This window comes from Chryseobacterium sp. Leaf404 (assembly GCF_001424145.1).
In the GTDB taxonomy this organism is placed as follows: Bacteria; Bacteroidota; Bacteroidia; order Flavobacteriales; family Weeksellaceae; genus Chryseobacterium.
The window spans coordinates 230,687-274,975 of sequence record NZ_LMQM01000013.1 but is presented as its reverse complement, the minus strand read 5'-3'; the positions used below and the strand labels follow the sequence as shown (position 1 = coordinate 274,975).

Annotated in this window: 39 protein-coding genes and 1 tRNA gene (1 of these 40 running past the window's edge); 25 read left to right on the top strand and 15 right to left on the bottom strand. The window is 37.3% G+C overall.

Translation table 11 applies throughout. The annotated features are described in order from the left end of the window. Positions 1–144: 144 nt before the first annotated feature. On the bottom strand, positions 145–1,650 hold the full coding sequence (locus ASG31_RS15465; protein ID WP_056034723.1) for a DUF4394 domain-containing protein: 1,506 nt from the start codon (positions 1,648–1,650) through the stop codon (positions 145–147). Between the two features lie 245 nt (positions 1,651–1,895). On the opposite strand from ASG31_RS15465, the gene tuf reads away from it, so the two are divergent. The 5 genes from tuf to ASG31_RS15435 all read left to right on the top strand — a co-directional run bounded on the left by tuf (position 1,896) and on the right by ASG31_RS15435 (position 5,015). Then, on the top strand, positions 1,896–3,107 hold the full coding sequence (tuf, locus tag ASG31_RS15455) for an elongation factor Tu (protein WP_055983809.1): 1,212 nt from the start codon (positions 1,896–1,898) through the stop codon (positions 3,105–3,107). Positions 3,108–3,161: 54 nt separating this feature from the next. After that, positions 3,162–3,232: transfer RNA gene (locus ASG31_RS15450), tRNA-Trp, on the top strand. Between the two features lie 12 nt (positions 3,233–3,244). Next, complete coding sequence (gene secE / locus ASG31_RS15445) at positions 3,245–3,451, top strand: preprotein translocase subunit SecE (RefSeq protein WP_056034716.1); 207 nt, start codon at positions 3,245–3,247, stop codon at positions 3,449–3,451. 17 nt (positions 3,452–3,468) lie between these two features. Beyond that, positions 3,469–4,011: a transcription termination/antitermination protein NusG gene (gene nusG / locus ASG31_RS15440; RefSeq protein WP_056034714.1), complete on the top strand. Its 543-nt coding sequence runs from the start codon at positions 3,469–3,471 to the stop codon at positions 4,009–4,011. A 143-nt stretch (positions 4,012–4,154) separates the two neighbouring features. Continuing rightward, positions 4,155–5,015 (top strand): hypothetical protein, encoded by an 861-nt coding sequence (locus ASG31_RS15435; RefSeq protein WP_056034711.1) that lies wholly within the window; start codon positions 4,155–4,157, stop codon positions 5,013–5,015. 2 nt (positions 5,016–5,017) lie between these two features. Here the strand turns inward: ASG31_RS15435 and ASG31_RS15430 are convergent, their stop codons facing one another. Together ASG31_RS15430 and ASG31_RS15425 are read right to left on the bottom strand one after the other, a co-directional pair. After that, positions 5,018–5,749, bottom strand: coding sequence for an LVIVD repeat-containing protein (locus ASG31_RS15430; RefSeq protein ID WP_056034752.1), 732 nt, complete (start codon positions 5,747–5,749; stop codon positions 5,018–5,020). Positions 5,750–5,756: 7 nt separating this feature from the next. Further along, positions 5,757–6,257 carry a hypothetical protein gene (locus ASG31_RS15425; RefSeq protein WP_131725571.1) on the bottom strand — a complete coding sequence of 167 codons (501 nt, stop codon included), beginning with the start codon at positions 6,255–6,257 and terminating at the stop codon, positions 5,757–5,759. A gap of 220 nt (positions 6,258–6,477) precedes the next feature. Here ASG31_RS15425 and rplK point away from each other — a divergent pair, with 220 nt between their 5' ends. The 7 genes from rplK to ASG31_RS15390 all read left to right on the top strand — a co-directional run bounded on the left by rplK (position 6,478) and on the right by ASG31_RS15390 (position 13,143). Continuing rightward, the gene (gene rplK, locus ASG31_RS15420; RefSeq protein WP_034679146.1) at positions 6,478–6,924 is read left to right on the top strand and encodes a 50S ribosomal protein L11; all 447 of its coding nucleotides are present in this window, start codon (positions 6,478–6,480) and stop codon (positions 6,922–6,924) included. A gap of 11 nt (positions 6,925–6,935) precedes the next feature. After that, positions 6,936–7,628, top strand: coding sequence for a 50S ribosomal protein L1 (gene rplA, locus ASG31_RS15415; RefSeq protein WP_056034707.1), 693 nt, complete (start codon positions 6,936–6,938; stop codon positions 7,626–7,628). Positions 7,629–7,645: 17 nt separating this feature from the next. Further along, positions 7,646–8,230 (top strand): 50S ribosomal protein L10, encoded by a 585-nt coding sequence (gene rplJ, locus ASG31_RS15410; RefSeq protein ID WP_056034704.1) that lies wholly within the window; start codon positions 7,646–7,648, stop codon positions 8,228–8,230. Between the two features lie 48 nt (positions 8,231–8,278). Next, positions 8,279–8,647 (top strand): 50S ribosomal protein L7/L12, encoded by a 369-nt coding sequence (gene rplL / locus ASG31_RS15405; RefSeq protein WP_056034701.1) that lies wholly within the window; start codon positions 8,279–8,281, stop codon positions 8,645–8,647. 721 nt (positions 8,648–9,368) lie between these two features. After that, positions 9,369–9,983 (top strand): hypothetical protein, encoded by a 615-nt coding sequence (locus tag ASG31_RS15400; protein ID WP_131725570.1) that lies wholly within the window; start codon positions 9,369–9,371, stop codon positions 9,981–9,983. 61 nt (positions 9,984–10,044) lie between these two features. After that, positions 10,045–12,546, top strand: coding sequence for a hypothetical protein (locus tag ASG31_RS15395; protein WP_056034694.1), 2,502 nt, complete (start codon positions 10,045–10,047; stop codon positions 12,544–12,546). Between the two features lie 12 nt (positions 12,547–12,558). After that, a complete protein-coding gene (locus ASG31_RS15390; RefSeq protein WP_056034691.1) occupies positions 12,559–13,143 on the top strand; it encodes a hypothetical protein in 585 nt (194 codons plus the stop codon). A 274-nt stretch (positions 13,144–13,417) separates the two neighbouring features. On the opposite strand, the gene ASG31_RS15385 is transcribed toward ASG31_RS15390, so the two are convergent. From ASG31_RS15385 to ASG31_RS15335, 10 genes are all read right to left on the bottom strand, one after another. Further along, positions 13,418–15,370 (bottom strand): GEVED domain-containing protein, encoded by a 1,953-nt coding sequence (locus tag ASG31_RS15385; protein WP_056034689.1) that lies wholly within the window; start codon positions 15,368–15,370, stop codon positions 13,418–13,420. 552 nt (positions 15,371–15,922) lie between these two features. Beyond that, positions 15,923–16,183 carry a hypothetical protein gene (locus ASG31_RS15375; RefSeq protein ID WP_056034682.1) on the bottom strand — a complete coding sequence of 87 codons (261 nt, stop codon included), beginning with the start codon at positions 16,181–16,183 and terminating at the stop codon, positions 15,923–15,925. Positions 16,184–16,434: 251 nt separating this feature from the next. Then, positions 16,435–16,647: a hypothetical protein gene (locus tag ASG31_RS15370; RefSeq protein ID WP_131725569.1), complete on the bottom strand. Its 213-nt coding sequence runs from the start codon at positions 16,645–16,647 to the stop codon at positions 16,435–16,437. A gap of 271 nt (positions 16,648–16,918) precedes the next feature. Continuing rightward, entirely contained in the window at positions 16,919–17,485 is a 567-nt protein-coding gene (locus ASG31_RS15365; RefSeq protein WP_131725568.1) for a TlpA family protein disulfide reductase, read from the bottom strand. 165 nt (positions 17,486–17,650) lie between these two features. Beyond that, on the bottom strand, positions 17,651–18,259 hold the full coding sequence (locus ASG31_RS15360) for a hypothetical protein (RefSeq protein WP_082504608.1): 609 nt from the start codon (positions 18,257–18,259) through the stop codon (positions 17,651–17,653). A gap of 36 nt (positions 18,260–18,295) precedes the next feature. Further along, positions 18,296–22,069: a beta strand repeat-containing protein gene (locus tag ASG31_RS15355; protein WP_131725567.1), complete on the bottom strand. Its 3,774-nt coding sequence runs from the start codon at positions 22,067–22,069 to the stop codon at positions 18,296–18,298. Between the two features lie 53 nt (positions 22,070–22,122). Further along, positions 22,123–22,722, bottom strand: coding sequence for a hypothetical protein (locus ASG31_RS15350; RefSeq protein ID WP_056034667.1), 600 nt, complete (start codon positions 22,720–22,722; stop codon positions 22,123–22,125). Between the two features lie 242 nt (positions 22,723–22,964). Next, complete coding sequence (locus ASG31_RS15345) at positions 22,965–24,119, bottom strand: hypothetical protein (RefSeq protein ID WP_131725566.1); 1,155 nt, start codon at positions 24,117–24,119, stop codon at positions 22,965–22,967. A gap of 30 nt (positions 24,120–24,149) precedes the next feature. Next, entirely contained in the window at positions 24,150–24,965 is an 816-nt protein-coding gene (locus tag ASG31_RS15340) for a hypothetical protein (RefSeq protein ID WP_056034663.1), read from the bottom strand. Positions 24,966–25,038: 73 nt separating this feature from the next. Further along, positions 25,039–25,218 (bottom strand): hypothetical protein, encoded by a 180-nt coding sequence (locus ASG31_RS15335; RefSeq protein WP_056034661.1) that lies wholly within the window; start codon positions 25,216–25,218, stop codon positions 25,039–25,041. Positions 25,219–25,869: 651 nt separating this feature from the next. Between ASG31_RS15335 and rpoB the strand changes: the two genes are divergently transcribed. The 12 genes from rpoB (at position 25,870) to ASG31_RS15270 (ending at position 41,916) form a co-directional block, all read left to right on the top strand. Next, positions 25,870–29,688 (top strand): DNA-directed RNA polymerase subunit beta, encoded by a 3,819-nt coding sequence (gene rpoB, locus ASG31_RS15325; RefSeq protein WP_056034655.1) that lies wholly within the window; start codon positions 25,870–25,872, stop codon positions 29,686–29,688. Positions 29,689–29,784: 96 nt separating this feature from the next. After that, the gene (gene rpoC, locus ASG31_RS15320) at positions 29,785–34,050 is read left to right on the top strand and encodes a DNA-directed RNA polymerase subunit beta' (protein WP_056034652.1); all 4,266 of its coding nucleotides are present in this window, start codon (positions 29,785–29,787) and stop codon (positions 34,048–34,050) included. Between the two features lie 142 nt (positions 34,051–34,192). Further along, the gene (locus ASG31_RS15315; RefSeq protein ID WP_056034649.1) at positions 34,193–34,501 is read left to right on the top strand and encodes a DUF3467 domain-containing protein; all 309 of its coding nucleotides are present in this window, start codon (positions 34,193–34,195) and stop codon (positions 34,499–34,501) included. Between the two features lie 475 nt (positions 34,502–34,976). After that, positions 34,977–35,627 carry a Crp/Fnr family transcriptional regulator gene (locus tag ASG31_RS15310; protein ID WP_056034646.1) on the top strand — a complete coding sequence of 217 codons (651 nt, stop codon included), beginning with the start codon at positions 34,977–34,979 and terminating at the stop codon, positions 35,625–35,627. A gap of 123 nt (positions 35,628–35,750) precedes the next feature. Next, positions 35,751–36,596 (top strand): DUF5777 family beta-barrel protein, encoded by an 846-nt coding sequence (locus ASG31_RS15305; protein WP_056034643.1) that lies wholly within the window; start codon positions 35,751–35,753, stop codon positions 36,594–36,596. Between the two features lie 3 nt (positions 36,597–36,599). After that, a complete protein-coding gene (locus ASG31_RS15300) occupies positions 36,600–36,950 on the top strand; it encodes a c-type cytochrome (protein ID WP_231433770.1) in 351 nt (116 codons plus the stop codon). A 12-nt stretch (positions 36,951–36,962) separates the two neighbouring features. Further along, positions 36,963–37,505, top strand: a complete 543-nt coding sequence (locus tag ASG31_RS15295; protein ID WP_056034639.1) for a YceI family protein — start codon at positions 36,963–36,965, stop codon at positions 37,503–37,505. Further along, a complete protein-coding gene (locus ASG31_RS15290) occupies positions 37,505–38,032 on the top strand; it encodes an ankyrin repeat domain-containing protein (RefSeq protein ID WP_056034634.1) in 528 nt (175 codons plus the stop codon). The genes ASG31_RS15295 and ASG31_RS15290 overlap by 1 nt, the downstream gene beginning before the upstream one ends. A gap of 5 nt (positions 38,033–38,037) precedes the next feature. Beyond that, entirely contained in the window at positions 38,038–38,784 is a 747-nt protein-coding gene (locus ASG31_RS15285; protein WP_056034632.1) for a T9SS type A sorting domain-containing protein, read from the top strand. Between the two features lie 265 nt (positions 38,785–39,049). Further along, the gene (locus tag ASG31_RS15280) at positions 39,050–39,859 is read left to right on the top strand and encodes a helix-turn-helix domain-containing protein (RefSeq protein WP_231433769.1); all 810 of its coding nucleotides are present in this window, start codon (positions 39,050–39,052) and stop codon (positions 39,857–39,859) included. A gap of 104 nt (positions 39,860–39,963) precedes the next feature. Next, a complete protein-coding gene (locus ASG31_RS15275; RefSeq protein ID WP_056034626.1) occupies positions 39,964–40,470 on the top strand; it encodes a hypothetical protein in 507 nt (168 codons plus the stop codon). 168 nt (positions 40,471–40,638) lie between these two features. Continuing rightward, entirely contained in the window at positions 40,639–41,916 is a 1,278-nt protein-coding gene (locus ASG31_RS15270) for an ectonucleotide pyrophosphatase/phosphodiesterase (RefSeq protein WP_056034622.1), read from the top strand. Positions 41,917–42,071: 155 nt separating this feature from the next. On the opposite strand, the gene ASG31_RS15265 is transcribed toward ASG31_RS15270, so the two are convergent. Beyond that, positions 42,072–42,956, bottom strand: a complete 885-nt coding sequence (locus ASG31_RS15265; RefSeq protein ID WP_056034619.1) for an NAD(P)H-binding protein — start codon at positions 42,954–42,956, stop codon at positions 42,072–42,074. A gap of 96 nt (positions 42,957–43,052) precedes the next feature. Between ASG31_RS15265 and ASG31_RS15260 the strand changes: the two genes are divergently transcribed. Then, positions 43,053–43,424, top strand: a complete 372-nt coding sequence (locus ASG31_RS15260) for a winged helix-turn-helix transcriptional regulator (protein WP_056034616.1) — start codon at positions 43,053–43,055, stop codon at positions 43,422–43,424. 116 nt (positions 43,425–43,540) lie between these two features. On the opposite strand, the gene ASG31_RS15255 is transcribed toward ASG31_RS15260, so the two are convergent. Then, positions 43,541–44,289, bottom strand: the final stretch of a protein-coding gene (locus ASG31_RS15255) for a M1 family metallopeptidase (protein WP_056034613.1). 1,633 nt of this gene lie beyond the right edge of the window; only the last 749 of its 2,382 coding nucleotides appear in the window; the start codon falls outside the window, past its right edge — the gene reads right to left on this strand; it ends in the stop codon at positions 43,541–43,543.

Below are 44,289 nucleotides of genomic sequence, written 5' to 3'. Positions count from 1 at the left end.
AATCTAAGAAAGAAAGTTGCCTAAAGAGGACAACTTTTTCTATTTTTCAAAATAATATACATTTTACTGAAATAAAAAATCCGCCTCAAATTTTGTTGTGAGACGGATTCTTTTTTTTATGAAATGGATGTGAATATAAATGTTTTAGAATCCTAATCCTACTGTAAATCCTTTTACCATATTTGGATATGTAACCGAAGAGGTTGCTGCGCCGGTTGTAAGATTTACTACGTAAAGTTTTGTATCAGACCCTACGGTTGCCATCAGATAAGCTTTCTGAGACATTGCACCGATGTCGAAACCGTTTGAAGATGTGATGTTGACGCCTAATGCACCTTTTTCAACTAAAACACCTCCATTGGGTGGGTTCTGGAGATACAATTTATCTGTATTGTGGTCAATTACATAAAGCTCTGTAGCCGTTGCCCCTGCAAAATTGTTTGTATATGCTGCAGAACTGACAGCCGGAGTTCCTGGATTCAGTGCAGTGTCAGGTGCGGTAACGGCACCTGTAACAGGATCAAGTCTTAAGTTTTGTCCGGTATTGCTCACCACTCTAATTTTATCAACCGTGGGATTAAAATCAAATCCAAAATCAGTTCCTGTTAAAAGTGTTGTAAGTGTACCTGTACCCACCTGAGTTGCAGCACCTGTTCCAAGGTTAATAGTGTAAATTCTGCTTGTATTACCTAAAGCATAAAGCTGTCCGTTCACAGGTCTGAAATCAATACCTAAAATACTTTCACCGGTTTGCATACCAGTGATTGGCTTGCTTACCATTCCCTGTGCAGGATTTGTAGGATTGAAAATCTGTAAAGCGTTGGTATTATCAACCGCATACGCTACAGGATTTGTAGGAATAGCCAAATCAATAATTTTTTGAGAAAGCTTTCCGATATTTACTGAAGCTCCTGTAGAAAGATCTGTTTTATATAAAGTATTCACAGAACCGTCTGTAGCTGCGATGATAGCTGCACTGTTATCAGGATTAATGTCAAAAGCAACCTGGCCTGTAAAAGAAATTCCAAGGTCGCCTACTGCTACCAGTGTTCCGTTGTTAGGAGGATCCTGCTTGAATAATTTTTTTGCAGTTACATCAATATCATACAGCGTAGTGCTGGCTGCTCCGGATGTACTGTTAGTGTATGCAATTCCTGTGATTGAAGATGTTGTGGCGATTGAGCCATCTGTGAATGCGGCCACTCCTGTCTCAGGATGTAATCTTAGGTTTTGTCCTGTATTGGTTACCAAACGGATTCTGTCCACAGTAGGATTAAAGTCAATCGATGCAATCGCTCCTGAAATCGCAGGACTGAAAGCGGTAGTACTTACCACTCTTGCAGATGCGTTCATAGGATTAATAATATACAGTTTGCTTGCATTGGATAATGCATAAAGCTCACCGGTGGCAGGTCTGAAATCAATACTCATCAGTTTTTCACCAGCTGTAATCCCCGTTACTGCAGTCTTAGACATGAAAGTTCCGGGATTGTTGGCATTAAATGAAGTGATTTCGTTGCTTTCGGTAAGACCGTAAACCATAAGGTCAGGCCCTTGTACCATTGGTTCCATTCCGTTTTCGTCGTCGTTGCATGAAATTGCTGTTGCGACCATAACTCCAGAAAGGAGCAGAGAGAAAATTTTGTTCATAATGTTTAATATTTGATTTTAATAATACACCCATATACGAGACAAAATTGAATTTGGTTTTACATAGATTTTTTTTAATTCAATATTTTGTTTAAATTTGCAGTTCCATTGCGGAAAAACTTCCGGTTCGCGAGTATTTTGGTTTGTTTTTGAAAGTTTTTTTAATAAAAAGTTTTTGATATTCAAAAAATCGTTATATTTGCACACCGAAAATTTGAATAACAATAAAATAAATAATTTAAATCATGGCAAAGGAAACGTTTAATCGTAACAAACCACACTTGAACATTGGTACTATTGGTCACGTTGACCATGGTAAAACTACACTTACTGCAGCTATTTCTGCTGTATTGGCAAGCAAAGGTCTTGCTGAGAAAAAAGATTTCTCTGCTATTGACTCTGCTCCAGAAGAAAAAGAAAGAGGGATTACTATCAATACTGCTCACATCGAGTACGAAACTGAAAAAAGACACTACGCTCACGTTGACTGTCCGGGTCACGCAGATTACGTAAAGAACATGGTAACTGGTGCTGCTCAGATGGACGGTGCTATCGTTGTATGTGCTGCTACAGACGGACCAATGCCTCAAACTAGAGAGCATATCCTTCTTTGTCGTCAGGTAAACGTACCTAGAATTGTTGTTTTCATGAACAAAGTTGACATGGTAGACGATGCTGAGTTATTAGAGCTTGTTGAAATGGAACTTAGAGACTTATTGTCTACTTATGAATTCGACGGAGATAACTCTCCAGTGATTCAAGGTTCTGCATTAGGAGCTCTTACTGCTGCTACTGCTGCTACAGTTGACACTGAAGATAAGTGGTTCAAATCAGTTGAAGAATTGATGGATGCTGTTGATACTTGGATCGAGCAACCACCAAGAGATACTGATAAGCCATTCTTGATGCCAATCGAAGACGTATTCTCTATTACAGGTAGAGGTACTGTTGCAACTGGTAGAATCGAAGCTGGTATTATCAACACAGGAGATCCTGTAGATATCATCGGTATGGGTGAAGAAAAATTAACTTCTACTATTACTGGAGTTGAAATGTTCAGAAAAATCCTAGATAGAGGTGAAGCTGGAGATAACGTAGGTCTATTGTTGAGAGGTATTGAAAAAACTGACATCAAGAGAGGTATGGTAATCGCTAAGAAAGATTCTGTGAAGCCTCACAAGAAATTCAAAGCTTCTGTTTATATCCTTTCTAAGGAAGAAGGTGGACGTCACACTCCATTCCACAACAAATACCGTCCTCAGTTCTACGTAAGAACTACAGACGTTACAGGTGAGATCTTCTTACCAGAAGGTGTAGAAATGGTAATGCCTGGTGATAACTTGGAGATCACTGTAGAATTGTTACAGCCAATCGCTCTTAACGTAGGTCTTAGATTTGCGATCAGAGAAGGTGGTAGAACAGTTGGTTCAGGTCAGGTTACTGAAATCTTAGACTAATCATCTTAATATAATTAAAGTTCCGTAAGGAAACTTACGGAACTTTTTTAATCTACGGGCATCGTCCAATGGTAGGATACCGGTCTCCAACACCGTTGATCAGGGTTCGAATCCTTGTGCCCGTGCAAATATAATTTATGAGTTCATTTGTTGATTTTATAAAAGGTTCTTATATCGAATTCAGACATAAAGTTGAATGGCCAAAATGGTCAGATCTTCAGTCTTCTACAATTGTAGTGACTATAGCTACTGTTATTCTTGCATTGTTTACCTTTGGAGTTGATGAGCTTTTTTCTAAAGCAATCAGCAACATCATCGGAATGCTAATCAATACTTTCAACTAAAAAAGGATTTTCCCATAATGAGTGAATTGAAATGGTATGTGCTGAAAGCCATCAGCGGACAGGAAAATAAAGTGAAAAACTATATTGAGACAGAAATCAAACGTTTAGGATTTGAGCAGTATGTTACTCAGGTAGTGATTCCTATGGAAAAGGTTATCGTTCTCAGAAACGGTAAGAAAGTTCCAAAAGAAAAGCCATATTATCCTGGTTACCTAATGGTAGAAGCAGATTTGATGGGAGAGATTCCCCATGTCATCAAAAACATTCCGGGAGTAATTTCTTTCTTGAGTTTAACAAAAGGTGGTGACCCTGTTCCAATGAGGAAATCTGAAATTAACAGAATGCTCGGAAGGATGGATGAACTTTCAGAATTCGCTACTGATCTTGAAATTCCTTTCATCGTAGGAGAGAATGTAAAAGTAATCGATGGTCCTTTCAACGGATTCAACGGTACTGTAGAGAAAATTCTTGAAGACAAAAAGAAAATTGAAGTTTCAGTTTTAATCTTCGGAAGAAAGACACCAATGGAACTTAGCTTTATGCAGGTAGAAAAAGTGTAAATGCTTTTTAAAAATATAAATCAGACTGACCTTAGGGTTGGTCTTTTTTTTTGCTGTAGTTTTACATATAATCTATTCTGCTTTGATTTTTTCTAAAACAGTTTTTCTAATTTTGTGGAACACACCCATCAAAACTAAAAACTGTGAAAAAGTTTCAACTGCTGATATTCTTTTCAGCCCAAATTTGTCTTGCGCAAAATCTTATTCATCACACCACCAATTATTTTGGTCCTAATGCCAATCCTGTTCCCGAGTTTACAGATGCCCGTATTCCGGGATTCACACACTTGGGTTTTGCCGGTGATTATTATTTCGGTCACGGCGATGAAACGGTTTCAAATCTTTTTAAAGTTGAAGTTCCATTACTCGCAGAAAAAGTTTCGGTAAAGGTCTGGAAAACTCTTATTGAACATTACAAAGTTTCTGATGAAGTTTTTCTACGTAGACAAATGCAGAAAAGCGAAGGGTGGGCAACCGGTGATTTTTATGTTCAGACAAGAATCAAATTGCTTACGGAAGGAAAAATTAAACCTGATTTAGTTTTAAATTCTACTTTAAAGACTGCTTCGGGAAGTGATTTCAAAAACCGACGCTTCTTCAATACCGCAGGATATTATTTTGATGTAGAAATTGGAAAGTCAGTCAAAACACAGACTTTCTTTGATGAAGTACGCGCAGTTGCAAATTTTGGATTTTTCTCCTGGGATGTGCAGACGCCGGGGAGGAATGTTCAGGATGATGCGATCATGTATGGTTTAAAGCTGATTTTAAAACACAATAATATCAGCTGGGAAAATACCTTTTCAGGATATAATGGATGGATTACCAGGGTTGAAGATTATGGTGACCGTCCGGTGGTTTTAGCATCAAAAATAAATATTCAGACCAATCCTGGTACGGTTTGGTATCTTCAGTTTCAGCATGGAGTAAGATATTTTCCTTACGAGCAGATAAGAATCGGAGTGCAGCTTCCATTAAGAAAACTGACCCCGAAATTCTTTTAATTTTATAGGGTATAAGAACTGATTAAACTGATGTTCTGAATATTTGCAGGATCGATACTGTACTGCTTCACGTCTGAACTGGTAAAGGCAAACAGGCGGTTATTGTCTATGATCAGATCTCTTGCGGGAACATTCGCAATCGTTTTTACCGCACTTGGATTTTGTGGATTGGTGATGTCAAAAATTACAATATCATTTTTGTCGCATATATAAAGATAGTTTCCATTTAAAGCTAAACCTTTTGGTTCAGAAAGGTCACGTTGTGCAATCAGTTTTGGCTGTTTAATATCGGTTGTGTTATATACCATCAATACATTATTTGCTGCACCACAAACTGTATTGGAATGTAATGTCACAAAAGCATTTGTACTGTTGGCCACTACAGGATCGCAAGCTCTCAAATGCAGTGCCTGCGAAACAAATGTAGGATTTTCCGGTTCGGCAATACTGTAGATAAACATTCCGTTACGGGATCCTATAAACAGATAATTGCCGTTGGAAAACAGGGTCTCAATATTAAAACCGACGTTTACTGTTCTTACTTTAACTGGGTTTTCAGGATTTGTGATGCTGAAAACATTCAGATTGGAATGATCTACCACATACATATTACTGTTTTTAAGTATAAATGTGGCTGTGGAACCTTCTTTTCCGTCACTGCTCTGTTTATCTGAAGACTCATTATTACAGCTGAAAAGGAAGAATATAAGAAGTATAAATGATATTTTTTTCATGGTGTTATTATTTAAGTTTCCAGTCAACAATTATTTTATCAGTCATTGGTGCGCCGTCAAAACCATCAGGAGACTGAATGGGAGGAAAGACGTTTTCAATTCTTTTTAAAACCTGAACTTCATTGGTGGTCGTGTTGATTTTTAATGCCACCAGATCTGTCGCCTGATTGAGATAGAGAATATCATTACGAATTGCTACGTCGGTAGAACCTAAAGCTTTCAGATATTTTAATTTTTTCGGATTCGCCGGATCAGAATTATCAACAATATGGAATCCGTCACGGTTGTCATTCACAAAAATGTACTGATCTTTCAGATAAATCTTGGCATTCTTGTTAGTCAGTTTTGGGGTTTGCATTTTAATATCAGCGAGTTCTGCTCTGGTAGCGTATACAGGTTGATAAATTGTCTCAGGTTCAGCTGCAGGATCGTCCCCAAAATTGAACAGCCAGCAGGACTGTAGAAGGGAGAGACTCGCGAGGAGAGCAAGAAGTCGTAATTTTTTCATGGTGTGGAGATTTGCGATAAAAGTAAACATTTATTTGAAACTGCGGTATTAAAATATTTTAATTTTATTTCTGAACTTTAATGTGCTAAGTATTTGGTAATTAAAAATAATTTCATAATTTTGCAGTCCGAAAAGTAGGTTTACTTTATGTGAGTGCGGTAACCTGCTGAATAATAAATGCTTCCAAACTCATTAATTATTCAAATTTAAAAAACAAACAATGGCTAAAAAAGTCTTTAAAATGGTTAAGCTCCAGGTAAAAGGAGGAGCAGCAAACCCATCTCCACCAGTAGGTCCGGCATTAGGTTCTGCAGGTGTGAACATCATGGAGTTTTGTAAGCAATTTAACGGAAGAACTCAAGATAAGCCGGGACAAGTTTTACCTGTAGTGATTACAGTATACGAAGACAAATCTTTTGAATTCGTAATTAAAACTCCTCCTGCAGCAATCCAGTTGATGGATGCGGCTAAAATCAAGGGTGGTTCCGGAGAACCAAACAGAAACAAAGTAGGTGCTGTATCTTGGGCTCAGGTTCAAAAGATCGCTGAAGACAAGATGACTGACCTTAACTGCTTTACAATGGATTCTGCAGTTTCTATGGTTGCAGGTACTGCTAGATCTATGGGATTAAGAGTAACAGGAACTAAACCAACTTTTAACGCTTAATACTTAGAGAAATGGCAAAATTGACTAAAAAGCAAAAAGAAGCTGCTGGAAAAGTAGAAAAAGGAAGAATCTATAACCTTGAAGAAGGTTCTGCTCTTGTAAAAGAGGTGAACACTGCAAAGTTTGATGCTTCTGTAGATATCGCTGTAAGATTGGGTGTAGATCCAAGAAAAGCAAACCAAATGGTGAGAGGTGTAGTATCTCTTCCTCACGGTACTGGTAAAGATGTTAAAGTTTTGGCTTTAGTAACTCCAGATAAAGAAGCTGAAGCTAAAGAAGCGGGTGCTGACTATGTAGGTCTTGACGAATATTTACAGAAAATCAAAGAAGGCTGGACAGATGTAGACGTTATTGTTACTATGCCGGCCGTGATGGGTAAATTAGGACCATTGGGTAGAGTTTTAGGACCAAGAGGTTTGATGCCTAACCCTAAATCAGGTACTGTAACTATGGAAATTGGTAAAGCAGTAACTGAAGTAAAAGCTGGTAAAATTGACTTTAAAGTAGACAAATACGGTATTATCCACGCTGGTATTGGTAAAGTATCTTTCGATGCTGCCAAAATCAAGGAAAATGCTCAGGAACTGATCTCTACTTTGATCAAAATGAAACCTACTGCTGCTAAAGGTACTTATGTGAAGTCTATTTATTTATCTTCTACAATGAGTCCTGGTATTGCAATCGATACTAAAGCTGTTAATTAATACTAAATCCTAAGACAATGACAAAAGACCAAAAAGTTGTAGCGATACAAGAGATCAAAGACTTGCTTCAGGATGCTAAAGTAGTATATGTTGCAGATCTTGACGGTTTGAACGCTGGTAAATCTTCAGACTTCAGAAGACAGGCTTTCAAGCAGAATATCAAAGTGAAAGTAGTGAAAAACACACTTTTACAAAAAGCAATGGAACAAATCGAAGGGGTAGATTACTCTGAAATGTTCCAGACTTTCAAAGGAAACTCTGCATTAATGGTTGCTGAAACGGCTAACGCTCCGGCAAAATTAATCAAAGACTTCAGAAAGAAAGACGAAAAGCCGGCTTTAAAATCAGCTTTCGTGCAGGAAACTTTCTACGTGGGCGACAATAACCTTGATGCATTAGTAAACATCAAGTCTAGAGAAGAAATGATCGGTGAAATCATCGGGTTGCTTCAATCTCCAATCCAAAGAGTTATTTCTGCTCTTCAAAACAAATCTGAAACTGCAGATGCTCCAGCTGAAGAAGCTGCACCTGCTGTGGAAGAAACTCCAGCTGCTGAAACTCCAGAAGCTGCTGCAGAAGGAGAAGCTCCAGCTGCAGAATAATTAGACTCTCAAAAAAATCAATCAATAATCAACAAAAACATTACAAAAATGTCAGATTTAAAAAATTTAGCTGAAACGCTAGTAAACTTAACAGTAAAAGACGTACAAGAATTAGCAACTATCCTTAAAGACGAGTACGGAATTGAACCAGCTGCTGCTGCAGTAGTAGTTGCTGCAGGTGGTGCAGGTGAAGCTGCTGAAGAAAAAACAGAATTCGACGTAATTCTTAAAGCTGCAGGTGCATCTAAATTGGCTATCGTTAAATTGGTAAAAGATTTAACTGGTGCTGGTCTTAAAGAAGCTAAAGACATCGTAGACGGAGCTCCTTCTGCTATCAAAGAAGGTATCTCTAAAGACGAAGCTGAAGCTCTTAAGAAGCAATTAGAAGAAGCTGGTGCTGAAGTAGAATTGAAATAATTTTCAGTTTTAAAATATATGAAAGCGGTAAACGAAAGTTTGCCGCTTTTTTTGTGCCATCCTGATACACTTTCATTGTTTACCATGGAAAGGTAGAATCTCTTTATAATCTTGGAGCTCAATATAATTACTCATTTCCGAAATTTTAGAGATGTTTTAATTTTATGAAATTTTATGTCCCCGGCCATTTCTTCTACAATCTTAGGATGACATGGGAGTCACTTTTGGTGAGATTGACAGGGCATTTTTCTTATCCCCGACTCTAAAGTTTGAAAAAATGCCTTTGAAAATTTATTTTAAATCATTTTTTAAAAAACTTCTTAATCTTATATAATCAGCATTTTTTAAAATTGCCTTTATGAAGATTAGTTTTTCTTAAAAATCATATTTCCTCCTCAGCTGGAATTTTTTTTCAATTTGTTTGCTCATCTGATCTCAATACTTCTCACTGTGGTTTTTCAAATGTTAACATAATTTAATGTAAAAAGTGTCAATACGTCACTCACGACACTATTTCAGGTCTTTTTATTTTAAAATGAAATATAATATTTAACATAAATTTTTAACCATATTTTTTTTAAAATAATAAATAATAATTAATTTAAACTTAAATGATGAAAAATATAACGTTCTTTTGCGGTCTTGCCAATTAGGGTTAATATTGCAAAATAATTTAAACCACGTATTGAAAGCGATTCGCAGTGATTTTAAACTTAAGTTTTTGGCATTTCTAAGAAATCTGTCAAATTTTAGAGGGCTTTATATATTACTGTTTTTTCTGTTTTTTTCTTTATTTTCTGCACAGGACAGTTTGTCTCTTAAAACTTCTCCGGAAGCACAAATTACTGTGGTGGGTGAAGCGCAGATTTATTCTTCAGATCAGTCTTTTAACAAATTTGTTACGGGTCAGAAAGTAAAAATCGCAGCAAATGTCAATGTCATCAAGTCCGGCAAAACTTTACTGATTATTTCCGCAAGTAAAAGCGAAAAGTTTTCCGAACAGATAAAAGTTGCCCATATAAGAGGCATAAAAGCTGTTGATAGAAGAGTTTCCGCTCAACTTAAGATTCTTGAAAAGAAAATAGCTCAACAGTGGACTTTTTTTCGAAATCCTGAGTCAGGAAAATCATTTTACGCAGATACGACTTCTTGCATCACTTTCATAGCTCCGGCTTCTCATAATTATTCAAAGATCGTCCAGAATTTTACTGTATGGAAACAATCCAGTATTCAGATACTTTTATCCGAGAATAATAATTTCTATTGCAACACCCGTTGTAAGAAGTTCGGATATGCAAAAACCTATTCATTACGGCCGCCGCCGGTAATTATGTGATCATTGTATTTTAATTAATCACAATTCTCATTTTATCTTGAGAATACAAATACTTTACGTAATGAATATTATTAACTTTTTTAATTTGGCACATAAAAGTTTTGCCAATTATAAAACATTTATTTTTTCAATAATTGTTTTTTTTATCTCTAGCGAATTCTATGCTCAGTCGTTTAATTCTGTTGCTATTGGAACCGTGATTTCAGGATCAGGAACTAGTGATGTTCTTTTCAATGCAACTTCTCCCACTTTGGGCTCATTTCGTGTTAGGGCACAGAGGCTTTCTGGTGTTGATGGTAATTTTGCACTCTCTGGCGACAATATTGTATATAATTCTACTTCTGCTACCACTGGTTTAGCAAACAATTCTTCTGTTATTAGATTTACTTTTCTTCAAGGATCAACTGGTAATACGCCTATAAACCCCGCAGACTTGAGGTTTGTTGTAAATGATATTGACGGACCTGATAATGAAGGTTTGGCTACCAGCTGTGCTGCAGGAGTTAAATATATGGCGGTATCGTTCAGTCCTCTAACACGATTAACTGTTAATACTGCTGGTATACTCAGGGTGAATGGTACTGCCAATGAGAGTGACGGTATAGAAAGCAGGGTTATGTTTGAATATGTAAAACAGAATGTTATTGAATTTACCGCTTACGGAAATAGTGGTTTTGTAAAACAATTTGATTTGAATTACAACAACTATCTAATTGCTAATCCTAGATATTATGTATGTACGATGGATGAAGACAGTGATGGGGTAAGCAGTAATATTGACTTGGATGATGATAATGACGGTATCACTGATATAGTTGAGTCGGGTGGTAATAATCCAAACGGAGATGCTGATGGTGATGGATTGCCAAACTATTTAGATACTGTAAATAATTTAGGGACAAATGCGGTTTATGTAGGCGATGGAAGTATTACCAGCTATTTGGATTCAAATAATGATGGAATTCCTAATGTGTACGATTTTGATGGGGATGGAATTCCTAATCATTTAGATCTAGACAGTGATAATGATGGATGTCCAGACGCCATTGAGGGTTCTGCAAGCATCACATCTCCGCAACTTAATTTAAACAATCAGATTTCTGGGTCTGTTGCAGCTAACGGAATTCCTGTAGCAGCTGGCAATGGGCAGGGAATTGGTTCTTCGCAAAATGCTTCTTTGAACGAATGCAATGACAATGATGTTGACGGTATTCCGAATAATGTTGATCTTGATGATGATAACGACGGTATTTTAGATGCCGTAGAAGATGTATGTGTTACAAAAGTTGAAGGAAATCCTGTTTACAGCAATACTTTTGGTACTGGTACAACAACGTCCTCTGACTCAAATGTTTTGCTACACACTTTTCAAGCTTCTGACCCTCAGGATGGCACTTATACTGTGACAAGATCACTTTCTCAATCTCAAACCTATGTCAGAACTAATTTAAATGGTGATAAAGACGCAGGCTACGCTACTCTTACAAGTGGTACAACAGATGGTAGATATCTTATGATTAATATCAATTCTACACCGGCATTAAACCAGGCTATTTATAGAATTCCGAATCTTAATGTTCTCGTAGGAACTAATTACCGTTTTAGAATAGACATGGCAGGGCTTGCAGACAATCTGGGCGATATCCCAAATTTACAATTGACCATCAGAGATAATACCAATGCGGTTTTGGCTACAGCAAATTCATCAGCAATAGGTATGGCAAATGATGATGTATGGAGAAGGCTTATTTTGGATTTCACTGCTACAACATCGGCAATCTCTTTAGAGATAGTAAATCTTCAGCCAAATGGAGGTAATGGAAATGATTTGGGTATTGATAATATTGTATTAGCTCCTCTATTCTGCGATAATGATAACGATGGAATTCCTAATTATTATGATGTTGATTCAGATAATGATGGCTGTCCAGATGCAATTGAAGGTTCAGAATTAGTTAAATACAATCATATCAATCCTTTAAACTCTGCAATAAACCCAGGTCAAATTAAGGTTACCTACAATGGTGTTACTGTGGGAACGCCCTCAGAGATTATAAGCACCTCTGCAGGAGCAAACGGAGTGCCTCAGCTGGTAAATAATGCAGGTAATAATTTAAATACAGTTACAAACCCATCTAATCTTGCCGGTATTGCAGATAACACTGATATTCCCACTCCTACAACATCTGATATCGGGCAGGGAATTGGTTCTTCACAAAATTCAGGTACGTCAGATTTAGAGTGTACCAGATGCTTCCGTCCTGCAAACACAGCTACTGCAGGAATTGATACTACACACGGAATTACTGCATTAAACAGAGCAGGAGCAAGTAATGGCAACTGGCCAATGAAGATTAAAAGTGCTTACACGGTAATGGATGCAAAAACACTGGGATTTGTTGTAAACAGACTTACAACTACGCAGATTAATGCCATTACCACGGCAGGAAATGCAGTTGTTGGGATGATGGTATATAATACAACAGACAACTGTTTAAAAATCTACGATGGTACAGGTTGGTTCTGTTATACAAGACAGACCTGTGATAATTTTAACCAATAAAAGTTTAAAAAAATGAAAAAATATATCATAGTATCATTAAGTCTTATCTCAGGATTAGCTTTTGCACAGATCACGATTGGGAAGACGGTTCCAAACGCTAATCCCGCTAATACTTCGGTATCTGTAGAGTTTGGAAATGCAACCGGTGGAAATAAAGGTATTGTGCTGCCATGGGTAAGCTCTGGTGCCGATGTAGTTTCTGCCAATCCTACAACGCTTGCTTTAGGTACATTTATTTTTGATTCTACGGAGCAGAAAGTAAAATACCGAAGAACTGTGACTGTACCTACCACTGCTACAGTTTGGGAAGACCTTTCAGCAGGAGCTTACAGACCGGTAACGGCAAGCTTGCCTGATGCAAACCAGGAAAGTGCTGCTGCAAAAGCAGTTATAGGATCTCTGGCAAGCAATCCTGCAACAAATACCACTCCGGGAATTGTAGTCTTAAGCGATGATACCAAAGCGATGATTTTGCCGAGGGTCAATTCTCATAACGATATTCCTTCCCCAAGTGCGGGAATGATGGTTTACGTTACTTCTACCAATCAGCTTGCTGTTTTTAATGGTAGAGAATGGGCATTCTGGACCAAGCCTTAGAATCTGAAATTTTAATGTCTCAATACAAAATTCCGCCTCTGCAAAGGGGCGGAATTTTATTTGAATATAAACAGTTTTAAGAGCCTGTTTTAAAAATTATTAAAATAGTTGACTGTACTGATTTTACTGGTTTGATTAATTAAATCTTCAACAGGATGATACAGACAAATCTAATGCTAACTGCTCAATTTAACGTCACTATGAGTTTGCCGAAGATTTTTTGAAACATAATTATTGATTTGATAAAAATTTAAACAAGCTTAAAACTGTAATATTATTTCTTCAGAATTTTATGTTTTACATTATTTGATGAAGAGTCTGAAAGCTCTACGATGTAATAACCTTTCTCAAGAGTTGAAACATTAATCTTGTTGTATTCTACATCGCCTTTCAGTACCAGACGTCCTTCAGCGCTGTAAATATTGAATTTTTTATATTTCACAGCAGATTTAATGAAAAGAATTTCGTCTACTGGATTTGGGTAGATGCCGGTTTTTTCTGTTTCGTTTTCTCTGATGCTCAGATTTCCGTTGGTAATCGCCAGCTGATAATCTTCAATTTCCCCGAATGAAACCCTGCAGGACGTAGCGCCGGCAAAACCTGATGTGGAGGTGCTTAATGCTATTCTCATCCGGTAAGATCCTGTGGCGGTGGCTGGTGGAATCAGAAAAGATTCTGTCATTCCGTTGAAACCGCTTTTTTCGATTACTTTTTCTGTTATTTCGTCAAAAATACTGTCTTTATTCCAGTCTACATATACTTTTACGTAGGCTGTATAGGCACTTCCTGTACTGCTCGCTTTGGCTTTTGCTTCTACAGTTGCCGTACTTCCGGCAGCAAGATTCGCAATATGTGTGGCGTAGTAATTTCCCACGGAGCCTGCAGAACAGTTGGTGTTGAGATTCTGCACCAGAACAGTGCTGTTTTGGGTTACTTTTACATTTTCGATATTCCAGTTTGCGTCTGTTGCATTGTTTGGCGCACAGGAGGTAACATTGTTATTTCCGCAAAGTGCCGGGAACTGAATGAGTGCAGATTCTGCAGAAAAATTGGTCTTTGTATTAGAAGCTTTTATTCTGAAATTATATTTCGTTCCTGCTGTAAGTTTTGAAAAGTTGTTTGCCGTCACTGCATTTTTCATCACCCCTTTTACAGGAATGTAAACCGTGCTCCCTTCTGCTTTTGCTTCAATAAGATATCCTGTTTCTACGGTAGAATTATCTGTCCAGTTTAAGGCAAACTGATTGGTATAGTCTGATGTGGAAGAAGTAATATTTGTGGGAACGGGCTGCGGTGTTTCTGGGGCATTCAGCGTAAAACTGCTTGAATTGTTTACGATGGGAAGGCCTACATTCTGCATTCTGCTGTACTGTCCGGCAGTAAATGAGTAGGGCGGACAGAAATTGTAGTCCATAAGATTATTCATGAACGGAGCAAACATATCGCTGTTTGCGTCTACAGCTGTGCCGTTATAAGCACAGTTGCTTGTGGTGGCATTGGTAAGCCCCCGGGGGTCTGAAGGTGTGTCGCAGATAAAATCGCCTTTGGTGTCACAATTTGCCGAAAGTCTGGGGAGGGGTTCGCTGAAGTTTCGGGTTACAAGCTCGCGGTTGCTTACCGTAGCATTGGTAGAATTATTAAAAGTATGCGACAGCCCAAAATAATGTCCAAACTCATGCGGAGTGGTTTTATCGTCATCCAGCTGTCCGTTTACCACCCACGTTATGTTGAAACTCTGGCTGGAAGGCGCCACGTAAGACCATCCACCTACTCCGGAACCACCTCTTTTCACACTGTTTGCAAGAAAAAGATTCATAGAATTATTTGAGCTGTTCTGCTGGCTGAACATCAAAGTTTCAGAATCGGGCTGATCTCCGCTGTGGTAAAGTGAGTTGGGGTAGTACAGAAAGTCTGTTCCTTTAAAATAAAACTGAACGTTGAAGGCTGCAAATTTCCTGTTAAGTTCAGACAGTGCATTGTTGAGATTATTGGCAGACGCGTATCCGGTACCGGCGTCTGTTCCTATCAAATGAGCCTGTACAGCAACATAGGTAATCAGTTGAGTATTTTTTAAGTTTGCATTTTTTGCTAAAATCCTGTCAGCCAGTTCACGCTGTGAAAGAAATTGCTCATAGCTCAGATCGGGAGTTCCACATTCTAGATTCTGGGCATAAGAAATACCGGAAATACCGAGAAGGGAAGTAAGTGTAAGTATTGATTTTTTCATATTGTTGATACCATAGTTTGATAAGTTAAAAGTATCACAAAAAATTAATTTCTCAAAAAAAAATCAAAAAAAATCAAAAAAAATGTATTGATTAGCCTTATTATATGCGATAATATCTTCAAAAGTGGAGCTTTCAGTTGAAAATACAGTTTCTAATTTCTTTATTATTAAAGCATATCTTGCCAGGTAAAAATCTTTTTTCATTCTGATATTTGTTTTTTGGTCTGCAATCTTATTACTAAAATTTACTACCACAAATATATTGGCTTAATGCGACAAAAGGTGTCGTGTTTTATTTTTGTGGATAAATTTATTGACTTTTTTATACATAATCCTTTTGAAAAAAAAGATTTTCTAAATGTTTTTTTATTCATATTCAATAAAGAACATTAAGCTACCTCAAAACAGCAAAACATATGAAGTATGATCCACTATGACTATGTAATTTCGATTCATCTTTACGTTTTTTATAAAGCTAAAACTTTTGAGATAGTTTTTAAACGAAAAGCCACACGAATAGATTCGTGCTGCAATAAGGGATTTTGTTATAAGTTATAAAGGATATTTTTCCTTTATATAATTAATCAGCTTTTCGCTGTTATCAAAAGGCTTTTCATTACCTTTCTGATTTTCTATATCTAAGAAAATAAAGATATTTTTATCTTGTTTTATCCATATTTCAGCTCCGATATTTTTCAGAATATCGTTGGAAACGATTCCCCCTCTCAAGTATTCAACATTATCTATTTTTATCAAATAAACACTGTAACCAATGCTTAATAGTTTTAATTTAACACTTTCTAAATTTTCCATAATCTCTATATCATTCACTAATATTTCTTAACATTTTCTAATGCTTCTTTTTTAGTTATCATATTATAATTATTTCAAGTTTAAAATTTTATTAATGTTTATTTGTTGACGCTTTTTCGGTATTCCATCTAAACTAATTGGTAAAACCTCTTTTATGTGATTTCCAAGATTATCTGTTTTTATTTACTTAGTCGAATATGTGAGTAGTTTCGTATAATTGTTTATAAAATAGTTCAAAATTTTCATAGCACTTATTCTATTTTTCTATCTAAATATTGACTTGGAGAATTTCTTATCATTTCTGCTAGTTGATCTATATAGCTTTCTCCATGAGACAAATATCCATTTACTTCTTCAATATTTAATTCTATTTTTAATTCAAACATTGCTGCACCTCCGCAAACAACTTCTAATAGATATTTTTGATTTTCCTTATATAAAATATATTCCCAGTTTTTTTTCATTAATACTTGCATATTTTTTTTACTTTAAATTTAAACTAATTTCCTTATAATACCCCGCTGCAAATTCTGGCGACTTTGCGCAGAATGGTATTTATTCTTTTAACAGTTTTAATTGAACTAAAATAATTAATTCTGATACAAAAAAAAGTCCCACCAGAGGCAGGACTTAAAATTAAGCGAAGTAATTTTTTTTTTTTTTTTTTCACTACAAATGTATGAGGTTTGATGGAAATTCCATTCAGTATAAATACGTAATCTGCGTGAGATAATTTTACTTCAGGAGTGGCATAATCTTGTTTTCAAGCATTTTTTTTGAGTTTTGCCAGTCTTTGTTATAGTCTTTCCAGTTGGTGACGTAAAGAATTTTCCCGGTTTTATCTACCAGAATAAATTTTCCGTAATCATCAATGGTTTCATTATGCTTTGGAGTAATTTCTGTAGCGAGCTTTCTGTTTCGTTTACCCGTTTTGGTTCCGTAAATTTCATCTTTCAAAACGCCAAATTTTACATTTTCAGATTTTGATTTTATAAAATTAACAGCATTACCAAGTCTTTTATCATGCTCAGATTCTACAAGCACAACAAACAGATTTACTTTTCCGGTTTTTTCAAGTTCCACAGCGTCGGGAAAATGCAGCCTGCACGGAGCGCACCAGGAAGCTAAGGTGTAGAAAACAGTGTACGGCTTATCTGAGTTTTCAGCTATACAGATCATTTCGTTCTGATCCACTTTCAATGCTTCAGAAGCAGCTGATTTCTGAAGATTACAGGGTTCAGGATTTTGACCTGAGAGGCCGGCAGACAGAAGTACAAAAAACAGATAACAGATTATTTTCATTTTCATTTTTTAAAATTATAGGTAGTCTTTGATAACGAAATCAGGTACTTAAAATCTGCGTCAAGATAGTGCTTTTTCGCTGAACATTCTTCTGAAATTCTACCCTAAAAAAAGAACTGCCGACAGAAAATCGGCAGCTCTCGCTTTGGTGTGAAAAAAATAAACCTAAGGTTTCCAGAAAGACCATACTTTCCCGTTATAAACAGCGAGCTGTTTGGTTACGGTATCGTAGGCCATCATTCCGGGTTCAGGGTTGATAATGTTAAGATGCGGGCTGGTAACTTTCGGTAGAATCATCGCCTGATTGGCATTCTCCAAAACCAGAATTCCCGGAGGAGTTCCTGAATTTGAAGATCCGATATTTACTTTCGCATTCGGAAGTTCGTTTACATTGGGTGCATCCTGTAAAGCTGTCGACACCACGCCGGTGGTATCAAACGCGGGGTTGGTACCTACAGGAGCAGTTTCATTTTTGGATAAAGCAAAATAAGAATTGGTGCCGTTTTTCAGTTTTACAATTTTATCACTCACATCATAAAAGAAAGTGCCTTCTACAGAGTTTACAACAGCTGATGCTGAGTTGACGTAAGGAAGGATAATACCTTTACCCAACTGTGGACCTGCATACTCGCCAAACTCTAATGATATAGAGGGATTGGGAGTATTGGGAGCAGCCGGCGAAGGCAACGCTGTAATGCTGGATTTCCCAATGGCAATCTGTGCAAAAGCCAATTGTGCCGCACAAATCATAAGTATATTAAATGATTTTTTCATTTTTTTGAATTTCAATTAATGTTAAACTTAAATTATTTAAAAGTCCGGACAAGCCTGAGTGTTATAGCACTGCCATCCATTTGCTGTTCCTGTGTAAATTTTAAGGCAGTGTACACCTTCGTCATACATCATCATACCTTCCACGTAGTTTGCAGCAGGAATTGCAGTGAGTGGTGGAGTGTTAGGTGTTGCAGGATTGTTGTCTGCATCTACAAATGTTGTTCTGTTGATTACAAAACCTTTGGTTTTAGATTCAAGTACTGTCCAGGCTCCCTGTCTTACTGTTGGCCATTCTGTGCTTCCTGATCCTGCTCTGTTCAATGAAGTAATACCGTGCTTCGCAGGTTGGTTTTTCACCGTTGTGGTTATTCCTTCTTTGTAGCAGTAAGACGGAAGATTAAGTGAGGTCAGATACAATGTAGCCATAGAACAAACAGAAGAGCTGTTGCATGCTGTGTACGTTAACAATGTTGTTCCCACGTACGATGCAAGCGGGGCAAAAGTATAATTTCCGTTTGCTCCAAAAGTGATTGTTCCTACGCCTGAAATTAAGGTAGCTGTACCTATTGTAAGCGTTGTACCATTTACCACAGGGCTGCCTGCAGTTAAGGTTCCTGTAGGTGTAGAAGTATCATTGGCAAGTACGTTTCCTGTTGTAGAAACGCCTTTCGGTGTTACTCTGGCGTCATCGCTGGCAAAAACAACCGGTGGAGCGGTAGTTGCTTTCACTTCAACACTTAAAACTGCTGTATCTGTTAATGCACCGTCACTAATGGTGTAGGTGATCGGATTAACGTTTCCTGCAAAGCCTGCTACCGGCACAAATGTATATGTTCCTGCGGCATTTAATGTAAATGATCCAACATTGGCAACTGCTGTTCCTGATGTGTTTACACCCGAAACAGTGATTGCTGTACCTGGTGTGATCGTAACGTTTGCTCCTACAGAGTTTACGGTAGTTGCAGCTGTTACGGTAAGTGTAGCTGTTAAATCCGGATCACTGTCGTTTCCTAAAACTGTTGAGTTTAAAGTAACCCCTGTTTTTGTAACTCCCGTATCGTTCAGTGCTACCGGCGCATCATTCACTGTAGGATTTGAAACCGGCACCACCTGAATTTCAAGCTGTGCAGAATCGCTGCCCCCAACTGCATTTACAGCTGTGTAATTTACAGGCACTGTACCCGTAAATCCTGTAGCAGGTGTGAAACGGTATTCACCTGTAGAGTACAGACGTATAGTTCCGGCGAGAGTACCTGTTGAGGTGTAGACTGATGTTAGAGTACCTGTTCCCGGAGCTGTTGTAATGACCGGTAAGCTTGCTAAAGTTCCTGCTGTAGAAGTATAAAACTGTGCTGATGATAAAGTTGCAGCAGCTTCTCCGCTCACATCATTGGTTAAAAGGAAGCCTGTAACCGGTGTATTTAATGGTGTTTGGTTGATGTCATTTTTAGCATCTATGTAACAAGGGCTTTGGTTTGCAATCGCTGCTGTTCCTATTCCCTGTCCGTTACCGGCAAGTGGTGGAATACCAAGATTGGTTGCAGTTTGACCCACCGGGCCTGGAAGGTTTTGATTTGCAGCAGAAGATCCTGTGCCTACCGTTACAGTTCCCGCGGCATTTGTCAGCTGAGAGTTGGTAATCGTTGAACTGCCTTCAACAGCATCAAGGCAGCCGTCATTATCGGAGTCTAAATCTAAGTAGTCTGGAGTTCCGTCGGAGTCAGTGTCTGTAAGTACGCACGTACTACCAAATCCAACTATTCTATACAAAATCGCTCCTCTTAACAGTTGATTGGCGGTGTTGAATGTGAAGGTCGCCGTTTGAGTGCCGGTAGCATTTGTAAGGCTGGCTATTGCATAAGACAGGCCATCATTTTCAGAGCTGTTTTCGGTTACATTCGCAGTTCCTGAATATGTGCCGGCGGTATTACTGAGAGTGGAGTTGTAAATTGTAGACCATCCCGGAGAAAGAGTCATACCATTTTCATTTGATATAGTGCTGAAAGCTAATAGAATGTTATCCTGTGGTACCGAACCAGTTAAACCGGAGGCTGTATTGCCCTGTACAGAGATTTGAGTTGGATAATTTGTAGCTGTACTGTTGCTTCCCTGTGAAGTCACAAATTCCAGTGCACGCACATTGTCATATATTAAAACGGTTGCAGTAAATTCGTCTCCCGCATTGTTACCAAGAGCAAAAGTGCTTAAATCAATATTTTGCAATCCAGCCGCAATGTTATTGTCGGTAATTGTGTACACATATTGTGTGTTACTGAGTCTTGCCAGTGTTGCAGGATCTCCGGTAACTGCATCATACGTTAAATTGTAACTTCTTTTATCCATTGCAATACCTCCGTACGTTACAGTAGGCATTAAGCTGGTTTGAACTGTGGAACTCGTATAAAGGGAGACGGCTTCTCTGTTATCGCCAAACGGTAGTGGTGTATGATCTCTTTCTACACTTAGTAGAAGAATTAAAGTTCTTTTGCCTGTTCCTGTAGCAGGTGCTTCAAACGTAACTGTAGGACGTCCTCCTGCTCCAGCGCCCTTAGCACTGAATGTAACAGACTTCAGCAGACTTGGTTTTGATGAACATTGCCCCTCCAATATATCTGTGATACCATCATTGTCATCATCAAAATCTAAAGAATTACCCACGCCGTCTCTGTCTGAATCTTCATCTACAAATGCGGTAGTAGTACAGGTAGTTGTACTTCCGTTTAAGTCTATAGTTAGATTTCTAATGCCACTTGCACCAGCACCATTGTAGGTTACTGGAACATCTATAAATGTAGACGTTGATGTTATAACTGCCTGGAAAGCAGGGTTTGTAATATTTGCTCCTGTAATGTTAATTGTATAGGTTCCAGGTGCATATACATCATTAATTGGGATTCGTAGAGTTCTTGCAGAACTTACGCCTACGGTATATGGATTATCATTGGTAAAAGCTATACCAGAGCAGTCAAACTTAAAGGGAAGAAAATAATCTACTGATGCGAGATCTTTGTTTCCTGCAGCAGTAATTCCTGAAAATGATTTCTCAAGAACAGAAGCACCCGTAGTCATGTTAATGCTGTATAAATCAGAGTCAGCATTTATTACATACATTTTCCCGTTCAGATATGCTGAGCCAAGTGCGGTTATACCACTTCCCGCAGCAAATGCTCCTGAGATTGTTGCAACTTTTGTAGCCACACCCGTGCCTAAAGATATGCGGTACAGCCATCGTGCTGTATCATTACTGTTTCTTGCAACGCAATATATATTGTTTTGATAATCAAACATTGCGTCGTTGGTTACTATTGTAGCATCACCCCAATCGGTATCTCCTGTAGCTGCTGAGCTTGTTACCACATTTGCCGCACTCGTCGGATAGGCTCTGGAAATATTTCTGGTTCCTGAATTGAATCCAAATACCTGACCGAAATATGTTCCAGGTACATTATTGGTTCCAAATCCACCCATACCTCCTGTAGGTAAATTTATATTGCTGTCATTTCCATCTACATAAACAGCATTACCACCACCAATGCTGCTGTGTACAAAAACTAAGCTGTTTGGACTGGCTGGATTGAATCCAATCGCAAGATTACTAACATTATTATTAGCACTGCCATTGCCATTAAAGTAAGCCGGAGACGTTAAAAAAGCTGGTGTTGTTCCGGTGGGAGTATCTGTAATATCGTACACTCTGCCAGAACCAGCGGCCGAAAGATACAATCTTCCTCTGTGCTGGGCAGAAACATTAGTGCACAAGAAGTATAGTAGGAAAAGTACAAGACTTTTCTTAGTAAAATTAAAATTCATTTTAGTTAAGTTTTTACGTTAAAATTTTTTTATTTAAAAAAATAAAATATAGGTTAACATAAAAACGGGGGAGGCCTTACGGATAAGACTTTTGTGAAACCAAATTTCTTGCTCTGGCTGTTGTAATCGAGGATTTTCTTCTCATGCAGACCATTGAGGAGCTTGATTAAGAGTGTAAATTGTTTTTCTGAGATTCCTTTCTGGAAATCATGACCTCCTGTTGGCGTAATGAAGTTTTGTTTCAAAGATCCTCTCAGATAGGCAAGCTTTCCAGACGAGGGTTGATTTTTTATAAGGTCTTGAAAACCATGTGTTACAGGAGGAAGTGCCTTTTCTGTTTTCGTTTTGATTGATTTTTTTACTTCAGCAACCTTTTGTTTTTGAGCTGTCTTTAAGTCGGTGGCAAAATTTTCCTTTTTTGGTTTGTTTTCGATGATGATTACAGAACCTTCTTTTTCAATACTGAGGAAATTTTTGTGATCATTGTTGATCTTTATCTTCTTAGATTCTATCTGTGCATTGAAAATTTCGTCCGAAGAATGAAGTTTTGCATTTCCCTGAAGAAAAATTTCTACTTGTTGCACCTCATTAGTTTCAATGTCTACCTGTGCATTGAGTTGGGTGGATAAAAAAGAAAAAACAAAAATGAGCATAGTCCCAAATGGGGAATGCTTCTGATACGAAACCATAGGAAAGCGCAGGGAATTAACCAAGGTTGATTAGTTTTTAATTTTTTATTAGTGTAATGCAAAAATACTTATATTTTTCAATAAAAACCATTAATAAACTTATTTTTATTAAACTAAATATTGAATAATATTAATATTTTAAATTGTTTGTAATTTTATGATTATATTTTGTATAAAATTACAAATACCAGAAATTATGATCATATTCAGGATGTTTTTTCAGCTGAGTAGCCAAAAATCTTCTGAAAAATCTGTTTTCCGTAACTGTATATTATGTAGTAGAACAGTGTAACAGAAAAATATTTTACGTCAAATTCTATTTTATGCCAATTTCCATTAAGGAATTGCTGTGATAAATCCCAAATGTAGAAAGGGTAATCTAATATTGCCACATAGTTATATCTGATTTCAAAGTAAGCAAATGATATCACGAATAATAAATTGAAAACTCCATATAAAAAGAGGTAGTAATCAATGTAGTCTTTCGTCTTGAAAAACGCAGTTGGATTCTTCAAAAATTCATTTACTTTTTTGCCTGATTTTTCAAGTAAGTTAGCTACTCCTGTCAAATCGCTCAGAAGCCAGTAGCCGTCTGATCTTATAAAAGGGAGTATCTGCATAAAGCACATAAAAACCATCACTTTGCTGAAAGCTGTAAAAAAACTGTTGCCAGTGTATCTGCCAAGCAGGTAAAATGCCAGTACAAACCAAAGCTGCATGTATATACCTGCAAGATTTGCAATTATTTTCTGCTGTTTAGTTGCGTGCCACACTGCGCTGATGTTGGAATAGAAAACAGGATAAAGAATATAAATACCAAAACCGATACCTCCATTCTTGCCGGTAAATTTTCTGCAGGCAGCTACATGACCGAACTCGTGAAAGATAATGGTTACAAAATAGAGCGCAAAGGTGTAAATGATTGAAACTGAAAAATTTCCGCTGGTGTTTGTATTGTTATCAAAAAAAATATTGTAAATTGAAAATAAAATCAGTGAAGTAAATGCAATCCAGAAAAATGTAGGATTAAATAAAAAAGCGATGAGCTGTGCAATTTTACCGGCTGCCTTTTCAGGGATAAGAATTTTTTCGAAGAGAAGAAAACTCTTTTTTTTGTTTTTTAAATCGAATCTTTTTAAAAGTTCAGTGCTGTAGAAAGTGAAATCTTCTTCAGAATAGAACTCGCGAGTAAATTTGTTGTAGAGGTTTGATGCCTGTGCGTAATTTTCAGCTTCGGAAAGTGCTTGCATCACTGTTTTTACCTCTTCGTCTATATCGAAAAAGCGGTTGTCGATTTCCATCACATAATTTCCATTTTTCTTTTTCGTGAAAATGGGCTGGGCACCGAGTAGATTCATCATCAAATCAGTTTAAAATGTTCTGGTGAGATGCTATTGTGTGATTTTTTGTACCAGTTTTATGCTTTCTTGTACTTCCTCAATAATTTGGGTGAGCCAGATTTTCAGTTCAGGAAAATCAAATTTTTCAGAATTAATTAAGGCATTGTTGTACTGCTCCAAAGCATAAAGGCTGTATTTCTCACATAATCCTGATGCATAAAAAATGCGTTCTTCAAAACGGTTCAGATTTTCATCATTTACTAAATTTTCGTCAGTAATGATTTTTTTTACATTGCTGTGAAGCAGATTCCACTGTCCGGAAGCCTGGTCTTTTGCAAAGTCATCAATATCATCCATCATCTGCATTCCGTTAAAAATGCAGGTGAAAATTTTTTTAATATCATCATAGCCGGCTTTAGCTTCGAAAAGCCAGTCCATACCTTTTATAGGAACCAGTGCAAGATTATGTTTGTTGTAAGACATTTCCTCAAAATCAGAAATTTCCAGAACAGGTCTTCTGATATTGTTGAATTTTTCTTTAATAATGTAGCTATAGTACAGCTTTTCTTCTGCGGCGAGATATTCCCAAAACAGATGATCTGAGGGGAAGATCTGCAGTAAAGAAAAGATTGCATTTTTGTAATGTTGGTTACACTGAGCTAATATGTTTGTATTATTTTCAAACTGAGAAACCCATGCAATATCATTATCTATAATCCCATCCTGAAGGAAAACAAAATCTTTAAACTCATTCACTCCATTCTGAAATGCAGAGAATTTTTTTTTGTCATCAATTTTATAGCCCGTTGATATAATGAGGAGGAGATTTTGAAAAAGGTAAAAACCTATGCTGTTTTCTTTCTTCATCGGAACAGAGAATTGGTTAGAAATAGAAAAAACGGGCCCGAAAGTCCGCTTTTTCTTAGCTTATGAAAGTTTTTTACCAGCCACCTCCAGTATTTCCGCCACCGTTTCCTGGGTTTGCAGGAGGGGTAGTAGGAGGAGTTGGTCCACATGGTGGTTGAGGGTTGCAATTCTTAACTGTGTAGAAAGTAAACTCCTTTCTTTCCTCTAGCTGCTCAATTTTAAGATCAGCTAATTTTTCTTTTAAATTTTTCATTGGTATGATGTTTTTAAGTTTTAAAATACAATTGGTGTATTTTTTTAACTTGCTGCAAATATAAATACTTTATATAATACAAAACTAAATAATATTCATTTATTTATTAATATTTGTTAATTTACTTTTAAAAAAAATATTTCTATGATTTATATTATGTATTGAATCTTTTCAAATGATGTAATAATTTAACTAACAAGTACCACAGCGCATTTTCACATTCGCTACAGCCAGATTGTATTGTGCTAAATTGTTTAATAGGATTGAAGATATTTAACTCACTGATTTTTAATGTTTCTTTGTGTAATACAAAATAAAATTGTAGTTTTGCATTCTCTTTTGGCGCGAAAATTTGTATAAAAACTTCTAAAATACTCAATATCAGCTCTTTCATGATTTTTGAAAGAGATTTTGCTATGTGTATTTTAAAAATTTCAGACACTTCAGCCTCAAAAGATCTTAAAAGTATTTTGCATTACGCTGTGAAAAGATATACCAGCGTTGCAGTTAGAAATAATTTGGAATCAATATGTTAATATTAAGGTTCTCCGTGCGCCAAAAACACTTTTACCTTTTTACTTTTATCTTGTTTCTTTTTGTTTCTGATATTTTTTTTAATCAAAATATTTTTTAACCTTTCTTAAAAGTTTTATGAGTAAAACAACAGCTACAACTCAGGAAAAGAGAATTAATTTCTCCACAGCGAAGGGAAAAGTAGTAACGCCAGATTTTTTGGATATCCAAATTGAGTCGTTTACAGAATTTTTTCAGCTGGATACTCTACCTGAAGACAGAACAGACGAAGGTTTGTATAAGACTTTCCAGGAGAATTTTCCTATCACAGACTCCAGAAATCAATTCGTTTTAGAATTTATTGATTATCTGGTAGATTCACCACGTTATTCTATCAATGAATGTGTGGAAAGAGGACTGACGTATTCAGTGCCTTTAAAAGCAAGACTTAAATTATACTGTACAGATCCGGAACATGAAGATTTCCAGACTGTAGTACAGGATGTTTATTTAGGTCCCGTTCCTTACATGACTCCGAGCGGGTCTTTCATCATCAATGGTGCTGAAAGGGTTATCGTTACGCAGCTTCACCGTTCACCAGGTGTATTCTTCGGACAGACTTACCACGCAAACGGAACAAAATTATACTATTCAAGAATTATCCCTTTCAAAGGATCCTGGATGGAATTTACAACAGATATCAACAGCGTGATGTACGCGTATATCGACCGTAAGAAAAAATTACCTTTAACAACTCTTTTAAGAGCCATCGGTTATGAATCTGATAAAGATATTCTTCAGATTTTTGACCTTGCAGAAGAAGTGAAAGTTTCTAAAGCTGCCCTTAAGAAAGTGGAAGGCAGAACTTTAGCTGCGAGAGTATTGAACACATGGTTCGAAGATTTTGTAGACGAAGATACCGGTGAAGTGGTTTCTATCGAAAGAAACGAAATTATCTTAGACAGAGAAACAATCCTTGAAAAAGAACATATTGATCTTATTCTTGATGCCGGTGTAAAATCTATTTTGATTCACAAAGAAAACAGCAACGAATTTTCTATCATTCAGAATACTTTACAGAAAGATCCTACCAATTCTGAGAAAGAAGCAGTAGAATACATATACCGTCAGCTTAGAAATGCAGATCCACCAGATGAGGAAACAGCAAGAGGAATTATCGAAAAATTATTCTTCTCTGAACAAAGATATTCATTGGGTGAAGTTGGACGTTACAGATTAAATAAAAAATTAAATCTAAACATCCCTACCACTACAGAAGTTCTTACTAAAGAAGACATCATCGCTATCGTAAGACACTTAATTGAGCTGGTAAACTCAAAAACAGATGTGGATGATATCGATCACTTGTCAAACAGAAGAATTAAAACTGTAGGCGAGCAGTTGGCAGGACAGTTCGGTGTAGGTCTTTCCAGAATTGCAAGAACAATTAAAGAAAGAATGAACGTTAGAGATAACGAAATATTTACTCCGCTTGACCTTGTTAATGCTAAAACTTTAACATCAGTAATCAACTCATTCTTTGGTACCAACCAGCTTTCTCAGTTTATGGACCAAACCAACCCACTATCAGAAATCACGCACAAGCGTAGACTTTCTGCCCTGGGACCTGGTGGTTTATCAAGAGAAAGAGCAGGTTTCGAGGTGCGTGACGTTCACCATACTCACTATGGTAGAATCTGTCCTATCGAAACTCCTGAAGGACCAAACATTGGTTTGATCTCTTCACTAGGTATCTATGCTAAAATTAACAGACTTGGTTTCATCGAAACTCCGTACAGAAAAGTAGAAGCTGGTAAGGTTGCACTAAACGATGCGCCGGTTTACTTAAATGCGGAAGACGAAGAAGATAAAGTAATTGCTCAGGCAAACGTTGAGTTGGATGATAACGGAGCGTTCCTTACAGACAGAATTATTGCACGTCTTGACGGTGATTATCCTGTAGTTGAGCCTTCAGAAGTTAATTTGATCGACGTTGCACCAAACCAGATTTCCGGTATTTCAGCTTCATTAATTCCATTCCTGGAACATGATGATGCAAACCGTGCATTGATGGGATCAAACATGATGCGTCAGGCAGTTCCATTGTTGAAGCCACAGGCTCCAATCGTTGGTACAGGCCTTGAGCAGCAGGTTGCAAGAGATTCAAGAATTTTGATCAATGCTGAAGGTACTGGTACTGTAGAGTATGTAGATGCTGACAGAATCGTAATTAAATATGACAGAAGCGAAGACGAAGATTTGGTACAATTCGAATCTGCTACTAAAACATATAACCTTACTAAATTTAGAAAAACCAACCAAAGTACTACCATTACATTGAGACCAAACGTAAGAGTAGGTGATGTGGTACAGAAAGGTCAGGTTCTTTGCGACGGTTATGCAACTGAAGACGGAGAACTGGCTTTAGGTAGAAACTTAGTGGTAGCCTTCATGCCTTGGAAAGGGTACAACTTCGAGGATGCAATTGTAATCAACGAAAAAGTTGTGCGTGAAGACTGGTTTACTTCAATCCACGTGGATGAGTATTCTCTTGAAGTTCGTGATACCAAATTGGGTATGGAAGAACTGACAGCAGATATTCCAAACGTATCTGAAGAAGCTACAAAAGATCTTGATGAGAACGGTATGATCAGAATTGGTGCTGAAGTGAAGCCTGGTGATATCATGATTGGTAAGATTACTCCAAAAGGAGAATCAGACCCTACTCCGGAAGAAAAACTTCTTAGAGCAATCTTTGGTGACAAAGCAGGTGATGTGAAAGATGCTTCATTAAAAGCAGATTCATCATTGAGAGGTGTTGTGATCAACAAAAAACTGTTCTCAAGAAACATCAAAGATAAAAAGAAGAGAACTGAAGAAAAACTGAAGCTTGAAGAGATTGAAAACACTTACAAAGCGAAGTTTGACGAGTTGAGAAATACTTTAATTGAAAAATTAAATACTCTTGTTGGCGGTAAAACTTCTCAGGGAGTAACCAACGATTTAGACGAAGAAATCATCGGTAAAGGAACTAAATTTACCCTGAAACTTCTTCAGTCTGTAGAAGATTATGTAAATGTGAGCGGTTCAGACTGGACAGTTGATAACGATAAGAATGAATTGATCAAACAATTAATTCACAACTACAAAATCAAATTCAACGATATCCAAGGGGTTAAAAACCGTGAGAAATTCGCAATTTCTATCGGTGATGAGCTTCCGGCAGGTATTATGAAACTGGCTAAAGTATATATCGCTAAAAAACGTAAACTGAACGTTGGAGATAAAATGGCAGGTCGTCACGGTAACAAAGGTATCGTTTCGAGAATCGTCCGTCAGGAAGATATGCCGTTCCTTGAAGACGGAACACCGGTTGATATCGTATTGAATCCACTTGGAGTACCTTCCCGTATGAACATCGGACAGATTTATGAGACAGTTCTTGGATGGGCTGGTCAGAAACTGGGAATGAAGTTCGCTACGCCAATCTTCGACGGTGCTACTCTTGATCAGATCACTGAGTACACAGAGAAAGCAGGAGTGCCTAAATTCGGTCACACTTACCTTTATGATGGTGGTACCGGAGAGAGATTTACTCAGGCGGCAACGGTGGGTATCATCTACATGTTGAAATTAGGACATATGGTAGACGACAAAATGCACGCACGTTCTATCGGACCTTATTCATTGATTACTCAGCAGCCTTTAGGAGGTAAAGCTCAGTTCGGTGGACAGCGTTTCGGAGAGATGGAGGTTTGGGCACTTGAAGCATTCGGTGCATCAAATATCCTGAGAGAAATTCTTACTGTGAAGTCGGATGACGTGATTGGTAGAGCGAAAACTTATGAAGCGATTGCGAAAGGAGAAGCAATGCCTGAACCAGGTATTCCTGAATCTTTCAACGTATTACTTCACGAGTTACAAGGTCTTGGATTAGACGTAAGATTGGAAGAGTAATAAGACAAGAGACGCATAGACATGAGATAAGAGACAATTGTAAAAGCAAAGTCTCAAATCTCAAATCTCTTAATCTTTAAATCTAAAAATAAAACAATGTCAAATAAAAATAAATCAAGTAGATTTAATAAAATAACCATCGGTTTAGCTTCTCCGGAGTCCATTTTACAGGATTCCAGAGGTGAAGTTTTAAAACCGGAAACCATTAACTACAGAACGCACAAACCTGAAAGAGACGGTTTGTTCTGTGAAAAAATCTTCGGTCCTATCAAAGATTACGAATGTGCTTGTGGTAAATACAAGAGAATCCGTTACAAGGGGATCGTTTGTGACCGTTGTGGTGTAGAGGTTACGGAGAAAAAAGTACGTAGAGAAAGAATCGGACACATCGGTTTGGTTGTTCCTATCGCGCATATTTGGTATTTCCGTTCTTTACCAAACAAAATCGGTTACCTTTTGGGTATCCCTTCTAAGAAATTAGATATGATCATTTACTACGAAAGATATGTAGTAATTCAGCAGGGTATTGCTAAAAAAGCAGACGGTGCAGATTTCGATCACATGGAATTCCTTACAGAAGAAGAATATCTTGATATTATGGATACTCTTCCTGTTGAAAACCAGTATCTTGATGATGCAGATCCAAACAAATTCATCGCCAAAATGGGTGCTGAAGCTGTTGAAGAACTGTTAAAAAGAATCGATCTTGATGCTTTGTCTTTCGACTTGAGACACAAAGCTCACAACGAAGGTTCAAAACAAAGAAGAACTGAAGCTCTAAAAAGATTGAACGTTGTAGAAGCATTGAGAGGTGCCAATACAAGAATGATCAACAGACCGGAGTGGATGATTATGCGTGTACTTCCTGTAATACCACCAGAACTAAGACCATTGGTTCCATTGGATGGTGGGCGTTTCGCAACTTCCGATTTGAATGACCTTTACAGAAGAGTGATCATCAGAAACAACCGTTTGAAGAGATTATTGGAGATCAAAGCTCCTGAAGTAATCTTAAGAAACGAGAAGCGTATGCTTCAGGAATCTGTAGATTCATTATTCGATAACACAAGAAAATCTTCTGCTGTAAAATCTGAATCAAACAGACCATTGAAATCACTTTCAGATTCTTTGAAAGGTAAGCAGGGTCGTTTCCGTCAGAACTTACTTGGGAAAAGGGTAGATTACTCTGCGCGTTCGGTAATTGTTGTAGGTCCAAACTTACAGCTTCACGAATGTGGTATTCCTAAAGATATGGCAGCTGAGCTTTACAAACCGTTCATCATCAGAAAACTGATCGAGAGAGGAATTGTAAAAACTGTAAAATCTGCAAAGAGAATCATCGACAGAAAAGAGCCTGTAGTATATGATATCCTTGAAAACGTGATGAAAGGTCACCCTGTTTTATTAAACAGAGCACCTACGCTTCACAGACTGGGTATTCAGGCTTTCCAGCCTAAGATGATCGAAGGTAAAGCAATCCAGCTTCACCCCTTGGTAACAACAGCATTCAACGCCGATTTTGATGGTGACCAGATGGCGGTACACTTACCGTTAGGCCCAGAAGCGATTTTGGAAGCTCAGTTATTGATGTTAGGTTCTCAGAACATTTTGAACCCTGCAAACGGTTCTCCAATTACGGTACCATCTCAAGACATGGTTCTTGGTCTTTATTTCATGACCAAAGAATTGAGCTCTACTGAAGATATGAAAGTTTTGGGTGAAGGTCTTGCATTCTACTCTCCGGAAGAAGCAGAAATCGCTTACGCTGAAGGCAGAGTTTCATTGAACGCTAAAGTAAGATGTAGACTTCCTATCAAAGAAAACGGTGAAATCACAACGAAACTAACTGAAACTTCTGTAGGTAGAATCTTATTTAACCAGATAGTTCCTAAACAGTCAGGATATATTAATGAACTTCTTACAAAGAAATCATTACGAAATGTTATTGGTAAAGTACTTGCTGATACAGATTTCCCTACAACTGTGAAGTTCTTGGATGCAATGAAAGACCTAGGGTATTCAAATGCATTCAAAGGAGGTCTTTCGTTCTCATTAGGTGACATCGTTGTTCCTGTTGAGAAAAAGAAAATGATCGCAACATCTATTGAAACTGTAGACGAAATTAGAGCCAACTATAACATGGGTCTTATTACAGATACAGAAAGATATAATCAGGTAATTGACGTTTGGACAAACACCAACGCTGGATTAACTGAAATGATCATGAGCAGAATGAAAGTTGACCAGGGAGGATTCAATTCTGTATACATGATGCTTGATTCTGGTGCGAGGGGTTCTAAGGAACAGATCCGTCAGTTATCAGGGATGAGAGGTTTGATGGCAAAACCGCAGAAAGCTGGTTCTACTGGTGCGGAAATTATCGAAAACCCGATTCTTGCAAACTTTAAGGAAGGTCTTTCCATCCTCGAATACTTTATCTCTACCCACGGTGCACGTAAAGGTCTTGCGGATACCGCTCTTAAGACTGCCGATGCAGGTTACTTAACGAGAAGACTGGTAGACGTTGCACAGGATGTTATCGTTACAGAAACAGACTGTGGAACTTTAAGAGGTACTGAAGTTACTGCATTGAAGAAAAATGATGAGATTGTTGAAAAAATCTCTGAAAGAGTATTAGGTAGAGTTTCATTACACAATATTTATGATCCTGAAACGGACGAGATCATCGTTAATGCTGATGAGGTAATCATTGAGGCTTTAGCCAAAAAGATCGAAGAAGTAGGATTGGAAGCTGTAGAAGTACGTTCACCACTTACTTGTGAAGCTAAAAAAGGTATCTGTGCTAAATGTTACGGTAGAAACCTTGCTACAGGGAAAACCATTCACATGGGAGAAGCTGTAGGGGTAATTGCTGCACAATCCATCGGGGAACCGGGAACTCAGCTTACATTGAGAACCTTCCACCAGGGTGGTGTATCTACAAACGTATCAGAAAATCCTTCAATCTCTGCAAGAAGAGACGGTATCGTTGAGTTGGATGAAGTAAGAACAATTACTTCTGAAGACGAAAACGGAAACACTGCGGAAGTAGTAGTATCCCGTACAACAGAATTCAGATTGGTAGCTGATAACGAAGCAAGAACGCCATTAATGGTAGCCAACGTACCTTACGGTTCGCAGTTACTTGTTAAATCCGGTGATAAAGTGAAGAAAGGTGATATCATTGCAAAATGGGATCCTTACAACGCGGTAATTATTGCTGAAAATGCCGGTAAAGTAGAATACGAAGATATTATTCAGGGTATTTCATTCCAGCTGGAGATCGATGAGCAGACAGGTTTCGAAGAGAAAGTAATCTCTGAATCAAGAAATAAGAAAGCTGTACCTACATTGAAGGTAGTAGATTCTAAAGGTGTTGAGCAGAAAGGTTACAACTTGCCTGTAGGAGCCCACTTAATGGTAAACGACGGTGAGAAAATTAAGGCTGGTAAAGTCTTAATCAAAATCCCGAGAAAAGCTGCTAAGACCGGGGATATTACCGGGGGTCTTCCGAGAGTTACAGAATTATTTGAAGCAAGAAACCCGTCTAACCCAGCTGTAGTTACAGAAATCGACGGTGTGGTTTCTTACGGAAAAATCAAGAGAGGTAACCGTGAATTGATCGTTGAGGCTAAAACTGGTGAAAGAAAAATTTATTTGGTTAAATTATCCAACCAGATTTTGGTACAGGAGAATGACTTCGTGAGAGCTGGTTCGCCACTTTCTGACGGTTCAGTTACTCCAGACGATATCCTGAAAATTAAAGGTCCTACGGCTGTTCAGGAATATTTAGTAAATGAAATTCAGGAAGTCTACCGTCTTCAGGGGGTAAAAATTGATGATAAGCACTTCGAAATCATCGTAAGACAGATGATGACGAAAGTAATGATTGTAGACGGAGGTGATACTCAGTTCCTTGAAGGTGCACTTGAGCACAAATACGATTTCCTTGAAGAAAACAACAGAGTATTTGGTCTTAAAGTAGTTACCGAAGCCGGAGATTCTAAAGCTTTCCAGCCGGGACAGATGATTACAACCAAAGAACTGCGTGACGAAAACTCTAAACTGAAGCGTGAAGATCAGGCCTTAGTTGAAGTAAGAGACGCTTTACCCGCTACAGCAACACCTGTATTGCAGGGTATTACCAGAGCAGCTCTTCAGACGAAATCATTCATGTCTGCAGCATCATTCCAGGAAACAACCAAGGTTCTTAACGAAGCAGCAGTTGCCGGTAAAGTAGACAGCCTAAATGGTCTTAAAGAAAACGTAATTGTAGGACACAGAATCCCTGCAGGTACAGGTCTTAAAGAGTATCAGAACGTGATCGTAGGTTCCAGAAAAGAATTCGAAGATCTTAACTAATAAAGAGTTCCGTGATTCGGGATGCGGGTATCGTATCCCGGTCCACGTATCTCAAAAATAAATTGAAATATAATATTCAAGGTTGAAACTTTTTTATATTTTTGAGCTTTGAACATTAAAACCTTAAATTTTAAATAAAAAAATGGACAACAATCAAAATCCACAAGACGGAAACATCAACATTCAGCTGAACGAAATGGTAGCTACAGGAGTATACTGTAACCTTGCTTTGGTAAACCACTCTCCATCTGAGTTTGTAGTAGACTTCATCCAGTTGATGCCAGGTGTACAGCAGGCAAACGTAAGATCAAGAGTAATCCTTGCTCCACTTCACGCAAAGAGAGTTTTGGCTGCACTTCAGCAGAACATTACAAACTACGAGCAGCAGTTCGGTGAAATCAAAGAAGTTGAACCTTTCGTATTAGGAGGAGGAAACAACGTAAATGCTTAAGATTGATCTTAATCAGATATAAAGAATACCCTGGCGCAAGTCAGGGTATTTTTTTTGCCCGAACATTTCCGTAATTTTCATTTGGGCGCCAATTTCCGCCCTCCACTCCCGCTTTTTTGCTCGTCGTACCTCCGCACAAAAAGAGCTCCGTTCAGGTCGGGGCGCGGGACTTCGCTCTTTCTCAACATCTCATAAAATTCACTATATAAAATTCAAATATCCAAACGTAAAACTTAGGAAAGAAAGATTATTCACATTTTAAAAAACCGCAGGATTCAGTTACAATAACCATCAACGAGACCTCTGGAAATAAAAATGATCCTTATCAAAAGAACCCGCAGGGTTCAATAATCTCCCATCTCCCATCTTCTATCTCCCAACTATTTAGAACAACTCAAAATTATAATACATTAAAAATAATTAACATCCATAATTTTCAATTTTATACCTTTGATTCCGAATTTGTTTGAACTATATGTCACATAATCAGTTTATCGTTGAAAGGTTTGAATTTTTAGGCGCTGATTTTTTAAAAGAAATCAGAAAACATGCTGTAGTTACTCAGATAAAAGCGAAAACTGAAATCGTGAGGGAAGGGCAGAAAAACAAATTTATTCCTTTCGTCATAAAAGGTTCAGTAAGAGTTTTTACGTTGAATGACGGTCGTGAGCTTATTTACTACTACGTCCGGGAAAATGACAGCTGCATGATGACTTTTTCATCCATTTTCACCACTGGCATCAGCAGGGTTTACGCTGTAGCTGAAGAAGATTCAGAGGTTTTACTTATTCCTGCAGATATAATGCAAAATTGGCTGGTTCAGTTTCCCGCCATCAATAAAATATTCTTTCTGGAGTACGACAGAAGGTTCACAGACGTAATGAATATGGTGAACGAAGCTGTTTTTCACAGGCTCGATAAAAGAATCCTCAGTTACATCAAACAGCAGATTGCCATCACAGGAAATCACCCCATCAAACTCACTCATCGGGAGATTGCCACCAATCTCGGTACTTCAAGAGAAGTTGTAAGCAGGGTGCTGAAGAAAATTGAAAACGAAGGTGAAATTTCGCAAAGCAGAGAAGGCATCAGAATTCCTCAGAACGAAAATGTTAGCCTGGTCTAATAAATTTGTTTTAACTGTTTTATGTTTTTGATTGATAAAAACAATGGTATCGGTGACTTTTATCACCAACTTTTAGAATCATAAGTTTCTAAGTTTGTTCTACGAATTTTAATAATTATGCGTATGACAAAAACTTTCCTCCTTTTGTCACTATTTACATCAGGTCTTGCTTTTTCTCAGGATGATCTTTTGAAAGATATTGACACCATTCAGACAGACAATACAGAAATCTCACCTCCGGCATTCAAGGCGCTGCAGATTGTTACGGGGCAATCTACCAAGCTTGCGGCAAAAAAAGAGTGGTACTTTGTAGTAGCACACCGTTTCGGGGATGTAAGCAAAGGTTTTAAAGATTTTTTCGGTCTTGATGACGCATCCACTAAGTTGGGGGCAATCTATGGTCTTACAGATGCAGTTTCATTAAGTCTTTCTAGAGAAACCAATCTTAAAACTTTTGAAGGCGCCATAAAGTACAGATTGGTGCAGCAGAACGCAAAATTTCCTGTAGACATCGTAGGTTACAACGTAGTGGCAGTAAATACAGATTTAAGTAAAGACAACTATCCCGGTCTTCGGTTTTCAGACCGGATTTCGTATTTAAGTCAGGCTTTGATATCGAGAAGATTTAATGAAAACTTTTCCCTTCAACTTACGCCGTCTTACGTTCATAAAAACCTGTACGAACCGACAGTTGAAGATAAAGATCAGTTTTTTACAGGTCTTGGCGGCCGTTATAAAATTTCAAAAAGAATCTCAGTTAATGCCGAATATTTTGTAAACTACGACAGTCACAGTTTCTACAAAAACCCGCTCTCAATAGGAATGGATATCGAAACCGGCGGTCACGTTTTCCAGCTTTTATTTTCAAATTCCCAGCTGAATTCAGACATAGGATATCTAACCAATGCGGCAGGAAAATGGGAAAAAGGACAGATTTTTTTTGGATTTAACCTTTACAGAGTTTTTTAGATTATGAAAAAAATAATGTACATCATCTCGCCGGCAATACTGTTTACCGCATGTGAAAGCCGCACTTATGACGAGATTTCAGATAAAACTCCGGTTGCAGCTGTGGTTACCTACAACAAAGATATCAAACCGATTTTCGATGCCAATTGTATCAGCTGCCATTCTGCACAGGGATCTGGATTTTTTCAGCCATTGACCAGCTATTCTCAGGTGAAAAATAATATAGACAACATCATAGTCAGAATAAGCAAACCTACAGGAGATCCGCTGAAAATGCCTCAGGGCGGAAGTCTTTCTCCCACACAAATCTCCATCATCACCAAATGGAAAGCCGACGGGCTTGCCGAAAATTAAAATTAAATTATTATGAAAAAACTGATATTCTTTTGTGTAGCCTTAGGTTTTGCAGGTACAGTTTCTGCTCAGAAGTATTCAACAAAAACTGGGAAGGTCACCTTCGAGGCTTCTGTGCCTCTGTTTGAGGATGTTTTTGCGCAGGACGACAGCAATATTGCGATCATCAACGCAGATAACGAGGATTTTGCCTCAGTTTCCACGGTGAAAAATTTTCATTTTAAAGTGAAACTGATGGAAGAACATTTCAATGAGAGCTACGCCGAAACCACAAAATATCCCAAAGCAACTTTTAAAGGGAAAATTACAGGCTTCGACAAAACAAAACTTACAGCCTCACCACAGAAATATAACGTTCAGGGAACACTTAATTTCCACGGTGTAGACCGAGCAGTAAATTCCACTGCAACGGTTTCTGCAAAAGACGGAAAAATTTATATGCAGGGGAAATTTGTTGCAAAACCTGCTGATTATAAAGTAACCATTCCTAAAATGGTTATGAAAAAAGTGGCAGAAAGTGTAAATGTAGAATATAATTATGTACTGACTAAATAATGAAAAAACTGGCTTTAATACTTAGCTTCTTTCTGAGTTTCACTTCAGTGGCAGCTCAGGAAAAATCAAAATCGATATTTGATGTTGCAAGAAGCGGAACCGTAGCGGATGTAAAAGAATTAATGAAAAGTAATCCGGATATTATCAACGAGACAAATGAAAACGGTTTTTCTCCTTTAATTTTAGCTTGCTACCGCGGCAATATTGAGGTGGCTAAATATTTGATAGACAACGTAAAAGACCTTAACTACAAAAGCAACGAAGGGACAGCTCTGGCTGGTCTTTCATTCAGATACAATAAAGTGCTGGCAGAACATCTGTTAAATAAAAAGGCAGACCCAAACATAGCAGATTCTACAGGTACAACGCCGCTTTTCTGGGCTGTAAAAGCAGGAAATACAGAACTTGTACAGATACTGCTGAAGCATAATGCAGATAAAACAGTGAAGGATTCAATGGGAATGACGCCTTTTGAATACGCGCTGAAAACCGACAATAAAGAAATTATCAACCTTTTAAAAAATTAAAATATATGAAGAAAATTTTACTCATTTCGGGCTTGGTACTGGCAACAGTAGCTCAGGCTCAGTTTTCGTCAGGTACAGTTAATTTAACTGCGGCGGCTATGACCGTTAAGTTAGACACCAATGCTTCTACAGCTACCATTACTTTAATTGGCGACAGCAATTCTATGATGGGAATTGGTTTCGGAAACTCCGGAATGGCGAGTGGTGCAGACGGATTTATCTACAATTCATCAGCAAACAGAGATTATACTTTTGGAGGATTTACAGCTCCCTCTCCAGACCCATCACAAGACTGGACAGAAACATCGAATACCGTCTCAGGAAGCACACGGACCGTGTTAGCTACAAGATCACTCGCTGGCGGAGCAGGCGATTTTGCCATCCCAAATGCTGCGGGAACCATCAGTATTTTCTACGCCAGAACGGGTGGAGGAACAGGAATCGCCTATCACAGTGCCGGTACCCGTGGATACGCATCTCTAACGATGGCAGGAGTATTGGCCACATCCGATCTAGCTGCAGAGAGCAAAAAAAATGTTCTATATCCTAATCCTGCAAAGGAAAGTTTTGGTTTTAAAAACCCTGAAAAAATCACTTCCTTAGAAATTTTTGATTCAACAGGAAGAAAAGTTAAGGAAGTACACAAAAACTTAGAAAACATCAATATTTCTGATTTCAAATCCGGAAGCTACTACATTGAAATTCTGATGAAAGATGGAAGCCAAACCTTCGAGAAATTGATTAAAGAATAAATTTAAAGTAATTAATCTGAATTATAAAATCCTGGAAGCTGTAAAGTTTTCAGGATTTTTATCATAAAAAAACTAAATACTGGCTTAGTAAAGTAAAATCGCACTTCTTCAAGATATGAATCATCAAGAAGTTTTATGATTAGAAGTATTTCGATAAATTTACTCAAACATGCGTGCTGGATTTTTTATAAAATTTACAAGATAAAACTTATTATAGATTATGATTATCGACCACAAAAAATATGATTTATTCGGAAAACCTTTATTGCACAAACTGGTTATAAAATCACCTTTTAAATTTGATTTTCCTATTACGGATAATGCCTGTTTTTTATACATGCTGGAAGGTGAAATACAATACAGACTGGACGATGAAAAAATAAATCTCCCGGGAAAACATTCGTTATTCCAAAATTGTATAAACTCCGATAAACAAATAAGTAATGAAGGCTTAGAAAGCAGTAATGAAATTGTGATTATTAATTTTCATCCTGATATACTCAAGAAAATTTACGATAAAGAATTACCTTTACTACTTAAGTCACAAAAAAAAATAGTTTCAAATAAATCAATTGAGAAAATAAACAATGATTTTTTAATTCAAAAATATATTGAAGGATTACTGTTTTATTTTGAAAATCCTTCGTTGGTCAATGAAGATATTTTAGTTCTGAAATTAAAGGAAATTATACTTTTACTTTCACAAACAAGCAATGTAGAAGCCATACAAGTTATATTATCACAGCTTTTTTCGCCAACTACTTATACTTTTAAACAAATTATTGAAGCTCATCTGTTTTCACAGTTAACGATTGACGAACTTGCACATCATAATAATCTTAGTGTTTCATCTTTTAAACGAGAATTTGCAAAGCTTTACAATGATACTCCCGCCAATTATATGAAGACCAAAAAGCTTGAAAAAGCTGCCGAATTACTTTCGGTTTCTGATGAACGTATTTCTGAAATTGCCTTCGAATGCGGATTCAATGACATCGCTAATTTCACCAGAAGTTTCACCGAAAAGTATAGTATTTCACCTAAAAAATACCGTTTGAACCAAAAAGATAAATAATTGAGCTGATTTGCAAAGTCCTTTTTTTTAATCTGTCACAATTTTGCAGCGTTAATCTTAACAAGCAATTTTATAATAACAAAACAAATTAAAAAAATACTAAAATGGGACTATCAAACTTAGGGATTTTTCACACAGTGATTGGCGTTGTTGCCATTTTATCAGCGCTAATATCATTTATCAGATACGGTAAAATTAATTTGAAACATATTACAGGTAAGTTATACTTTTATTTTACCATTATTACTTCGCTTACGGCATTAGGAATTTCTAAACATGGTGGTTTTAATGCAGGACATGCACTTTCACTAATGATTTTGATTCTTGTAACGGTTGCATTTTTTCTTCACAGCAAAAAAGGAGGAAATAATAAAGCACGCTATTTTGAAAATTTTCTCATGGCTTTCAGTTTTCTTTTGTCAATGCTTCCCACCGTCAATGAAACACTTACCAGAGTTCCGTTTGGGCATCCCTTAGCGAAAGACATCAATGATCCTCTGATTAGTAAAACCTTGCTTATTATTTTTATACTTTTTATTGTAGGTTCTGTTTATCAGATTATTAAGCAAAGAAAAATTAATAAATTAGAGACAAATTCGATTGAATTTTAATAAAAGTAAACATTGTAGTTGTGTTCATTAAATTAATGAGCACTTTTTCGTTTATAACGGATGAATTTTAAGATGAGTGAAAATTAGAAATAATATTTAAAATTATTTTAATCAATAAAACTTTTCTTTCATAAATACAGAAAGTAACTTTGCCGAAAATTTTAAATAATGCTGCTAAGATTACCATTATTGCTATTGATTTTTTCTTTGACCATTTTTGCTCAAATAACAAAAATTGATACTGCACAAATTATTATACCCAATAGATTCAACAATACTGATGCAAAGTCAAAGCCTTACGTGATTATGATTTCTGCAGACGGTTTCAGATATGATTATGCTGAAAAATACGATGCGAAGAATCTTTTGAAATTTTCAAATGAAGGCATTCAGGCTAAAGCTATGATTCCAAGTTATCCCAGTATTACTTTCCCAAACCATTGGAGTCTAGTTACGGGGTTATATCCTTCACATCACGGCTTAATTGATAATTTTTTCCACGATTACAAATGGCAGAAAAACTACGCCATGAACAAAAAAGAAATTGTAGAAGACGGGAAATGGTACGGCGGAACTCCGCTTTGGGCACTTGCAGAAAAACATGGTATGGTAAGCGCTTCGATGCAGTGGGTGGGTTCTGCGAGCGAAGCTGGAGAAAAAAGGCCAACGTATTATTATCCATATCACGAGAAATTTACACCTTCAGAAAAAGTAGAAAAAGTCATCAGTTGGCTGAAACTGCCTGAAGATCAAAGACCGCATTTTATTTCCATATATTTCCCTGAAGTGGATGGGGCAGGTCATCATTTCGGTCCTGAAGCGAAAGAGGCAGAAGTGGCAGTTCAGCTGGTAGACGCAGCGATTGGTGATTTAGTTCAGAAAGTGAAAGATTTAGGTTTGAAAGATGTGAATTTTATCTTCGTTTCCGATCATGGAATGATTCAGGTGGATGGCGGGAACCCTTTGGAAATTCCTCAGATGTTATTTGATAAAAACAGATTTGATTTTTATAATTCTCAGACTTTGCTGAGGGTTTATGTGAAAAATCCTGCTGAGGTGAAAAGGGTGTATAAAGAACTGAAAGCGCAGAAATCTTCAGATTACGAAGTTTATTTAGATAAAAAATTGCCAAAATATCTGCATTTCGCGACTAGAGATGACCGCTACAACAGAATCGGACAGATTTTACTGGTTCCCAAAGCTCCGAAAGTTTTTTTAGAGAAAAATCAGAAAACATCGGTTGGAAAACATGGCTACGACCCAAAACAGGTTCCTGAAATGAAGGCAACATTCTTTGCGTGGGGCCCGGCATTTAAAAATAATCAAAAAATAAATGAATTTGAAAATGTAAATGTCTATCCATTGGTCGCGGAGATTTTAGGTTTAAAAATCAAAGAAAAGATTGACGGAAATCTCAAGATATTGAACCCAATTTTAAAGAAATAAAATACAAGTGCCGACTGAAAATAACAGAGAGTATGATAAAATTCTGTCAAAAATATGATAAAGAAATAAAATCGGCGGGCCTGTGACTCGCCGATTGTGTTTTTAAATTCTAAAACCGGATTAAAAATTTTAATTAAAAATTTGATTTAAAAGATCTAAGAATTAAACTTTTCCGCAAACTCTTGTGCAAAATCCTCCAGTTTCACATTGCCAGCTGCAGGAGAACCATTCGCGATAAAATCTTTCTGCACCACACCGGTTCTGATCCCTCTTCCCATTTCTTCGTACAGCTTTGCCATCTCTGTTGGAAGTCCGGACTGAGACATTGCTTCATAAATCTGCGCATCAGTCATTTCTACCCAAGGCAAGTCTGATTTTCCAACAGCATTTCCTAAAACTTCAGCAACATCCCCAGCTTCACGGTTGTCGCTTACCACATAACGGATTTTCTGATCACTCGATATTTTTGCCAGTTCTTCAGCGGCAGCTTTTGCAATATCTTTGGGATGAACCAAAGGAACTTTAACCTGTGCAGGATAATTAGAACCGATGATTCCTGCATTTTTTATTAAGGGAATGTCATTGTAGAAATTAATATAAAAATTTCCTGCTCTCAGAAAAGTAGACGAAACATTTTCAAGATTACTGTATATCTGCTCAATATGATGAAGGCCTGCAATAGGACCGTTGTCAACCGGAGAATCTGCACCAACGCTGCTCAGCATGACCAATCTCTTAACTTTGGTTTCTGCAACTGCTTCTGCATATTTTGTACCTATAACGATAGTTTTTTTGATGATGTCTGTTGCATCAACCATTGGAGGAGTAATGAGAAAAACTGCATCGGCTCCGCGGAAAGCTTCTTTTAAAAAAACTACATCTGTGATAGAGCCAATCGCAGCACTAGCACCTAAAACTTCAATTTCATTTCTCTTATTTTCATTGCTGGTGATTACGGTAATTTCGTGACCTTCGGTAATCAGATGTTGGGCTAATGGCTTTGCTACATTTCCTAATGAGCCTGTGATAGTAATTTTCATAAGTAAAATATTTATTTTTTTTGTTGATATTTCTGAGAACAAAGTTATATTTGTACTTACTTTTATACAAGTACTTACCCTAAAGTATGTAACGTTATGACTGCAATTAAAGAAAATTCAACCATTCAGGAAAACAGAAAAAATCTGCTGGATCAATGCCCTGTAATGTATGTTATGGAAAAAATAGCAGGTTTTTGGAAGCCGATTAGTTTATTTCAGTTATCGGCAGGGGAGAAAAGATATAGTGAATTGAAAAGAGCAATCCCAGCCGTGACAGAAAAAATGTTGATACAGCATTTGAAGCAGTTAGAAAGTGACGGATTGATCATCCGAACAGCAAAACCGGTTGTTCCTCCTCATGTTACTTACAGTTTAAGTGATGCCGGAAAAAAACTTGCCCCAGTAATTGATGCAATGGCAGACTGGGCTTATAACGATATGGAGCAAAAGTATAATATGGCAGAATAAACATTTCTGTGGAATGAGTTTTTAATACAAAGCATTTGTAAAATCTTAAATTCATTAAAAACAGCTTCGGCGGACTTTTGCAGTCCGCCGAAGCTGTTTTATATTTTAAAAAAAACTTAATTTTTCTTTCCCGCAGCCTGCATAGGATTTACTTTTCCGTTGCCTGCACCTCTCGTTGGGCCTTGCTGATTCTGTTTAAATATCTGGAACTTTGAAGTTTCAGCAGTGCTGCTGTCTGCACTCCAGAAGTTATTATCTGTATCAATATCTGCCGTTTCTCTTAATGGATCAAGCTGTACAGACTTCAGTTTTTTAGCAAAATAAAACGTTTTTGAAACTTTCTGTTCATTTTGTCTCCAGATCTGTGCTGATGTCTTATCTTTTAATTTCGTGCCGTCTTCAAAAGTAAATTCAAGAATTAAAGGCATTACCAAACCGCCTTTGTTGGCAAAATCAATCTGATATGCGGTGATGTTTTTAAGTCTTTCCACATCATTTTTCTCAAGTTTTGAACTTCCGTCCGATTTCGAAGTGTATTCTTTGTCTACATTTACCTTTTCCTGTCCGCGGTCATATCTGTAATAAAAATCCTGAAGATCTTTGTCTTTTTCAACTTCAAAAACGATGGTTTTATCTTCACGGTTTCTGATTTTTGAGATATCATCATATTTATTCTGAATCGGAGCTTCCACTTTATATTTGGTTTCGGATGCAGCTCTTGGCGGCGTATCAAAATCAGGAATTGCCACCGTCACCTTTTCGATAGAAATGTCTACAGGATCAGTTCCGTAAAACCAACCTCTCCAGAACCAGTCGAGGTCTTCACCGGATGCATCTTCCATTGTTCTGAAGAAATCTGCGGGCT

Excerpts from the sequence above, each read along its gene's own strand:
- ASG31_RS15465 (WP_056034723.1), bottom strand. The coding sequence starts at position 1,650 with ATGAACAAAATTTTCTCTCTGCTCCTTTCTGGAGTTATGGTCGCAACA.
- tuf (WP_055983809.1), top strand. The coding sequence starts at position 1,896 with ATGGCAAAGGAAACGTTTAATCGTAACAAACCACACTTGAACATTGGT.
- secE (WP_056034716.1), top strand. The coding sequence starts at position 3,245 with ATGAGTTCATTTGTTGATTTTATAAAAGGTTCTTATATCGAATTCAGA.
- nusG (WP_056034714.1), top strand. The coding sequence starts at position 3,469 with ATGAGTGAATTGAAATGGTATGTGCTGAAAGCCATCAGCGGACAGGAA.
- ASG31_RS15430 (WP_056034752.1), bottom strand. The coding sequence starts at position 5,749 with ATGAAAAAAATATCATTTATACTTCTTATATTCTTCCTTTTCAGCTGT.
- ASG31_RS15425 (WP_131725571.1), bottom strand. The coding sequence starts at position 6,257 with ATGAAAAAATTACGACTTCTTGCTCTCCTCGCGAGTCTCTCCCTTCTA.
- rplK (WP_034679146.1), top strand. The coding sequence starts at position 6,478 with ATGGCTAAAAAAGTCTTTAAAATGGTTAAGCTCCAGGTAAAAGGAGGA.
- rplA (WP_056034707.1), top strand. The coding sequence starts at position 6,936 with ATGGCAAAATTGACTAAAAAGCAAAAAGAAGCTGCTGGAAAAGTAGAA.
- rplJ (WP_056034704.1), top strand. The coding sequence starts at position 7,646 with ATGACAAAAGACCAAAAAGTTGTAGCGATACAAGAGATCAAAGACTTG.
- rplL (WP_056034701.1), top strand. The coding sequence starts at position 8,279 with ATGTCAGATTTAAAAAATTTAGCTGAAACGCTAGTAAACTTAACAGTA.
- ASG31_RS15395 (WP_056034694.1), top strand. The coding sequence starts at position 10,045 with ATGAATATTATTAACTTTTTTAATTTGGCACATAAAAGTTTTGCCAAT.
- ASG31_RS15390 (WP_056034691.1), top strand. The coding sequence starts at position 12,559 with ATGAAAAAATATATCATAGTATCATTAAGTCTTATCTCAGGATTAGCT.
- ASG31_RS15385 (WP_056034689.1), bottom strand. The coding sequence starts at position 15,370 with ATGAAAAAATCAATACTTACACTTACTTCCCTTCTCGGTATTTCCGGT.
- ASG31_RS15375 (WP_056034682.1), bottom strand. The coding sequence starts at position 16,183 with ATGGAAAATTTAGAAAGTGTTAAATTAAAACTATTAAGCATTGGTTAC.
- ASG31_RS15370 (WP_131725569.1), bottom strand. The coding sequence starts at position 16,647 with ATGAAAAAAAACTGGGAATATATTTTATATAAGGAAAATCAAAAATAT.
- ASG31_RS15365 (WP_131725568.1), bottom strand. The coding sequence starts at position 17,485 with ATGAAAATAATCTGTTATCTGTTTTTTGTACTTCTGTCTGCCGGCCTC.
- ASG31_RS15360 (WP_082504608.1), bottom strand. The coding sequence starts at position 18,259 with ATGAAAAAATCATTTAATATACTTATGATTTGTGCGGCACAATTGGCT.
- ASG31_RS15355 (WP_131725567.1), bottom strand. The coding sequence starts at position 22,069 with ATGAATTTTAATTTTACTAAGAAAAGTCTTGTACTTTTCCTACTATAC.
- ASG31_RS15350 (WP_056034667.1), bottom strand. The coding sequence starts at position 22,722 with ATGCTCATTTTTGTTTTTTCTTTTTTATCCACCCAACTCAATGCACAG.
- ASG31_RS15345 (WP_131725566.1), bottom strand. The coding sequence starts at position 24,119 with ATGATGAATCTACTCGGTGCCCAGCCCATTTTCACGAAAAAGAAAAAT.
- ASG31_RS15340 (WP_056034663.1), bottom strand. The coding sequence starts at position 24,965 with ATGAAGAAAGAAAACAGCATAGGTTTTTACCTTTTTCAAAATCTCCTC.
- ASG31_RS15335 (WP_056034661.1), bottom strand. The coding sequence starts at position 25,218 with ATGAAAAATTTAAAAGAAAAATTAGCTGATCTTAAAATTGAGCAGCTA.
- rpoB (WP_056034655.1), top strand. The coding sequence starts at position 25,870 with ATGAGTAAAACAACAGCTACAACTCAGGAAAAGAGAATTAATTTCTCC.
- rpoC (WP_056034652.1), top strand. The coding sequence starts at position 29,785 with ATGTCAAATAAAAATAAATCAAGTAGATTTAATAAAATAACCATCGGT.
- ASG31_RS15315 (WP_056034649.1), top strand. The coding sequence starts at position 34,193 with ATGGACAACAATCAAAATCCACAAGACGGAAACATCAACATTCAGCTG.
- ASG31_RS15310 (WP_056034646.1), top strand. The coding sequence starts at position 34,977 with ATGTCACATAATCAGTTTATCGTTGAAAGGTTTGAATTTTTAGGCGCT.
- ASG31_RS15305 (WP_056034643.1), top strand. The coding sequence starts at position 35,751 with ATGACAAAAACTTTCCTCCTTTTGTCACTATTTACATCAGGTCTTGCT.
- ASG31_RS15300 (WP_231433770.1), top strand. The coding sequence starts at position 36,600 with ATGAAAAAAATAATGTACATCATCTCGCCGGCAATACTGTTTACCGCA.
- ASG31_RS15295 (WP_056034639.1), top strand. The coding sequence starts at position 36,963 with ATGAAAAAACTGATATTCTTTTGTGTAGCCTTAGGTTTTGCAGGTACA.
- ASG31_RS15290 (WP_056034634.1), top strand. The coding sequence starts at position 37,505 with ATGAAAAAACTGGCTTTAATACTTAGCTTCTTTCTGAGTTTCACTTCA.
- ASG31_RS15285 (WP_056034632.1), top strand. The coding sequence starts at position 38,038 with ATGAAGAAAATTTTACTCATTTCGGGCTTGGTACTGGCAACAGTAGCT.
- ASG31_RS15275 (WP_056034626.1), top strand. The coding sequence starts at position 39,964 with ATGGGACTATCAAACTTAGGGATTTTTCACACAGTGATTGGCGTTGTT.
- ASG31_RS15270 (WP_056034622.1), top strand. The coding sequence starts at position 40,639 with ATGCTGCTAAGATTACCATTATTGCTATTGATTTTTTCTTTGACCATT.
- ASG31_RS15265 (WP_056034619.1), bottom strand. The coding sequence starts at position 42,956 with ATGAAAATTACTATCACAGGCTCATTAGGAAATGTAGCAAAGCCATTA.
- ASG31_RS15260 (WP_056034616.1), top strand. The coding sequence starts at position 43,053 with ATGACTGCAATTAAAGAAAATTCAACCATTCAGGAAAACAGAAAAAAT.